Annotated in this window: 50 protein-coding genes and 1 pseudogene (2 of these 51 cut by a window edge); 12 read left to right on the plus strand and 39 right to left on the minus strand. The window is 33.9% G+C overall.

All coding sequences use genetic code 11. From position 1 onward, the window contains the following. From I5776_RS18965 to I5776_RS19020, 13 genes are all read right to left on the minus strand, one after another. Positions 1-27, minus strand: partial view of an ExeA family protein gene (locus tag I5776_RS18965; protein ID WP_108073572.1) — the beginning only. The gene continues 774 nt to the left of window position 1, outside the view; the window shows 27 of its 801 coding nt (coding positions 1-27); it begins with the start codon at positions 25-27; its stop codon lies off the left edge, out of view. Then, the gene (locus tag I5776_RS18970; RefSeq protein WP_107920604.1) at positions 20-1,282 is read right to left on the minus strand and encodes a DDE-type integrase/transposase/recombinase; all 1,263 of its coding nucleotides are present in this window, start codon (positions 1,280-1,282) and stop codon (positions 20-22) included. Before I5776_RS18970 ends, I5776_RS18965 begins: the two co-directional genes overlap by 8 nt. Before the next feature lie 132 nt (positions 1,283-1,414). Continuing rightward, entirely contained in the window at positions 1,415-1,945 is a 531-nt protein-coding gene (locus I5776_RS21850) for a DUF6431 domain-containing protein (RefSeq protein WP_107920603.1), read from the minus strand. A 238-nt stretch (positions 1,946-2,183) separates the two neighbouring features. Then, entirely contained in the window at positions 2,184-2,423 is a 240-nt protein-coding gene (locus I5776_RS18975; protein WP_246484022.1) for a hypothetical protein, read from the minus strand. Positions 2,424-2,485: 62 nt separating this feature from the next. Beyond that, positions 2,486-2,968 carry a hypothetical protein gene (locus I5776_RS18980; RefSeq protein WP_136831123.1) on the minus strand — a complete coding sequence of 161 codons (483 nt, stop codon included), beginning with the start codon at positions 2,966-2,968 and terminating at the stop codon, positions 2,486-2,488. A gap of 217 nt (positions 2,969-3,185) precedes the next feature. Continuing rightward, on the minus strand, positions 3,186-3,362 hold the full coding sequence (locus I5776_RS18985; RefSeq protein WP_019382811.1) for a hypothetical protein: 177 nt from the start codon (positions 3,360-3,362) through the stop codon (positions 3,186-3,188). A 46-nt stretch (positions 3,363-3,408) separates the two neighbouring features. Next, positions 3,409-4,242, minus strand: a complete 834-nt coding sequence (locus I5776_RS18990; RefSeq protein ID WP_246483843.1) for a recombinase family protein — start codon at positions 4,240-4,242, stop codon at positions 3,409-3,411. A gap of 175 nt (positions 4,243-4,417) precedes the next feature. Next, the gene (locus tag I5776_RS18995; protein ID WP_016201525.1) at positions 4,418-4,612 is read right to left on the minus strand and encodes a hypothetical protein; all 195 of its coding nucleotides are present in this window, start codon (positions 4,610-4,612) and stop codon (positions 4,418-4,420) included. Positions 4,613-4,894: 282 nt separating this feature from the next. Continuing rightward, entirely contained in the window at positions 4,895-5,155 is a 261-nt protein-coding gene (locus I5776_RS19000) for a hypothetical protein (protein ID WP_202778078.1), read from the minus strand. Between the two features lie 9 nt (positions 5,156-5,164). After that, positions 5,165-6,769 carry a hypothetical protein gene (locus tag I5776_RS19005; protein ID WP_246483844.1) on the minus strand — a complete coding sequence of 535 codons (1,605 nt, stop codon included), beginning with the start codon at positions 6,767-6,769 and terminating at the stop codon, positions 5,165-5,167. 182 nt (positions 6,770-6,951) lie between these two features. Further along, complete coding sequence (locus tag I5776_RS19010; protein WP_202778080.1) at positions 6,952-7,248, minus strand: hypothetical protein; 297 nt, start codon at positions 7,246-7,248, stop codon at positions 6,952-6,954. A 76-nt stretch (positions 7,249-7,324) separates the two neighbouring features. Further along, positions 7,325-7,576, minus strand: a complete 252-nt coding sequence (locus I5776_RS19015; protein WP_202778081.1) for a hypothetical protein — start codon at positions 7,574-7,576, stop codon at positions 7,325-7,327. 14 nt (positions 7,577-7,590) lie between these two features. Then, positions 7,591-7,887, minus strand: coding sequence for a hypothetical protein (locus tag I5776_RS19020; protein WP_202778082.1), 297 nt, complete (start codon positions 7,885-7,887; stop codon positions 7,591-7,593). Positions 7,888-8,018: 131 nt separating this feature from the next. Between I5776_RS19020 and I5776_RS19025 the strand changes: the two genes are divergently transcribed. Further along, positions 8,019-8,387, plus strand: coding sequence for a helix-turn-helix domain-containing protein (locus I5776_RS19025; RefSeq protein ID WP_202778083.1), 369 nt, complete (start codon positions 8,019-8,021; stop codon positions 8,385-8,387). A gap of 383 nt (positions 8,388-8,770) precedes the next feature. On the opposite strand, the gene I5776_RS19030 is transcribed toward I5776_RS19025, so the two are convergent. After that, a complete protein-coding gene (locus tag I5776_RS19030) occupies positions 8,771-10,699 on the minus strand; it encodes a hypothetical protein (RefSeq protein ID WP_202778084.1) in 1,929 nt (642 codons plus the stop codon). A gap of 453 nt (positions 10,700-11,152) precedes the next feature. Between I5776_RS19030 and I5776_RS19035 the strand changes: the two genes are divergently transcribed. From I5776_RS19035 to I5776_RS19050, 4 genes are all read left to right on the plus strand, one after another. Continuing rightward, positions 11,153-11,704 (plus strand): hypothetical protein, encoded by a 552-nt coding sequence (locus I5776_RS19035; RefSeq protein ID WP_202778085.1) that lies wholly within the window; start codon positions 11,153-11,155, stop codon positions 11,702-11,704. A 389-nt stretch (positions 11,705-12,093) separates the two neighbouring features. Then, entirely contained in the window at positions 12,094-12,252 is a 159-nt protein-coding gene (locus I5776_RS19040; protein WP_246483845.1) for a hypothetical protein, read from the plus strand. 196 nt (positions 12,253-12,448) lie between these two features. Continuing rightward, on the plus strand, positions 12,449-13,018 hold the full coding sequence (locus I5776_RS19045; RefSeq protein WP_202778086.1) for a hypothetical protein: 570 nt from the start codon (positions 12,449-12,451) through the stop codon (positions 13,016-13,018). A 79-nt stretch (positions 13,019-13,097) separates the two neighbouring features. Next, positions 13,098-14,663 carry a replication-relaxation family protein gene (locus I5776_RS19050; protein WP_202778087.1) on the plus strand — a complete coding sequence of 522 codons (1,566 nt, stop codon included), beginning with the start codon at positions 13,098-13,100 and terminating at the stop codon, positions 14,661-14,663. Positions 14,664-14,982: 319 nt separating this feature from the next. On the opposite strand, the gene qatD is transcribed toward I5776_RS19050, so the two are convergent. The 14 genes from qatD to I5776_RS19120 form a co-directional block, all read right to left on the minus strand. Continuing rightward, entirely contained in the window at positions 14,983-15,756 is a 774-nt protein-coding gene (gene qatD / locus I5776_RS19055; protein ID WP_202778088.1) for a Qat anti-phage system TatD family nuclease QatD, read from the minus strand. Further along, positions 15,716-17,068 carry a Qat anti-phage system QueC-like protein QatC gene (gene qatC / locus I5776_RS19060; protein ID WP_202778089.1) on the minus strand — a complete coding sequence of 451 codons (1,353 nt, stop codon included), beginning with the start codon at positions 17,066-17,068 and terminating at the stop codon, positions 15,716-15,718. The genes qatD and qatC overlap by 41 nt, the downstream gene beginning before the upstream one ends. 2 nt (positions 17,069-17,070) lie before the next feature. Then, entirely contained in the window at positions 17,071-17,799 is a 729-nt protein-coding gene (locus I5776_RS19065) for a hypothetical protein (protein ID WP_202778090.1), read from the minus strand. Position 17,800: 1 nt separating this feature from the next. Beyond that, positions 17,801-19,750, minus strand: a complete 1,950-nt coding sequence (locus I5776_RS19070) for a KAP family P-loop NTPase fold protein (RefSeq protein WP_202778091.1) — start codon at positions 19,748-19,750, stop codon at positions 17,801-17,803. Positions 19,751-20,145: 395 nt separating this feature from the next. Then, positions 20,146-23,340: a helicase-related protein gene (locus I5776_RS19075; RefSeq protein WP_425490392.1), complete on the minus strand. Its 3,195-nt coding sequence runs from the start codon at positions 23,338-23,340 to the stop codon at positions 20,146-20,148. A gap of 109 nt (positions 23,341-23,449) precedes the next feature. Next, a complete protein-coding gene (gene pglZ, locus I5776_RS19080) occupies positions 23,450-25,960 on the minus strand; it encodes a BREX-1 system phosphatase PglZ type A (RefSeq protein ID WP_202778092.1) in 2,511 nt (836 codons plus the stop codon). A 92-nt stretch (positions 25,961-26,052) separates the two neighbouring features. Then, a complete protein-coding gene (gene pglX / locus I5776_RS19085) occupies positions 26,053-29,541 on the minus strand; it encodes a BREX-1 system adenine-specific DNA-methyltransferase PglX (RefSeq protein WP_202778093.1) in 3,489 nt (1,162 codons plus the stop codon). 50 nt (positions 29,542-29,591) lie between these two features. Next, positions 29,592-33,125, minus strand: coding sequence for a BREX-1 system adenine-specific DNA-methyltransferase PglX (gene pglX / locus I5776_RS19090; RefSeq protein ID WP_202778094.1), 3,534 nt, complete (start codon positions 33,123-33,125; stop codon positions 29,592-29,594). Positions 33,126-33,172: 47 nt separating this feature from the next. Continuing rightward, on the minus strand, positions 33,173-36,751 hold the full coding sequence (brxC, locus tag I5776_RS19095; RefSeq protein WP_202778095.1) for a BREX system P-loop protein BrxC: 3,579 nt from the start codon (positions 36,749-36,751) through the stop codon (positions 33,173-33,175). 12 nt (positions 36,752-36,763) lie between these two features. Continuing rightward, the gene (locus I5776_RS19100) at positions 36,764-37,306 is read right to left on the minus strand and encodes a DUF1788 domain-containing protein (RefSeq protein WP_246483846.1); all 543 of its coding nucleotides are present in this window, start codon (positions 37,304-37,306) and stop codon (positions 36,764-36,766) included. Between the two features lie 2 nt (positions 37,307-37,308). Continuing rightward, complete coding sequence (locus I5776_RS19105) at positions 37,309-37,905, minus strand: BrxA family protein (RefSeq protein ID WP_202778096.1); 597 nt, start codon at positions 37,903-37,905, stop codon at positions 37,309-37,311. Between the two features lie 149 nt (positions 37,906-38,054). Then, a complete protein-coding gene (locus I5776_RS19110; protein WP_202780868.1) occupies positions 38,055-38,636 on the minus strand; it encodes a recombinase family protein in 582 nt (193 codons plus the stop codon). Positions 38,637-38,836: 200 nt separating this feature from the next. Continuing rightward, positions 38,837-39,004, minus strand: a complete 168-nt coding sequence (locus I5776_RS19115) for a hypothetical protein (protein ID WP_202778097.1) — start codon at positions 39,002-39,004, stop codon at positions 38,837-38,839. A gap of 119 nt (positions 39,005-39,123) precedes the next feature. Beyond that, complete coding sequence (locus I5776_RS19120) at positions 39,124-39,546, minus strand: NUDIX hydrolase (protein WP_202778098.1); 423 nt, start codon at positions 39,544-39,546, stop codon at positions 39,124-39,126. Between the two features lie 659 nt (positions 39,547-40,205). Here I5776_RS19120 and I5776_RS19125 point away from each other — a divergent pair. The 4 genes and pseudogenes from I5776_RS19125 to I5776_RS19135 all read left to right on the plus strand — a co-directional run bounded on the left by I5776_RS19125 (position 40,206) and on the right by I5776_RS19135 (position 43,557). Then, complete coding sequence (locus I5776_RS19125; RefSeq protein ID WP_202778099.1) at positions 40,206-40,355, plus strand: hypothetical protein; 150 nt, start codon at positions 40,206-40,208, stop codon at positions 40,353-40,355. Between the two features lie 8 nt (positions 40,356-40,363). Next, positions 40,364-41,908 carry a recombinase family protein gene (locus tag I5776_RS19130; protein ID WP_246483847.1) on the plus strand — a complete coding sequence of 515 codons (1,545 nt, stop codon included), beginning with the start codon at positions 40,364-40,366 and terminating at the stop codon, positions 41,906-41,908. Between the two features lie 164 nt (positions 41,909-42,072). Next, positions 42,073-42,447 (plus strand): annotated as a pseudogene (locus I5776_RS21525) (recombinase family protein); the annotation flags it as partial. Positions 42,448-42,504: 57 nt separating this feature from the next. Continuing rightward, on the plus strand, positions 42,505-43,557 hold the full coding sequence (locus tag I5776_RS19135) for a recombinase family protein (protein WP_246484023.1): 1,053 nt from the start codon (positions 42,505-42,507) through the stop codon (positions 43,555-43,557). A gap of 15 nt (positions 43,558-43,572) precedes the next feature. On the opposite strand, the gene rlmD is transcribed toward I5776_RS19135, so the two are convergent. The 6 genes from rlmD to htpG form a co-directional block, all read right to left on the minus strand. Further along, a complete protein-coding gene (gene rlmD / locus I5776_RS19140) occupies positions 43,573-44,946 on the minus strand; it encodes a 23S rRNA (uracil(1939)-C(5))-methyltransferase RlmD (protein ID WP_202778102.1) in 1,374 nt (457 codons plus the stop codon). Between the two features lie 391 nt (positions 44,947-45,337). Further along, positions 45,338-46,333: an SPFH domain-containing protein gene (locus I5776_RS19145; RefSeq protein ID WP_202778103.1), complete on the minus strand. Its 996-nt coding sequence runs from the start codon at positions 46,331-46,333 to the stop codon at positions 45,338-45,340. A gap of 34 nt (positions 46,334-46,367) precedes the next feature. Next, positions 46,368-47,156, minus strand: a complete 789-nt coding sequence (locus I5776_RS19150; RefSeq protein WP_246483848.1) for a TPM domain-containing protein — start codon at positions 47,154-47,156, stop codon at positions 46,368-46,370. Next, on the minus strand, positions 47,153-48,181 hold the full coding sequence (locus I5776_RS19155) for a TFIIB-type zinc ribbon-containing protein (RefSeq protein WP_108070033.1): 1,029 nt from the start codon (positions 48,179-48,181) through the stop codon (positions 47,153-47,155). Before I5776_RS19155 ends, I5776_RS19150 begins: the two co-directional genes overlap by 4 nt. 97 nt (positions 48,182-48,278) lie before the next feature. Beyond that, positions 48,279-48,956 carry a PspA/IM30 family protein gene (locus I5776_RS19160; RefSeq protein ID WP_202778104.1) on the minus strand — a complete coding sequence of 226 codons (678 nt, stop codon included), beginning with the start codon at positions 48,954-48,956 and terminating at the stop codon, positions 48,279-48,281. A gap of 505 nt (positions 48,957-49,461) precedes the next feature. Further along, on the minus strand, positions 49,462-51,339 hold the full coding sequence (htpG, locus tag I5776_RS19165) for a molecular chaperone HtpG (RefSeq protein ID WP_202778105.1): 1,878 nt from the start codon (positions 51,337-51,339) through the stop codon (positions 49,462-49,464). A gap of 205 nt (positions 51,340-51,544) precedes the next feature. Here htpG and I5776_RS19170 point away from each other — a divergent pair, with 205 nt between their 5' ends. Both I5776_RS19170 and I5776_RS19175 read left to right on the plus strand, forming a co-directional pair. Continuing rightward, complete coding sequence (locus I5776_RS19170) at positions 51,545-51,682, plus strand: hypothetical protein (protein WP_202778106.1); 138 nt, start codon at positions 51,545-51,547, stop codon at positions 51,680-51,682. Positions 51,683-51,924: 242 nt separating this feature from the next. Next, a complete protein-coding gene (locus tag I5776_RS19175) occupies positions 51,925-52,491 on the plus strand; it encodes a hypothetical protein (protein ID WP_202778107.1) in 567 nt (188 codons plus the stop codon). Between the two features lie 62 nt (positions 52,492-52,553). Here the strand turns inward: I5776_RS19175 and I5776_RS19180 are convergent, their stop codons facing one another. After that, positions 52,554-54,020, minus strand: coding sequence for an amidase family protein (locus tag I5776_RS19180; RefSeq protein WP_202778108.1), 1,467 nt, complete (start codon positions 54,018-54,020; stop codon positions 52,554-52,556). 313 nt (positions 54,021-54,333) lie between these two features. Between I5776_RS19180 and putP the strand changes: the two genes are divergently transcribed. Further along, complete coding sequence (putP, locus tag I5776_RS19185) at positions 54,334-55,815, plus strand: sodium/proline symporter PutP (protein WP_202778109.1); 1,482 nt, start codon at positions 54,334-54,336, stop codon at positions 55,813-55,815. Between the two features lie 37 nt (positions 55,816-55,852). Here the strand turns inward: putP and I5776_RS19190 are convergent, their stop codons facing one another. The 4 genes from I5776_RS19190 to I5776_RS19200 all read right to left on the minus strand — a co-directional run. Continuing rightward, on the minus strand, positions 55,853-56,764 hold the full coding sequence (locus tag I5776_RS19190) for a diacylglycerol kinase (protein WP_202778110.1): 912 nt from the start codon (positions 56,762-56,764) through the stop codon (positions 55,853-55,855). A 375-nt stretch (positions 56,765-57,139) separates the two neighbouring features. After that, positions 57,140-57,313, minus strand: a complete 174-nt coding sequence (locus I5776_RS19195) for a hypothetical protein (RefSeq protein ID WP_202778111.1) — start codon at positions 57,311-57,313, stop codon at positions 57,140-57,142. A gap of 61 nt (positions 57,314-57,374) precedes the next feature. After that, positions 57,375-57,503: a hypothetical protein gene (locus tag I5776_RS21695; protein ID WP_281397277.1), complete on the minus strand. Its 129-nt coding sequence runs from the start codon at positions 57,501-57,503 to the stop codon at positions 57,375-57,377. Then, positions 57,500-57,671, minus strand: partial view of a hypothetical protein gene (locus tag I5776_RS19200; RefSeq protein ID WP_202778112.1) — the 3' end only. 902 nt of this gene lie beyond the right edge of the window; 172 of the gene's 1,074 nt are visible here — the last part of the coding sequence; its start codon lies off the right edge, out of view; the stop codon is at positions 57,500-57,502. The genes I5776_RS21695 and I5776_RS19200 overlap by 4 nt, the downstream gene beginning before the upstream one ends.

The following is a 57,671-nucleotide window of genomic DNA, read 5'->3' on the forward strand; positions in this document are numbered from 1 at the left end:
GGCTAAGGAATAAAAAGATTTATACATGATCTCGTTCCTCCTTCTGTTCTTCTACTTGAGATACTGAAAAGGGAGAACGGACTCGTTTTACATATGCATTATCCTTCATAGATACAGGCGTGGCTTCTGCTACCTTCTTATCATCTTCAAATATATAGACCCCATGTTCATCCAATCGCACATCGATGGAGGATCCTATAAAACGAGAAGGAACTTCGTAAAGGTGCTTATTCAACGTAATGGTCGAATCCGCCTTTACCTTTCGTTGTTCCCGTTTCAAGAAGATGGTGTCCAGAATGGATGGATCCTCCAGATAGGTGATATTTTCAAGTTGTGCGTGAAACATTTCATGTGGGGTTCTTCCTTCTAAGGACGCATGTACCCTTCGATGATAATCTTCTTCTAACCAACGCCAAAACCTTTCATTTAATTCCTCTAGTGAATGAACTGGGTTGGCCTGCAATAAAGGATAAAACCTTGTTTGAACGGTTTTAAAGAACCTTTCAATTTTCCCTTTGCTTTGAGGATCATACGGTTGTGTGTGAGCCAGAGTGATTCCAAGCTGAGCACACGCATATTGAAGCGTTTCGGATCGATAGATCTTGCCATTATCCGCATAAATAATGGTTGGTTTTCCTCTTCTGATTAACGCCTCTTTGGTTACGACTCTTAATCCATCGAATTTCTCGGATGAGAAGAACTCTGCATACGGAACTAGGCGCGAACAGTCATCAATATAAGCAATCAAATAAGTTTTTTTGCTTTTTCCATTGATCCGAACGTATGGGCCATGGGATAAATCGGCCTGCCATAATACATTTACTTTGTCATGGGCGAACCTTTTTCGTTCCGGGCTTGCCACGATACTTTTCCCTACAAGATTGTGTTTTTTGAGTAATCGGTTTATAGTAGAGTAAGATATTTGTTTTTTTGTGATCTCTCCTTTCTCCAGAAGTTGTTCGTAGAAGACACTGACTGGCATATGGAGAGATTTTTTTCGTATTTCAAGAATTTGATCTAGATCATCGGGTGATAGTCTTCTAGAATTCCCTCGATCCATCCGTTTTTTCGGCTTTAGTGCTTCAAATCCATTTCGTTGATAATGAAGCAGCCATTCTTTTATTGTTTTTACGGCAATTTTCCGTTCTCCGTAATAAGGAATAGAATGAATTTTCCCCTCTAATCCTTTCAAATATTCATTTGAATCAATTTGTCCATTAAATAATGGGGCAATGAGCCCATATCGAAATAAAGCTACTTGTTCACGTTCTTTTTCATTCATGGAATCTTCCTCCTTTTAATAGAAGGACAACCGGTTATCCATGATTCCATTCTACTTTCTCCGACATTTTATGACGATGAAAAAAGTATGTGGGATGAATAATATTTTCATATCTCTCCATTTTTGATAGAATTAATTTGCCATAAGGTATTTTGAAAAATGACCCCAGCTCCTTCGTAAGAAGGGTGATTCGCCAAAATCAAGGATCATTTTCATATATTTTATGGCTTCCTTTTTTATATCACCTGACATTCCGATCACTCGCCCTAGACTAACAAAGAAACTATGGACCCAATTCACATTCTTAAGATAACGATTCAGATGAAACTTTAGTAGCTGACGGCTGCCATTTGATTTTTTCCCCTCCAGATTTTGAAGAACCCGCCCTAAAATAGTATGTATAGTATGTTGGTAGTACGGAATAAGAAAATCAGGAAGAATCGAAAAATTCGCTTCACAGTGTAAACATTTCATACGACAAATTGGGATTCTAATAGAAAACTCCTCCGTAACCGCATACCGCCAGTAATAACCGTTCCGATGTAGATTTCCAGGAGAGGGGCATTTACAGTTTGGGCACTCTTCAAACAAAGGAAATTCGTTCTTTTTTCCCTTTGCCTCATACTCTATTAATTCAATACCAAAATCATGCGGAATGATCATAAAAAAACTCCTCCCAACTAATATGCAAAAAATTTAGCACATTCTGTCGGAGAAGTATATAGATTAATCTGGAGGAATTTGAAAAAAATATTTGGTTTTTGGAGGAAATAAAGTGGCTATTTACACTACTTTCATTCTGGAATCACCACCGTTCTAAATTAACTAACTGTATTTCTTTTAAGTCCAATAATAGATTTTAGTCGTTATCTAAAACAGTACTAACCTTTAAAAATAGCCCCTATAATTTAGTATATTTTCCTCTCTCCATTAGCCAGTTATTACTCCTTTTAACAGCCCACCAGATAGATTTTTGTATTGCCGTCTTATAATAAGACTGCACCACCTCGTTGTAGAAAGAGGACGATTCAAACAGCTCTACCAATTCCTTATTTGTAAAAACTCTACCCTTTTCAACTTTCTTTTCAAAATCAAGTATAAAATTTAACGTTTCTTCATTAAGGTTAAACTTTTCAACCATCACCAATGGAATTTCTCCTTTTCAAATTAATAACAGTACTCGAAGAGATAACTTGTTGCTGCTTAACACGGTATTTTATATTTACTAAGCAATTGGAAGAATACTTGGATGCTCAAACGTGCCAATGGTACAGTCAAAGGCAACATAATAAAAGCATAAATGGTTCCCCAAACTAAGACACCCTCTACATTAACGCCAGTAAAACCACCCGCTGTATAAGTTCTAAGGCTTCCTCCCCTGACAAGATACTCACCAAATAAAGCCCCAATAGTTCCACTATAGAGGGTTATAAACAATGCTGATATTAGACTCAATAACCAAAGTTTTTTGTTTGATACATTTTCTCGTTTTGCAAAGTAAGATCCTAATATTGAAAAGGTTAATACAAAGGGAATAAACGTTGCGTAGTATAACCATCTCTCTCCAAATAAAGATGTAAAGCCACCTGCTAATCCTTGTGCAACTACCATAAATATAAATGAAATACAGAACGATAAAATTAAACCGAAAATAATTCCAATTATAATCCCCTTTGTAATTTTCATTACGATGGTTCCCCCTTAATATATGAAATTGATTTTCAACCTAACTTATTATAAATATTCCTTTTATTTTAACAGAAATATCCAAATAATTTTACAATTTTTTCTTGTAGAATCATTCACACAAGTAAAATTAGTTATCCACCAATAAAATGGTAAAAATAGGGGTATTCCTAATGAACCTAAAAAACCGTCTAAATTGAAGACGGTTTTTAATTCATTATTGGTATCCATTCTGAAGAATTTCCGTAGCTATTCTAATTCGCCTGTATTCTTCTAAGAAGCAGTTCAACTCGTTTAACAATTTTTCTTCAAATTGTTGTAGCATCCTTTTATCATTTACTCTTACATAGCCTAATCCTTTTTTCGATACAATGTCATTCGTGTGTTTTCTCAAGCTTATAACACCTCTCAAATATTTTTATTAATTGCAGATGACTACTTCAACACCGTTTACGAAGAAAGTCTAATACTTTAGCTAAATCCTCATTATTTCTGCTAATACGGTTATAATCCTTTATTACCATCTTTCCAATCATTCCAGCTTCAATGTCTTTTTTCATTTTCTGAAACGAACCTCTTTTAAAAGGATCAGATATACCTGAGCATGAATCGTCAATATAAAATTCATCAATATTACCAAGTTTACTCTTTAGTATTTGACCAATTGGTTGATAATCTTCTTTACTTCCAACATTTGTTCTATGGTAAAATACAATTTTCTTATTGCTAGTCATATTATTTTCCTCCAGTTTAATCTTTTTATCTGTCTTCATTGATAAAATCCTTTGAACTCTGCTGAAAAGTTCTGGTGTCACAATTGATGGTACACTTATTTTTTTCCATTCACTTTGAGGATTTTTAATGATTTGAGATTTGCCGTCTTCTAAATACCGAGTTGTTGTCTTGTTAAAATATAGTTTTCCAATATAAATAGGAGATTTTGCTATTAATCTGATATTACTCGGATTCCAAGGCCTATTCTTATAAGAATATCCATGACTATTAAGCAAGTTAGAAACACTCTTATAAGATTTCTCTGCAGCTAAATATTGAAATACTTTTTCTACAACTTTAGCTTCTTGTACATCGATTTGTAGTTTTCCATATGAGGAACGGTAACCAAAAGGTACTCTGCTAATAATAACCTGCCCTTGTTCTCTTGCTCTTTTTAATCCTAATGCTATCCTCGCAGCTTTATACTTTCTTTCTTCTTCTAAAAAGTACTGATATAAGTTTTCATTGTTTCCTTGCTCTAAACTGTCCCTTTTTGACATATAAATCACTCTCTTTTCTATATTTTTGCTTAAATACGACAAAAAACCCCAACGAATAAACCTACGAATTAATAAATGTCGTAAATTTATTTGTTGGGGTTTTCCCTTGTTCGTTTATTAAGTTGTAAAAATAATAACACCTACATTAGCATTTTGCAATAGCTAATTTATAGTTTTATTGAATTTTAAAAATTAGGGTTTTAATCGCTCTTCCTCTATTTCTAAGAGGAACAATTTTCTTAAATCGTATTCCTTTCTCCCTTAAAACATCTTCAAGATAAAATTGAGCATCACAATCTGTTAATGGTACTTTAACTTCGCCTTTCTTGATTATCTCTTCTATCAGGCTATCATATAAAGAAACTGACATTGAAATTCACCTACAACCTACTGCGTAATAACATATCATTTATTTTTAGGGTCTGTTTAATGATGCGGTTGATAATTCTTTACTTATTAGCAAATAGAATTCATTAATAATGAAATCAATCAAATCTTTATCATCATCTGATAAAATAAACTTCTATTGATTACTTTCATTGAAATCCTTCTTAGCCAACCAAATTGCTATGATTAAAATTCGCCCTCACTATACCTATGCTCAACTTTATCTTTATTGATCTATATAAAGCCTCTAAAGTAAAAAAGGGGTTTAGAACCTCTTAAAAAAAGTCTCACATTTTTTAGGGACAACAAAAGCAGTGAACTCCTTACCCAATCCTTCATTCGGTTGATCCTTAATTGCATTTATTAAAGATGGATTAGAAAAGCCAATGGGCAATGCAAATTCACCAGTATATTCGGCAAGTTGCTGATTTATATATTTCCCCTTACTTCTTCCGCAGCTGCAGCTTTTTTCTGACAGATCCAGATTAAATATATCATTACATTCAAGGCACATTAGAAGCTTCATTTGCATCCCTCAACCTTCATTAGTGTTCTTTTCCTTATCAATCATTTCTTGAATGTGGGTTATTACTCTGGGGTCTTTTCTATACTCTGTTATTTTTTCAGTGATTAGCTTGTTTTCAAACATACCTCTTAACAGCCTATAGTTATTAGCTTTCATTTTAAAATTATAAGAGTCATCGAGTATTAGCTTTGCAAGTAACGTTATAATAAACTCTTCTTCCCGAATCCCTTCAATCCATAGCCAAGCATCTTCTGTAAGAAACATCCGAAACTTTTCAGTAAGCATCTTTCCGAGTATTAGCTTCATCGATCCAATATCATCCCCATACAACCGTTCTTTAATTTCAGGATTTTTGGTTAAAAATTTTTCAATGCTATATGCTACTGTTTTTAAATGAAAGTCCTGCTCTTCGGAAAGCAAAACCGAATGATTATTAAAATAAAGAAAAGCATCTTCATTATCCAAAAAACTACCTTCGCTTTCCTTCTCATTATTTAGAGCCAATATAGGAGCAATACTTCTATAAAATTCCTGAAGTTCTTCTTCTATCCTACTATTACCTTGTTGCAATAAAAGATTCGCTTTATTATCCCATTCTGGATAACAATTGGTGAAGTTTTCCACAACCTCATTTAAAGGTATATAGGTTTTAATTTCCCGGCCCGGAAATTTGATATCCATTACCATCATTCCAAATGTTCTTTCAACAATAGCTGGATGACCTTCAATTTTGCGAAATGCCTCCAAAAAATCATAGTTTTGTGGAGGGATACTTACCCAAGTAAGAGTAATTGCCCTTAGCATTTCTTCGGGTTTATACTTGGGTCCACCTTCCTCCTTGCAAGCCATTGAAAACAAACTATTAACGTCCCTAACTAGATTCAGATAATAGACCAAGAGCTTAACAGCTCCAATTTGTGTTGGAGAAGAGTGCTTAACTAATTTTTCCTTAATCCACTTGTGGAAGGTTTCTTTATCAGAGTACGTATAAACTAGCTCTAAGATTTTTTCCTGATCTGCAATAGTCCATTTTTCAATCAATTCTATTTTTTCACTTTCATTTTTTGGAGAAAATCGGTTAAGCAACTGCCGTGGATCAACGCGTAAAGGTAACTTTATTGGGGTTGAGAGATGAGTGTCTGCCCATTGTTTTGCTTTTACACACTGCAGATGATCTATATCTCCACTTACACTAGCAAACTTGGGGAAACGGCTCTCAATTAGCATAGCTATGGCTAATATGTAAAGATGGTATGGATATCCTTGAGTCTTAGCATTAAAAACAACAACTGAGCTTTCGTATCCCTTTAAAATATCTGTTTCATTATTAAAAGCTGGCGCAGCCTCCCTATACATTTTAATATCAGAGTAAAGCCTGAAAGTTTCTGCAAATTTCTTACTGCCTAAGTTCCCACATGTTCTCCAAAATCGAGAAGGCTCTTCATGTTCTTCGGATTTAACATATACAGGCATCTGAATATCAAATAACTTTTTTTCTCCTAAATCTGCAAAATCATAAGCTTTCAGTAATTTCACAGTTTCTTTATAAACACTTATCCAATCTTGTTGTGAAATCTGATGAGGAAGAATAGACAGACGAACATAAGTACCCACCCAAAACCACACCCTTTTTTCAGTTACAATTAAAAGAGAACTCGCTTCTCCTTTATTGCGATGTTTTAATATCTCCGAAAAAAAGGCTATCCCAACATTAATAAGATAACCTTTTATAGTTGTTTTTCCGGAATTGACTGCGCCTCCTAGAATTATAGAACAGCTGCATTTATTGCATCCTGTTACTCAATTCTATAAGTTTCTCTATTGGCTTTGTTATATACTCGTTGTACATCTTTCTTGGATTGTTCTACATATGACTTAATCATTGAATAATCGTTCGGGTTAGCATCTTCTACTTTCTCCAATGTTGCTCCTACACTTCCAGCCAAATATCCAGCTGCCCCCAGTATCGTTCGCAGTTCGTGTGTCACTTCTGAAGTTAATGCTTCATGAGCATTATTTTTCATAATGTTTTCATCTGCATCATCAACAATTGTTGCTAAATCTATTACCAGCTTTCCTGAATATACCTGCATCTCAGATGCCTCCCTCTTATAACTATTTATTAGTCCTCCCTAGCGCTCACCTTTAATAGCGAATATACTGCTTTTTTCAGCTGTTATTTTCCTTCTCTATTCTCTTACCTGCCTTTATAAGTGACAGGTGAAAAATATCCTTTTTGTCGCAATCTTCACTACTAGTAAAGTCAAAAATAAAGTTTTCAGTTACAACCTCGTACTTTGCAAGGACGGTTATTATATCCATTAAAAGTTCATCATAAATATCGGTACGAGGATCCTGATTTATTTTTGTGATTCTATATAAGTCCACTTGAATAAATCCTAAATGTTTAGAATATGCCAAAGATAAACCTCCCATTAAAACATTTTCTGCGGATTTACTAATGTGTTTATAGCAAACACGAGGGCATCATTAAAAGCAGTACGATATGCTAATTTCGTTTGGATATGTACCTGCTCAAAAATGTTAGCTCTAATATCATCAATAAATTCATCTTTTTTTGTTTCATCCTCAAACTTCCCAAATTGGGCAAGTTTTTCATCTAGATCTTTATGGAGTAATTCTGAATACATCACATACTCATCACTTGTGATAATTTGTTCGAGTCTTTCTTCAATTAGCCTATTAACTACCTTTTGAAAGCCGTCAATCATAAAAAAACCGCCCTTCTTTATTCTAAAAATGAATATATTCATAATTAGAATATAACACGAAATATATTGATTGTAAAATTCAATAACGATACGATTACTAATAATGTTGTGTAGAAGGTTGGAATTGAAATATGAGTGATTTATTAATTGGAAGACTAATCAAGGAACTTAGAAAGAAAAATAATATGACAATGGTTGACTTCGCAAAAAAAATAAAAATATCACAACCGTCCTTATCTAAGATTGAATCAGGAAGACAAGAAGTAACGTTTTCCCTGTTGGAATCTATATGTAAGGAATTTGACATTACAAGAAGTCAATTTTTTCAAATGCTTGAAAGGGATAATATATATCACCAAACTTCTTTGACTTGGAATTTCGAGGAATCTGTGGATGCAAACAAAGAAATTGAACATAAAATAGGAAAGTTAGTTTCCAAGATGACGTTTGAACAAAAAAGAGCATTGTTCATTTTTTTATTTTCCAGTATCAAAGAATGAGAATGAAATACATAAAAAAAACGCAGTCCGACTCTTTTATGAATCGGACTGCTCAACTTTTTGCTCAATTTTTTTTACAGTTCTATTTATGTTCCGAAGAGGTTCCGAATAATATATCCCATTCGGAACATTATTCCTTAATTGTTTTTCCTTTTATATAAAGGTTTTTAATGAGTAAATCAGTACTATGTTCCGAAATACTAATTTTTTTACTATTTTTGAAAGAAAGTATAACCTACAGGGTGTAATTTATATACCAACGCTCTCTCAAAAGTAATGGAACGTTGGAACAATATGTTGTTAAACCTTGATATTACTGAATTTTAGACGTTTCATCTTATCTGTTAATTTCGGAACGTCATTTGGAACTTTCTCTACAGATTTCATTTATAGAAGTAAATCATTGTATCGGGCAACTCAGGATGAACAATGCCATCCTTAATTGATTCAGGATTACCCGGATCAGATAATTGTATTAACCACGCCCTAGGATTACTAGTACCAATTCTGTGTTTAACACTCCTAATAAAAAATGAATACGTTTGTAAGTCTTTAACTACCTTGTTACTTGATGGGTAGAATGGGACTCTTTCTGACATCCTATAAGCTTCATAGGTATTAGATGGAGCCAAGTATAAATAGGTGGAACCATCTTCTATTACACACTTATAATCACTATTATTCTGTAATTGACCTTTCTTAGCCAGTAAACCAATCTTGCGCAGAAAATCCATAGTAGGATGGTCTTCGATTGTCAGTTGTTGCGTTTCTTTCATCTCCTGATATACAAATTGATAAATTTCAATTCTATCTTCTGGATTAGAAAAAAATATTTCATCCTCTAAAAAGTCATTTAATTGGGCAAAGGCTGCAAAAGCTGAAGCAAGAAACATAGCATAATGCGACCGAATTCGAATGTGAATATTACTCCATCCCCTACTACTAAAATAATCAAGGATTTCATGATAAAGTCGTAAAAAGTTATGCTTCCATCTATACGATGTTCTCATTAAATACTGTCCTACCCAATATGGTACTTCTTTAAGAGCTTTGACCTTTCTAATAGCCTCTTCATTAAAACTAATCTTTGAAGCATCAAATAAAACTGATCTTTGAATTATTGATGGCACGCTGGTCAATACTTCCCCACTTAACATTAAAGTCGCCTTTACGGGAAATCGAATTATAGTAGATTCATCTATATGCCCTCTAATGAAATCCTGCCTCATATAAACATTATTTTTAAGTGAATCTGAACAGGTTTTAATAAAATCCATCCCCTTGCTACTGTCATTTTTATTTTCAGCTTCGTCTACGACAAAAGGCATAGAGGATTTTCGACTCATACCCTTTCTTAAACTATCCAACGATGGCGGAGTATTCAACGATACATTAATACCTGCCATTTTTGTAAACTCTTTAACGGCTGTACTCTTACCTTGACCGTGTTTTCCGTATAGGTATAAAAACGGGAAATAATCCGTTTCCTTTACAATGCTATCAACATTCATTGTTCCAGCAATATAACCGAAAGCAAGATATGAATATTGGCCATAGAGTAATTTAAGGCATTTAAAGTATGTGACTAAATCCTCCTTAGTGGGAGCTTTATCAATATGTGGATGTATTCTATATTCGTCGTCTTTATCAATATCCACTTTAAAATACTTACCGTTCACTGCAATAATTCCATCTTCATCTGCAAAAATTACCTTATCACGACAATACGCATGTGATGGAAAAATCCAGATATCCTCCTTTTCATTCCGCCCCATATATGATATAAACTCAAGTTCTTTCATAGGGCTTTTTAAAATCATGTTTATGAGACTATCTAAGTTTGTTTGTTTACCAAACCAATTAAATCTTCCGTTATTCATGCAATGTTTTTTAAAAGCTGTATGAATTGCTAAAGTCTCACCATCAAATTCGACCACTTTTGTCTGACTGTCAGAGATTAGTTTTAAAATATAAATCTGTTTGCCACCTTGTCTTTTGGTCGTATAGAGCGGAACAACAATAAAGTTAGAGATTGGATTTTCTTTATACGTATTTTCCCCTGTCTTTACTCGAACATAATAATACTTTTTTTCTTTATTGATTCGAAGACAATCACTATTGAGAATAGATTCTCCTGTTGGATACAAATCAAACTGGAGTTTTCTATTGTTTTGCTGAATATTTTCATGCTCATTACGAGCCGAAGAATCTTCAATTCCTACCATCACATCATTGTATAAACCTATACTTCTTCCTACTTTGGACTTTTTGCGACTTTTAGTTTCCGTTGCAACTTTGTTTTCTCGATTCATATTTTTCCTCCATAATAAAAACCCCAAACAAGTAAAGATGGTCATAAGGCCACTCTTAACCAAGTTTGGGGTTTTCCCTTTTTTTATTTATTTTTTTAGCAAGAAAATTCATTAGACTAACTTATATAGGGGACCTCCTTCTTTTTGATAATTTAATTTCAAGCTAAAATCTTAAAATATTATAATTATTGTTTTTGATATTCGAACCCCTTTTCAAAAAAATTTTAAGTTCTATGTAAATTTCATTAAAGTCTACTTTAACTTAAATGAAACTTAGCAAAAACTTAATCAGTTTCATTAGAAAAAACTAACATCTATTTGTTTTAACTTCATTAAAAGGAAACACCAATAAAAATTCAAGATTAAGTAAATAATTTTTATTTTTCTATTCGAATTGGAAAAAGTTCAAGCTAAAATGTTTTTACCTTTAAATGAAAGGAGGGAATAATTAAAATGGAGATAGACATCGATAAAGCAACTTTACAAGATATCATTTCACTAATTGAGGGTGGAACTAAAGAACAAGAAATCTGTAACTCGAAAGGCTACAAAGCAGCTTCCACTGTTTCTAATAGATTAAAGGCTGCGGGAGCCACCTGTGAGTCTAACGGCGAATGGAACTTCACCAAAATTGATCCAAGTATCCTAACTAAGCAATTTTGGACAATATCTTACTCAAAAGATAGATCAAAAACCACCGTTGATAGTTTAGATTTGAATGAACAGGAAATAACCACCCTAAAGAAAATTGTGGAGGAATATATAAAAGGGAATTATGAAAGGGAGACTGCAACCCTAAAATACGAATTGTTTGGAAAACTTCTTTTTGAACATGCTGCTTATAGGAATACAGATTCCTTAACAAAACAGCTGAACGTTCCGGTCCAAGAGCATGTAATGCAGCGACTAGACGACTTTGCTAACACTAGTGGACTTGAGAAGAAATTCATTGTTAACAAAGCAATTGAGACATTTTTAGATTTATATGATGGCAATTTCCAATAATAAACTTACAGTGCAAAGAGGCATATAAAAGTTAAATCAAGCATGCTTTTCAAGCAACAAAAAGGATAACTATGCACGTTAAAGTATATCCGTTAAAGGGGTCCGTTCAACGAGTATACTATCTCTTTCTCTAATACCAGTAATATCAATGGTTTATGTGCCATATGGAAAATCCTTTTAAATTCCGACTATATAGAAAAAGAAAGACCTTTTTGATATAAATTAAACCTACACAAATTAATCGCATCCAATAACCTTTACTAGTTTGTTACTAGGATGCTCCTGATTTATAATCGGGAAATATAGTCAGGATATAATTTAAGGGAGGACAGCTCATGGACTTCAACAAAATAATACTATACGCTAACATCCTAGGTATCTGTTTTACTGTGGCTCTGACATATACAATTGTTGTTAACATTTTCGTTGGCCTCCCTGTTCAGCCTGTTGCTGTTGCTATGCTTGCAATTGGATATGTTGTCATGATAAAAAGAAATACACTATTTCAAGAACTTTGGGATAGGTGGTTCTCCGGCAGAAGAAAGTAAAACACTTTTTAACTTCCTTTAAGTGACATGTCATTTTAATTAAACCATTAATAAAATCGTCGTTACGTGTAATTTATATAAATTTAAAATGGAATAAGGGAAAGCCCCATTGCTGAGTTTAAACGAACGTACTATTGCGTTTAAACCTCATTATGGGGTTTTTATTTTTGCTTAAAATATATTTGGAGGAATCTATGTGATATTAAATAAAAAGGTTTATGATGCGCTTTACGAAGAGCTAATGCTAATTAATGAAGAGAATTATCAAGGCAAATTTTATGTAACAAATGTTAAGGATCTAGAAGAGCAAGCGTTGCAATTTTTAAGAGACGAAAATTACATTGATGAAAAGGACAAAGATATTGATGAAAACCTTTCCTTGAAAATATCTTGGAAAGGGGAAGGCATGTACTGTTTTTCTGGGCTTGGATTCATTCATGAATATTCACTTAAAAATGTTATCGATCTTTTCGAGACTGAAACTGAGGTAAGCCACAAAATATTTTTAGGTGACCATAATGAAATTGAGAAGGCAAAGAGTAAATTCACAAATGTATATGTCGAATGGAATATAGATATTTTCAGTCAAACCTTCTCTATCAAAGAAATTATTGAAGATAAAAAAGCCATCAATAATTCAAGATCCCTTAGCAATAAAGCAAACAGTCAACAAAAAAATTGCGAATTAGAAAGTATTAAGGAAATGGATAATGACATCTTTTATGAGTTTTTAAAGCAGTATAACAAACACTTGCTAACTTCATAGAGGACGAAAAACCCGATGGCACATTTTCATCTAGAGAGTGTGCCTTTATCTTATGTAAGTAAAAAAGGAGAATAGGAATTTGAAATTATATTATTATTTATCTAAATCGAAAAAACGGCGTATTCAATTAGAAAGCATAGATATATACGCACTTCTTTTCTTGAACGAACAGGGCATATTATCACAACCTCAGTTTTATGAATTTTACTCTCTCTTAAAACATATAAGTGATGCTGCTTTCCGTAGAAAAATGAGTCGGTGGGACAATGCTAATATCATAGAAAAACGCAAAGAAAAAATGCAAAATGGATATGAAATGGCAATTATCAACTTAACACCTGCAGGTCAAACAATTCTCAAAAAACTCGGCTACTTGGGTATGGAAGAAAAACTGAAATATCAGGCAAAGAGCAACTTAGATCATACCCTCGCTATTAAACAATCTGTTATAGAAATTTTAAAATGCATTAGTCAAAAAGAGCCTTTTTATATTGCTGATGGAGGAAAATATGTTATTCCGTTCAGAGAAGATAACGATGAAGATTTAGAACAACCTATTATTATCTTTAAGAAGCAAAATTACGGTAATGACTTTATTCCCTCTTTAAAATCATTATCCCAGTACAATGCTACTTTCATCGACAGACACAGAGAATTAGGTGTGCCGCAATCTTTTATCCCACAGGAATTCACCCTTATTAATAAGCAACTTGGTGATAAGACTGGATTAATACCAGATTGGATATTCAAAATTAGAGACACATACCTCTACATCGAAGTGGATAGTGGAAATGAAAAAATAAAAACTAAACGTGATCATACCAATACGATAATCGAAAAGCATGATGTTAGATCTATCGAAGGAAAACTGTACCGATATGAAGAGTTGGCTAAGAACGATAGAGAGCATAACCACAAAGTCATCTTCGCTTTAATGGATGATAGTGATGTGGTAATAACCAAGAACATCCATAGCAACAAAGACATTCGTATTGCCAACTTAAAACATGAAATTGCTCATATGAACGACTACAATGACTGGAAAATTGGGGTTTATGTTAGCGGTATGAAAAGATTTTACACAGTTTTTGAAGCAGTATATCTAGAACTGATCAATAACATAAAATCATATAACTATGAAGTTTACAAAAATACATTTATCACTTTAATTAAGGCAGGGTTGAAACCAAATTGGAAAAATTTAAAGTTTATGGTTGTCGCTAAACACTTTTATCCAACTCTTGGCATATCGACAAACAGTCTAAACTTCATTCCGGATTTTTTGTTTAGATACTATCAGGATACAGAAGATAAATACGAACAATACTTTATTCCTGTATTTATTAGAGAAGGAAACGTAAAAGACATGGAGAGGTTGGCTTATTATACAATTCCTACAGCAAATGGCTGGTTTAAGTATAATGCAAAGATCTTGGCATTGTATGAAAGAAAAGATGAACTATTTAATGATGTCATTAGGAAAACAAAGAAAGTAAACACCAATAAGATAACGAGAGAAATAGTTGATAATAACGGAATGGATATAGACAATATAGTATTCGCTGCTATAGATGAAATATCCAACGGTAAACTCCTTCTTTACAATGCTAATAAGAAGCAAATCGATAAAAGCCAGTTATTCTAGTCTAATGAATAACTGGCTTTTGTATATACTTCTTCCTAAAAAGTTCTCCATTTTGGTGTACTCTCTTTACCTTATGTACATCCGCTGTTAGCAATTATTATGGATTTCCCCCCTAACATATGTATTATCAGCGCATTCATCTTAAAAAGTTCTCCATTTTAGTGTACTCTCTTTACCTTGTGCATTTCGTTAAAAGGTTTTATTGCTAACAGACAATTTATGTAACTGAATAAAATAAGAGTGCGATAATATCTATTTTCGCACTCTTTTTGACAAAGGTATATAGAGTTCCCTAACAAGTTAAAATTACATTTTTTTATTATTTTTCCGTTCTTGTAATTGGTTTCAATAATTCATTAAAATTTGAGTATATTTTATTTTGTACCTCTTCAAAACTCAATTTCCAACTTGCTGCCAAATATGCTATGACATTTCTTACATGTTTAGGTAAAATTGTATCACCATTAACTTTTGCAAATGGACCATCTGTTTCAGTTAATATCCTATCTCTAGGAATTTTATTAATGATTTTAATACCATTCACATTAGTTGTCATAGATGGATTTATTGAAAAATAATGTCCCGACTTAACTATTTCACCAATGAGATTTAATGGCCCTGTATACCAATGAAAAACACATGGTTGCATGTTATATTTCATTAACATTTCTAAAACAGCTTGTTCAGCTTTTCTTGAGTGAATCGTTATAAACTTAGGTTTTGTATTTATTTTCCTAAGTATAGATTCAAATACTTCAATCTGTAAGTTTTGATTATATTGCCCTTTTTTTGTAAAATCTAAGCCAATTTCACCAATATAAGAGGTTTTATCCACATTTCTCTCGAATATTTTAAGTTCATATTCGTGATTTTGTATGTGTAATGGATGAAATCCTAAAGCAAGCCGTATGTTTCTATACCTTAAAATATGAGGGTAGCCGATTTCAAAATGACTAGGTAAATTCGTAACTGCTATTGTTTTTATTCCACTCTTTACTGTTTCCTCACATGTTTCATGGGGATTTTTATATAAGTCGACGTGGCAATGGGTATCAACCATTAAACTCTTTCTGGAATAATCCTGATTTTTCATTGATTTTTTGATTTCCTTTATCTTTTAATAAAATTTTTAATTCTTCCATAGCTCTATAAATCATTTCTGAATAAATAAAAAGTTCATCGAGTGCTACTCTCCCATTTGATATTAATATCTGAGAGATATCTTCCGATGTATATTTTTTTCTAAGAAAAGATAAAAATGCTCGCAGATCCTGTTCTGATTCACCATTAGAGTCAATGTCGACGCTTTCTGAACAGATATCAACACCATATACTTCATCATCTGCATTTATAGTATGTAAAGCTGCTCTTCTATAAATGCAAGGTACACACCTTCCACATCCTTTAGCATGACGATTTTGCCATGTTGCAGTATGTCCTCGTTTACCACAAGATACACTTAAAGGGATACACTCCTTTAGTAAACGTTGATTTAAACAATTCGCTACAGCTTCGCCTTTAGTACTGTAGCTCAACGGATTCGTAAGTTTATTTTCTATGTTTAGTTTATTCAAAATTTCTTGTATGCTGGATAAAAAGAAAGGATGCGCTGTCCTAGTACTACAAGAACCTCTTCTAGAAGGAGTTAGAGGTACATTAAGTGCAATTACTCCGTTTTCAGGTATCATTAATGAACCGGTTGCATCAACACTATTACTTACGAAGAGTCCTAGAGCAATAAATAATAGGGATCTACTTCTTAGGGAAGTTTCTTCCCCTCCGTGAAATTGTCCCACTCTAACTTGTACTAGTTCTATCCTACCTTCGTATTCAGACTTCAATAAATCAAATAATAAGTCTTGATCTGTTTTGGGTTGAGTTATATGCCTGTCATAATGACCTACTAGAGCAAGACCTTTTCCTTGGTTTTCTTCTAACCAATTAATTACACCAATTAGTGAATCCAATCCCCCAGAAAATAAGCTTGTCTGTTTTGGAAAGGAATCGTCTAGTTCATTACTATTGTCATCAATAAAAACATTTTCGTTAAGTTCAATAAAATCAAATTTCCAATTATCACCTGTCAAAAAAGATACTGCATTTCCGATTTCTTCTTTAACTGAATTAAATAATTCAAAATTCACTAAAGGTATTTCAATACTTAGGTCTCTAGTCCAATTATCTCTGAACCTTTTTCGACTCACAGATTTATCAATTGAATAAACGATGGTGGAGAAAAAAAGAAAGTCTTTAATAGTAGAAGATACCGTTCTGTTAAATTTCACTAATTTAGTGAAATCAATGTCTAATTCTACGTTATTTCCTAACTCATCACTAATAATTTTGACATCCTTTATGCCATTCCTTTGAATCTCTCTTGAGGTTATTTGAATTTTATATTTCATTATTATCCCCCATAAATTGTTAATGTCCTATGTAAAATATCACTACAAATTCCATTAAGGTCTGCTGAACCCCAATCAGTTAAAGTTAGAGATTCTTCTGAATTCATTAGCTGTACTTCTGAGGTAATATACTCAAAGATACCTGAAAGGAAAGACTCTGCTTTTATATCTCCAACCCTTGTTACCAGCCTTTCATAAAAAACACGGCAAAATTGTTCATATAAATAGTAACTGAAAAACTTCATTAGAATACCCTCAATTTCAAACTCATCTATTTTTTGTTCCAGCATACTGTTCAATTCTTCGACATTTGTTGCATCATCAAATAATTCCTCCATCAACCTAGAAAGAGCATTCCTCGAATCAGCATCATCTAATGATGTTGCTGATTCGCTAAGAAAATCAGTTAGTGTAAGTGTGAATTCTAATACGTCCATTCCTTTATATGAATTTATGTGTAATCGATGTACAGCTTCTTCAAAACCGTATTGCTTCACATCGGAAAGGAATCTAGACAATTTACTGGCAGTTCTTTGAGCGGAATTACTGCTTACAATACCTTTTCCTTGACTAATATTTCTACTTCCACCATTAGAATTAATATATTTTCTAATTATTTCTCTTGATTGTTCTGAAGTGGGTTTACCATCACGAGCTAATCTTGTAATATCACTTTTTAAATCGCCCCACTGGGGAGTAGTGGGAGCATCATATCCAGTCGAAGTACCCATTTTATTTTTTCCTCCTTTCAGACGCTATTATAGCTTTACCTATACGAGTATCCGGCTTGTCTTTTAGAATGGTAATCAGTGATTCCAGTTCGGATTTTAATGCTGGTTTTGTATTCATCAATGTTAAGATTGCAATACCCTCACTTGCTGGAGCTAATTCGTGATTACATTCTTTAATTACTCTGCAATAAGTTGAGACACTTCCCTCGATGTCATTTTCAACTAGTAATCTTATACCCTTGTATAACGCAGATTGATCAGGATTACGGACTGCATTTGTTGCTATTATATCCAATAACGAGGCTCGTTCTTGCTCAGAAAATCCCTTTACTGCCTCTATAGCTTGATTTTGCTTAGCAGATATATCTGATATAAGATCCTTTAGTGCTATCCTTACAATTGGAGAAACCATGGATAGACCACTGAATGTCGAAGCTAATTTATCACGTGCTACCCAGAAATAATCCCGTAAATCAATATCCGAAAGATAAGGTTCCATTGATATCCATTTTCTCATAAATGAAGTCGACCAATTTGGATCTACTTTTTCTACTTCCTCTGATTTACTGTTAGTTTGACTTAAAGCTACTTCTAATACTTTTATTTGTTCAGGCAATCCTTCTTGTGTTGCTTGCCACTCAAATAATTGTCTAAACTCTCTTGGATGTGAGTACTCTAATACCATCAACTTTACCAATATATCGTCTTTTATTTCTTCTAAAGATGCGACCTCTGCCAGTTGTTTTCTAAGTGTATAAGCATTTAAGAATCTCTTAATTTGTCTTGGATTACCATTTAAACCTTCAGTAATTAATTGAGAAATCGAAGAACAGAAACCAAGACTATTAGATAGAGTTTCTGGTACTGTTGTACCCTGCTTTGTGAACACTTCGTTTACGGAAGAATAACCAAATGTAGCATATCTATTCTTCTGTCTCTGTTCATTGCAATGAGTATATACAGAATCAAACATTTCTGCTTCCGTGATGTCTCTGTTACAGAATAATAACGTCATGTAGGATTCAACTTCAGCTGGTGACAAACGAGGAACATAGTATGGAACCTGTATTAATTTCTCTAGATAATCATTAATTAATGTGTCAGAAGATAGTCTATTATTTTCTTTTTTGTCAAATTCAACAGAATTATATCGAACTTGTATAGCGTGTCGTACTATTCGCGGATCTGCACCAATGACAAATGATGTATTGGGAACATTTAAAAATAGTTTAATAGCTTCTAGATTATCAATAATTCTTTCAGGAGAACATCTATCTAAATCGTCAATTAATACCACTAAAGAATCAATATTACACTCTTCTAATAGCTCAGAAAATCGTTCTCTAAAAGTACGAACATCCATATGAATAGAGTCAGGTTGCCTCTCATTTATAAATTCATTTAGAGGTAATTCGGACTCTTTTTTTTCTTCTGATCCACCTTTTTCATCTTCACTTTGACCGGGCAATAATGATTTAGCTTTTGAAACTGCTGTCGGTATTAAGCTAGCACCACCAGTTAAGTAAGCAGCCAATGCAGGTAACCCAACTTCTTTGACACTAAATTTTGCAATTCTCATCCAATTAACTGATTGTATTAGATCACTTACTTTTTCACGCATTTTTACGGTCAGCTTTTTTTTCTCAGCAATTTGATTTAATACAGAAGTCAAAATTGCTGCCTTAGCATCGTCATAACCCTCAAATAACCATCCATTGAAATAGATACATAATATTTTTTCATATTTTTCTTTGTCTGCTTGTTCGGTGTAACTATTAGGGTCTAAATCATGTTCAAGCATTTTCATAATGCTAGTCTTTCCACTACCCCAATCTCCAAACAAACCTATCGTAGTAGGTAGTAGATTTGGATTTGTCACAACAGATTTAATTAAATCAGAGTGAACCTTAAAGCCTAGAAAGTCAACTGCTGTTTCATTATCTGCCCACATTTTCCGACACCCCTTTTGTTATATTTATCCATATAATCTTATCAAAAATTAACCAATAAAGGTTTAAATTATAAATTTTTGTCACTTTTACTCAAAATTATTACTTATTATCCCCTATTCGTAATCTTAACCCTTTTCTTTAACTCCAAAAGAAAAGTCATATAACATTATGTGTAATACAGTATTTATTAAAAAAGAGTGCGATAATGGTAATTTTCGCACTCTTAATCTAATTTCAATTTACTAGTATTAATTCGATAATATTATTTACTTTCTTTCTCTACAATTCATCAAATTAATATTTACTAAGCATTGATTCATTCAAATATTTTCGATTATTTAATACCTCATTTTGAGAAAAAAAGAGTTTTTATATTAAACAACTTTCTCTCAAACTAGATTCCAATGATTTGTTCCATCTTCACTTCTTCCACGATATTATCTTGATTTATCACATAAACATATACCGATCCATTTAATTCTTGATAATCATTTAATTCCAATTGTTGTGAAAGTAATTCTATAGACGGTGTTAATAAAATAAAACGTGTATTACCCTCTGCTTCTTCACTTGTGAAATCGACTAAGCCAAACGCATTCTTAACACGGATGTTTAATCGACCGTTTTGATATTCATACTCTTTTACAACTTCTATGAAATCTTTTGGAATCACACGCGCAGCACTTTCAATTGGTTGTACATGCAGTTGTGTAATCGGCTTAATGGATTGTAACTGAATACTTCTCTCCCTTTCAATATTTTCAAGTCGCTCTTTACTACGTTCCTCCAAATCTTCAATTTGAGTATAGGTTTGGTTAATTAATGCGCTGTTTTTATTATTTAAGTTATCAACTAGATAATTAGTTACTCTTTCCTGTAGAGCTTGCATTTGTTCATCAAACGAACGACGCAAATAAGTACTCTTTCGGTTTAAATAATCATCGCGTTTCATTTGAACAGATTGAAGTATCTTTTTCGCTTGAAGAATCGATTCTTTTTTAAATGATTTATCTTCTGTACCTACTGTATTGATTAATTCAAATTGCTTTTGGAATAGAAAATAAGGATCTACTTGAATGAACTCCCCAGTTTCCCTTTTAGCTAATAACATTAACTCTTGTTCTAATTCTCGTCCTGTACCATCAACTACACTAATACGGCTAATTTCTAATGTTAATGGTTCACTAACATGTGTTTTTACTGTACAAATTGGTAAAGCCACTTGTTGTAACTCTTGACTCGCTAATTCCATTGCTAATTTTTTTAATGGATGGTCATTTTGTAATATTGATAACTCTTCTGTTTGTTTATCTGGTCTTAATGTAAACCGTAATGATTCATCAGTTCTTAAAGTATATTTTCGCTTCTTAATTAGTTCACGAATATTTTTAGGGAAACGATCAATTCGAACTGTATTACCATCATTCGAGATATTTACTTTAATTCGTGTTTCCTCAAACTGTTTTACTACAAACTCACCATAGACTCGCGGAGGCATACTGTTAATTGAAATTTCTTGGTATGCACGTCTTGCACCCGGTAAATCAAAACTGGAATCATCTAAGCGTTCTTGTTTTGCTAATTCTAATAATCGTTCATGCTCCTCAGATAATGTTCTTTCCATTTGTGCAATTAGCTCATCTAAATTTTCACGACCACTAATCGCTTCCTCCATTAGGTGAGATAAATCGATATTGTTTTCTTCTAATACTTCACCAATAAAATCATAGACTTGATCTTGTCCTAAATCGGTGCGCATTTGTTCCATCTTATCAAGTAGACGAATCAATACATCTCCTTCACGTGTATTCTTCGCAACAAGATTAAAGACGAATACTTCATTCTTTTGCCCAATACGATGTATACGTCCCATACGTTGTTCTAAACGATTTGGATTCCACGGAATATCATAGTTTATCATTTGATTACAGAATTGAAGGTTGATAGATTCTCCCCCAGCATCTGTAGCAAGCATAATTTGGACATCATTTCGGAATCGCTCCACTTGTTCACGACGTTGATCCATCGAAAAGTTTCCAACGATTTTTGTGACTTCAGGGACATGCTGCAGGAGCTTTTGTTCAAGGTAATATAAAGTATCTTTGGATTCCGTAAAGATAAGGATTTTTTCTCCTTTGGAAAGCAATCCATCCGGACCGAATAATGTGTTTTCAAGTTCTAAATATTTACGTTCAATATCTTGTTTTACGAGCATCTCTGCTTTACGAACTAAACCATCTAGAATCTCTATTTCTAACTTTAGTTCCTCTATATCAATAACATCCGTTTCCCCTTCAACTAAAGTCTCAATTTCTTCCTGTTCGTCTATTGAAAGCTCATCGTATTCAAATGGCTCAATTGATTTATTGGCCGTTAACTCAGACGCTAATAAGTCTTCTAACTTTTCTTTCCGTCGTTTTAGGGATAAATAAATAGCATCTAAAGACGAACTGAGTCGACGTTGTAAAATCATCATTGCAAAGGCTACGTTTGGTTTATTATTTTGTTTTGCTCGATTAAAATGCTCGCGTGCATAAGCAGTTACATCTTCATAAAGCTCTTGTTCACCATAACTTAAATCAAATGTAATTGTCGTTGTCGTTCTTTTCGGGAATAACGGAGTACCATCAAAATTTTTCATTGTCTCCTTTAAACGACGAATAACAAAAGGATTACTCTTTTCATATATAGAATCACCTGTATTTAAACGTGAAAAAATATCATGGTCTACCAAACTCATTAAATGCCGGAAATTTTCTTTGTCTCCTTTATGCGGTGTAGCCGTTAGTAATAAGCAATGCTCTGTATGACGAAGTAAACTCTCACCAAGCTGGTAAATTTTCGTACGATTCACTTTACGTTTCTTAACGCCATGTGTATAGGCAGCCATTTTATGAGCTTCATCGACGATTACTAAATCAAACTGCGCTTTTAAAATATACGCTTTAATTTCTTCCCGTGAAGCCCAATAAATTGATGCAATTATTTTGTCATGTGATTCAAATGGATTTACTTCACTTGAGCTATTTAATAAACTTCTATTTACAATGGTAAACTCTTCTCCAAACTTATCTTTTAGCTCTTCCTGCCATTGTTTCAATACTAGCGGAGGAACTAAAATTAAAATTCGTTCTGCTGCTTGTCTTGCAATTAACTCACGTATTAACATACCTGACATTATCGTTTTCCCTGCGCCCGGATCATCCGCTAATAAATATCGTACTTGAGGTGACTGCAACATGCGACTATACACTGCTTCAATTTGGTGTGGAAGGGGGATAATCTTTTTGTTTCCTCGCGCACGAGCCTTCGAAAATTTATCCTCTGTCTTTAAAATATAGTATTGTAAATAGTGTTGCAGTCTTTCAGAATTAAATGAACTTTCCTCATCTTGAATGTTTTCTAATTGTGCTAGTTGCGCCCTATCTAAATACTGCTCATAATATTTATTTGTTTTACGCCCAATTGATTCAACTAAAAATAAATCATCATCAATTTCTTCAAAATGCTTTATTTCAACTATTTCCGGCCAGAAAGAGCCTTTAATAATCTCTCCTACTTTTAACATTTCAGCATCTCCTTCAATCATTACGTTCAATCAACTTAATTTAAATTATATAGCAATTACCCAAATACTGTTAGAAGTAATATAAGACAAAAAAGCTAGAGAACGGAATAAACAGCTCTCTAGCCTCTCTTTAGTAAAGCGCATTATACATATGAATCGTAAACTCTGTCTCGCGATAAGGAGTGACTTTTTCATCTTCTACTGTTACCATTCGCAGTTCGCAAGTTTGACCTGTTGGATAATAGTTTTCTACAAGGTTAAATATAAGTTGCTCCGTACGTTCATGGTTTTCCCCTACCATATCAAATGTCCATTCAATTTCATTTGAAATACGCTCATCATTCAAGTAAAATGCAGCCCGAATTGTACGTGCCTTGAATTCCAGTGAAATACTTTGTTCTTGATATATCGGCACTTGGATACGGTAACCTGTGATTACACGTTTTGGCATGGCTACACTGATTTCAACAGGAAGCGATTGTGAAGTACGACGATAATCAATTAGTGGTACTATTACTTCTTGAGGTGTTGCACCGCCGTGTACAAACTGTAACCCTCCACCACCAATAAATCGGTTTACGCCTTTAGCAATCACTGTTTCTACACCTTCTAATGTAGAAAAATCATCTGGCACATTAATAGCTCCATCATCTATTAGTAGATGATGACCAACGGCAAAACGACGATTTGAATCAATAATCTCACCTTTAACACTCGCTACTTTTACATCATTTTCAATTTTTGGATATTGATAAAGGAATCCGTGATCTGCTGTTATAAAAATTCGTTTTGCCTGCAATTTAGATAATCGATCAACAGCAATTGATAATTCTTTTATTGCTCGTTCTGCAGCTATATAAGTATCTCGTTCGGATTTTGCAGAATCACCTGCTGCATCGATTACATCATGATATAAGTAAACAAGACGCTTTCCTTTTAAATTTTCATCTGCTGTCGCTCTTGACCAATCTAATAGATCTGTTAAACGATAGGCAATAGCTTCTGGGTGGGCATTTTGTAAAATCTTTATACGATTAGCCAGTCCATTTGTCGGTTGACCATCTGCCAAAACTATCCCATTTTCAGTAATTGTTAATTGTTTATGAGGTATTAATGATGCCATACCTAATTGTGTATACGTTGGCATATTCGCAACTAACGGACTGATAGAAGCAAATCCATTCGAACGTAAATTTAACCGAGATACTAATTCTGCTCCTACTTCGTATCGTACTGCATCCGAAATTATCACAAATACGCGTGTTGATTCTTTCTCAAGAATCGGCTGTAAAACTTCTTTATAAAACTTAGCCTGTTTAGGTAATTTTCCTACTTCTGCAGCTTCTAATAGATAATTAGTCTCTTGAGCAATTTTCAATAAGTATTTATTTTCATACCAATTTGTTAATTGCTCAGCTAGTTTTTCTAGCATTTCTTTATTTTCTAATTGCAAAAACCCCATCATAAAGCGTCTGTATGCTTGATCAATTAAGTATAGTTCGCTTGTATATTGGACGTATAAAGGCTCACGAGTATCATATTGCTTCAAGAACATTTTATACTTTGTCAAATCCACTGCATCGATCATTACATTTAACAAGCTTCGGATTCGTTCATTTCGTTTCGCCCAATGCATTTTTAAACGCTTATTCAAAATTTCTGTCCAAGCATCAAAATTGGATGTTTGATGAAGAAGTTCTTCAGTTAGCCTATTTATCAATAAATAATCGATACTTAGGAAAGTTGAAATATCAGCAAATTGCTCGACAGGACGTTCATGTAACAAATCAATAATCGAAAATCTTTGTTCGATTTCCTTCATATAGGTTTCTAAAACTTCTACTTCGCTTTCTTTTCTATGTAGCCAGTCATCAATAAATAAAGCACATGCATTACCGCGGGTTGTTTCATATTTCTTTTGTAATGACTGTTCTTCAAAATGTGCATGACGTTTGAAATGCGCATACAGTACATGTTCCATTAAATACTGCAATGTCAAATCACTTGAATGCAAACCAAAGTATTCCGAAATTAGCTCCCACATACGATTCGTGCTAAACCGTTTTGATATGGCTTTATATACTTCATTTGTTTCTTCTTGTAAGCCACGCAACAATAAATGGCGAGTAATCTCTTCCATATTTGCAATGGGTGCGCCTGTAAGAACTGCTAACATAGCATACTCAATTTCACGATCAGTGGCATTAGGGGGTACGACTTTCTTTAATTTATTTTTACGCTCTGCACTTTTAAAAAACTCTCCATATTCCTTAATTAAAGGTCTTAAAATAGCATCACTTACTTGCAACTGCTCTGCAAGTAAAGCATTCGTATCCGCTTTAAATTCAGCACCGTAAAGCTCCATATCCAGTAAAAAGTTCTCTTCTATCGCTGGTTTTGCAAAATCAGCATATAATAAAAAAGAATCCTTTTTCTTTTTTAACTCGATTTCTAATTTAAGCGTAAAGAAATTATTAAGTGTTAATTGGCGGATATGAATCGGTTGCTCTGCTAATGCTTCTTCTAAATCAGAAACAGTATATTCTCCTTGCTCGTCATACCAAAAGATAACCGTGCGCGGCTTATTTTTTTTATATAGTTCGTCCTCTATTCGCTCTTTTAACAGTTCAATGACATTCATTGTGTCACCTCATTATGAATATTTACTAATTAGTTTAATTATACCTTAATATGAAACAAGCCTCCTTACCAAAGTAAGAAGGCTATGATTATTTATTTAATCTTCGCTAATACACCTTTACCGCCACGATAGAATTTTTCGTAGTTCACTTTCACACCATCGTCTAGATCAATTTCAATCTCTTCGTTGGCTAATTCGGCTAAACGTTTATCGAACTCTCGTAACTCATCCATTTTCTTTTCAAAAGAAGTTTTTTCTGCTGTTAGCTTTTTCTTCTCACTTGCTGATAAGTTTGGATTTACTAATCGGTTTTCTAAATCTGTAATTTCATTTTGATACTTAGCTTGAATTTCTTGCAAATGCTCGAAACGAATCGTTGCCAATGTATCTGGTTGGTATCGATGCATATAAATTAGTATACGCAACCCTTTTTGTTTACCCGAATCTACTAACCAATAAATTGGACGTTTTTGATACATCTTACAATGATCAATAAAGAACTCATCCATGAAGTAACGTCGTAAACGCATTTCCGCATCCTCGCCTTTTTTCATTTCAAGTGTTTCCGCTAACCATTGCATATTCTCATCTACTGTATCTAGTGAAAATGCAACTGCAAGAAATTCACGTAAACGGAGGATAATATCATTTTCAAAGTAGGCTTTTTCGGTAAAATGAACAATGCCTTTTTTAATTGGTTTGAACGTTTGATATTTACTGTTATCCCATTCGCCACCTGCATATACCAATCCTTCTTTATCTAAGGAATAGCGACCTAATAGGCATCCGATAAAGTAAGATAAGATTTTTTTGCATTCTAATATTTGCGAAACTTCAAATAATGTTATTTCTATTTCACTATTATTTTCAAGTCCTTGTAAATTAAACTTTTCTAAATAAATATCATTGATTTTCTTTTCATTATCTAACATTAATTTATACTGGGTATCTTTTTGCCAGATAATTCTTTCGTAAATATCTTCCAATAATTTGCTAGTATTTAATGGTGAAATTATCTCCAACTTTTTAAAACCCCAAGATGTCTCTATACTATTCCAATCTTTCCTAGCAATTTCAATATTCTCCTTTGCATATTGTCTTACATTGCTAGATTCAATATAAGGTAATCTTTCTATATCACTTACATTGATATTCAAAGATGGATTTAACATATCTAGATAATATTTTGCTACCCTAGAAGAAAGATAAGCTAACAATTCAAAAATATCCACTTTTTCAGAAAACAGATTAACACCACCAGCCCCAAATATACCTCCATTTTCTGCATACCTAATACCAAATTTACTAGAACTAATAGCAGACCAAGTTAAGCTCTCTTTAAAATAGTATTCTTTATTTTGATGTCTATGCCCTTTAAAGCTTTCCATTAATAATCGGTTCTTTTCATTATAAGCTAATATATTTTCTATATTCCCATACCACTTTCTGAATTCTCCACCTTTATTAAAAGGAGCATAGACTTTTCCAGATTTATCAAATTCCTCTCTATTTTGTGAATCAAAAGAAATATCATGAAATTTAACTTCAAACCATTTACGAAGTACAGCTTCGTTCTTACCAGTATCAAGCCCTTTTTTTATCAAAGCAATCTCTCTAATTGATTTATTTTTTAAAAAATTATTATAGTCAACTTCACTAGCCCAAAATGCAATAGGATTACCGGGAATTTGATAGAATTTCTCTTGTTCGGTTATAATAACCCTTTTTTTATCAAAGAATTTCCTTTCTTTCTCTGAAATAGAATCTACTTCACCCTGCTTATCAATAAACTTTATATATATGCCTTTAAAGTTATTAATTTTCGAATTTCTAAGTATTGTTGCAACCGTCCCAAAATCCGAACCAAATATACCTCTTCCTAAATGCAATAGACTGCATATAGTTAAATTATCTAATAGCTTTTTCCTATAAATTTCATAGCTACTCAAAAACATCCATGAAGGTATATTTATTAAGCCCATAAGAGCATTATTTTTAGAGAAATACTCTATTTTTTCCATCATAGCTGTACTCATGTCACTTTTTGTATTAGGATAGTTTTCTTGTAAATACTTATTTAAATTATCATTCATTGCTGAATTACCCATATATGGTGGATTCATCACAACAACATCATATTTATTCCACATAATTTTCGTTTGCCTAACTAAAGCTGGCAATACTTCTGTTGAAATACTATGCTGGCTTGCCAAAAATAAATCTTCTGCCGGGTTATTTTGAATATATTCTAACCGTTCCTCAATAAAAGATATATCTCGTTCTGTAATATTGATTAACGAACCATATATTTTCGCATTAATATATTGGTCAAAGAAAGCTTTTACTTGGTTATATCGCTCTCCCACTTCTTCCTGAGCAATATAAGTAATTACGCTATCTGAAATATGATTCGTTTCTTGAATCGATACTAAATTCAATTGAATACCTTCTCTTTCAATACTTCGCAAGAAACGACGAGAATACGAAGCGGCCTTCATTACTACTGCAAATGTGGCCAATTGATACGCGCGGTCATCAATATCTAATCCATATAAATTGTTTTCTATGATCAATCGTGGGATTTCACGTTCTGGATAACCACACTTTTCATAAATCTGATGGAATATTTCAAACGCATAAACTAAGATATGTCCACTTCCCATTGCAGGGTCAAGCAGCTTAATATCCTCTACTCTTAACTCTTTATTCACATATGGAGCAATTTTCTCATGGAAATCCTCATCCTCATGCTTAATGAAATATTCCCAATTACTAATTAAATCTTCATCTTCTCGATGCCCTTCGGTCCAGTAGCGTCCAAGTGAGTTCTGTACCATATACTGGACAATCCACTTTGGTGTAAAGAGTTGTGTTGCAAAAGGAATTTCCTCTTTTTTATATTTGCTTTTTTGCGCAAATACTCGGTTCTTTTCTTCCACGATGTAATATTGATACAACCAACCAATCACTTCAATTTCTTCAAAACTATTCGTTAATTCATCATTTTGAACAAGTACCTTAATGACTGATTCTGCATCTAGTAAAAAGTCTGGTAGTAAAAGCTCTGTATAATCTTGAATTTGTTCAAATAAGAATGGCAAAATACTGTTTAATGCATTACATTGTGCAATAAATAACTTGCGATATGCGCTTTCTGTATCTCCGGCATGTAATAATTCACGAATTTCTTCTTGTTTTACTGGTAAATCCATTGTTTCATATTCAAATAAAATATCAGGATCTACGCGTCCTACACTACTTGATAATACATTTACCTTTTCAGGTAAGTAATCATGTACTTCCATATAACGAATGGCAATAATGCGGTTAAACCATGTGTAGGCAACCTCTTCCACTAACTGCTTATAACCTTTTTGTCTAAGCTGATTTTTTAATGAGTTGAATGCTGGTTTCATATAAAGGGGATATGGCTTATCATTAATCATTAATTGCCCAAATTGTTCTTGAATTTCTAATTCATTCTTTTCATCAATACCGTACATTAGTGCCTTTGTTTTTACTTGATCGATTAATTGACGACGTGATTGAATAGCAAAGTTTTTCAATTCCGTTTTGTTCACTTTTTCCACCTCATAAAATGAGAAGAAGATTATTCTTCTTCCCCTAACAATTACTTAATTTTCGCTAATACACCTTTACCACCACGGTAAAACATTTCATAGTTCACTTTGACACCATCGTCTAGATCAATTTCAATCTCTTCGTTGGCTAATTCGGCTAAACGTTTATCAAACTCTCGTAGCTCATCCATTTTCTTTTCAAAAGAAACTTTTTCTACTGTTAGCTTTTTCTTCTCACTTGCTGATAAGTTGGGATTCACTAATCGGTTTTCTAAATCAGAAATTTCATTTTGATACTTCGATTGTATTTCTTGTAAATGTTCAAAACGAATAGTAGCCATTGTGTCCGGTTGGTAACGGTGCATATAAATCAGTGTACGTAATCCCTTTTGTTTTCCAGAATCCACTAGCCAGTATATTGGACGCTTTTGATACATTTTACAATGATCTACAAAGAACTCATCTAAGAAATATCGACGTAAACGAGCCTCTGCATCCTCACCTTTTTTCATTTCAAGTGCTTCTGCTAGCCATTGAATATTTTCATCTACAGTATCTGAAGAAAAAGCAACAGCTAAGAAATCACGAAGACGAAGAATAACGTCATTTTCGAAATAATGTGATTCAGTAAAGTGAATAACTCCATTGGTATGTGGTTTAAAAAGAGTATACTCTCTATCATCCCATTTACCACCAGCAAATATGAGACCTTTACTATTTAATGAATAGCGTCCGGTTAAACAACCTATAAAGAATGATAAAAGATTTTGTGATTCTTCTTTTCTATTAATTTCATGGATTCCTAAGACACTTTCTTCATCTTTAGGGGAAAGTTCCTCCTGTAAACCATATATCTCAATAAATATCCTATTAATTTCCTCTTCATTTTCATAAAGCTTTTTGACATTTGAAATCTTATCCTGAGAATATTCTTTATAAATATCTTTCAATAAATTTTTTCCATTTTTGAATTCTAACAGAACATTTCGAGAATAATTAAATGAAATTTCATTTGAATCCCAATCAGATTTCATAAAAGTTATATTCTCATCTACTTTTTTGCCTATAATTTCAATAATTTGATTGTCTGTTTCAATTAACGGTAGAGAAGAAATGTTTCCCACTTGAAAATTCATTGTTGGATTCAAAATAGTAAGTAGATACGTACATACACTACTATTTAAAAAACCTAAAATATATTTCAAATTTTTTTCGTCTGTAAAAAGGGATAAACCTGCCACATCAAACATAAATCCTTCTGGAAAATATCTTACTGAAATTTTACCTGAACTTACTTTAGACCACGTCAAAAATTCTCTAAAATAATACTCCACACTACCAATGCCTATACTAGAAGTTCTAGTAGAATTTAAATATTTATTATAATCTCTAATTTCACTTCCATCATTCTCCCAATTAATAATATATTCTTGGTTACCATACCATTTTCTAAATTGTCCCCCCTTATTGTAAGGGAACCATTTTTTTAATGAACTTATAGACTCATTGTTATTTTTTATTCCGAATCCAATTTTATTAAAATTAACTTCATGCCAAAATCTTAAAAAGCGGTTATTGTCAGATGTTTGAAGTCCTGTGCAGGCTTCTGCATATGATTCTAATGGTTTTATATTTTTAAAAATCTCTCTTATATTTTTGTTACTCCAATATGCTATCGGCGACCCTGTAATTAAATTAAAATGTTCTTGATTAGTAGTATATCTGTTTAATTTCGACTTAAAAGTAGAAATTTTAGAATCTACTCCTTTAATATCAGTTAAGCGAATATACACTCCTTCATATTCTTTAATCATTTGTTTTTTCAAAACAAATGATGTAGTCTGTACCACTTCTCCACCAATATCTTCAAATCCACCAGTACCAATATGCACCATAGTATCAATAGTGCTTTTATTAAGTAACTTTCTTCTAAGTTTTTCGTACCTACTAAGAAACATCCATGATTGTTGGGTAACAAGTGCTGCAAACCCATTAACCTTGACTATACTAAATATTTTTTCCAGAAAAACTGCATAAAGATCTGATTTTGAATTAGGATAATTTTCTTTCACAAAATAATATAAATTATTATTCATTGAACTGAATCCCATATAAGGAGGATTCATTACAACAACATCATATTTATTTTGTATAATTTTCGTTTGTTGAATTAATAATGGCAGTAATTCTTTTGTGATTTCATGTTGTTCTGCGTAAAGTAAATCTTCTACAGGATTATTTTGAATATGTTCTAAGCGTTCTTGAATAAATGTGATATCCCGTTCTGTAATATTAATTAAAGAACCATACGTTTTGGCATTTTCATATTGTTCAAAGAAAGTCTTTACTTGGTTAAATCGCTCTCCCTTCTCTTCCTGTGCAACATACGCAATCACACTGTCCGGAATATAATTCGTTTCTTGTATGGATGCTAAATTCAACTGAATACCTTCTCGTTCAACACTTCTCAAAAAACGACGAGAATACGAAGATGCCTTCATTACAACTGTAAATGCTGCCAATTGATACGCGCGGTCATCAATATCTAATCCATATAAATTGTTTTCTATGATTAATCGTGGAATATCACGTTCTGGATACCCGCACTTTTCATAAATCTGATGGAATACTTCAAACGCATAAACTAAAATATGGCCACTTCCCATTGCTGGATCAAGTAGCTTAATATCCTCTACTCTTAACTCTTTATTCACATATGGAGCAATTTTCTCGTGAAAATCCTCTTCTTCATGCTTTATGAAATATTCCCAATTACTGATTAAATCTTCATCTTCTCGATGCGATTCGGTCCAGTAGCGTCCAAGTGAGTTCTGTACCATATACTGTACGATCCACTTCGGTGTAAAGAGCTGTGTTGCAAAAGGAATTTCCTCTTTTTTATATTTGCTTTTTTGCGCAAATACTCGGTTCTTTTCTTCCGCGATGTAATATTGATACAACCAACCAATCACTTCAATTTCTTCAAAACTATTCGTTAATTCATCATTTTGAACAAGTACCTTAATGACTGATTCTGCATCTAGTAAAAAGTCTGGTAGTAAAAGCTCTGTATAATCTTGAATTTGTTCAAATAAGAATGGCAAAATACTGTTTAATGCATTACATTGTGCAATAAATAACTTGCGATATGCGCTTTCTGTATCTCCGACATGTAATAATTCACGAATTTCTTCTTGTTTTACTGGTAAATCCATTGTTTCATATTCAAATAAAATATCAGGATCTACCCGTCCTACACTACTTGACAATACATTTACCTTTTCAGGTAAATAATCGTGTACTTCCATATAGCGGATTGCAATTATACGGTTAAACCATGTATAGGCAACCTCTTCAACTAACTGCTTATAACCTTTTTGTTTAAGCTGACTCTTTAATGAGTTGAATGCTGGTTTCATATAAAGGGGATATGGCTTATCATTAATCATTAATTGCCCAAATTGTTCTTGAATTTCTAATTCATTCTTTTCATCAATACCGTACATTAGTGCCTTTGTTTTTACTTGATCGATTAATTGACGACGTGATTGAATAGCAAAGTTTTTCAATTCCGTTTTGTTCACTTTTTCCACCTCATTACAACAAAGGAAGGGAAAGTCCCTTCCAATGCCTATAATTCAATTTTTAATGTATTTTCTTTTAGTTCTTTTAATAACTGTGTTCGTAACTCTGCAAGTACAGCATCTAAGTCAGACTGTGTTTCGATGCTTGTATGTGAAATCATGTTTTTTAATTCGCTTGAAGAAATAATTTTTGTTCCTTTTTCACGTACAACCGTAACAGGTGTGTCTGGTGTAGGCGGTTTTAATTGTACTAATTCTTTTTCTTTACGTTTTGCTTCTTCTTGAATGGTTTCTGTTACTGTACGTAGTTTCGTCAAATTCATTTGAATCGTGATTAGACTATTACTATTAAGAATTTCTTGTTGCAACATTTTGAAATTCTGCATTTTATCAATTATTAATTCCGTAATGATTTCATTATTTGAATAATAATCTTTTAAATCATCTATCTTTTTCTCTAATTGTGTAATTTGACTTGCAAGACCTTGTTTTTGTTCTGTTACTTCTTCTTGAATTGCTTGATCAAGTTTTTCAATTAAACTAGGCAATTGCGGAATCTCACTATATGGTGATGCTTTGGTTAAAATGTCGGTAATATTTTTCTTTAGCAGGTTTACCTTTTGTGATTGTGTATAACGTAAATCATTTTGAACTTGATTTAAAAACGATACTGCTTCATCAAACCGTTCAATTGGTGCTTTTAAATAGAAACCAACTAACTGTTCAATCGCTTCTTGCCAATCGTATAAATCATCCTCGGCATCAATAAATGCCTTAACAAGTTGTTCTGGTTCCCGAATTTGTGTTAATCGAAGTATATCGATTTTTAAAGAACTAATCTTTGTTCCTTCAGGATAAGTAAACTCAGCAGATAGTGTTTTCTTTCGACGTTCATCCATCTCATCTAGTGGTTCGATAAAATACTTCTGTAATGCCGATTTAATAGCATTCGCGAACTCTTGATAAGAATCTCCAATATCCATTCGTCCGAATAAATCCTTGTATAATCCAGTGAATTCACGACGCACTTTTGGATCTACTTCAATCTCAGGAATCACACGTATTTTATCTCGCTCTGTTGTTCGAGCAAGTTTATCATAAAATTGAGTTGAACTTGTTGGCGTAAAGTGTTCATCTGCAATCATTAACTTTACTTTACCGGAGTGCATTAAAGCTAGGACAATGCCGATTGTATCGTAGTCACTCCAGCCATAAGGAACCTGATTATATTTATCAATAACATCCTTTAACGATGGTTTTTGATGCATTCGAATGAGTTCATCTAAATAGTGTAATACCTCGTTATAAGCTTTTACATTACCTATTTCGCCTAGTAAATCATTTGAAATACCTTTCTCAGCTAGGATTCTCCATTGTTCTTTGAATGTTTTCATTTGGATTGGTTCATCAATGTATTCTAAATACTTGTACGTGTTTTGGATTAACATATCGAAGGCGTCTGATACTTGCTTTTCAAAACTGCCTCGGAATGTACGCTCCTGCATTTGAATGAAAATTGTTGCTTCTTCACAAGCTTTTTTTAATAATTCTTCTGCCTTTACCTCGTAGTCACCAATACTCTCCATTTTCGCGTCATAAATACGATGTTGCGCCTGTGTTGTACTTGGATTACGTTTTAAATTCACATAACGGCGGATCTGTTCAGAAATACGAATGGCTTCTTCTGCCTCGGCAATTAATTCCTCATTTAAATAAATAACCATTTGCCCTTCTACTGCCTGTAAAGCAGCTTCTGTAGGGGTTAACCCACCCGTAATGACTTGCATTGTTAACGGATATTTCATATTTGTTTTTGCATAATTATCAAAACGTTTATTGTAATCAAAAAGCATTCCCTTTTGATAGTTATATTTAGCATTTGGATACATTTTCTCAAAAAATGTATCGCCCAATCTTTCTTTAATCTTGATAGCATTAACATCAACATTACGAATTTCTTTATTTATTTCTTGCTCTTCATCTGATAAAAATGAATATGTTCCATCTGCGTGCTTTTCAATAAACATCGTTTGCTCTAGACGGTTTAACGATTCTTTAATTACAAGTTCATTTTTTTCAGACTGAATACTTTCTAATAAAAGTGTTGAAATATTATTGGGTGTTGCTTTAATGTGGTCTATTCCTTTAATCAAATACAATACTTTTAATACATCAACATCATATTCAACAAGACCTTCTGAGTTTTTTGCACGGTTTTCAGCTCTCGAAATCGTCTGTACGATAGCTGATTCTAAATGTTGACGAATAGTTGGATAAAACTCCGCCATCGTTACTAAATTACCTAACTCTTCATGGCCATTGTATATCGCTGCTTCTTGGAAAGCTTTTAATAATGAACGTTCCCCTCTTGAAGCGTAGGAACTTCCTTCACCATGTATACCAATTTTCTCTAATACTGCTTGCAATAAATCCACTTGATAAGGTACAAATGGATATGTTTCGACAAACTCATTTGTTGAACGATAGCCTGAGCGATATTGTGTTCGATCTTTATCAAAAGAAAGACGATTACGAATTAATTGCTCATTCGGTTCAAAAATGGACTCTAATGTTTTCGAAGCCGTTTCTGTCTTTTCTAATAAACGGCGTTTTAAAACTTCGTCTGTATCTGAACTAGATAAGTTTATTCGCGTTTCAAATCTTCCTTGAATTTTCGAAAAGTCTTTTGTATTAGCTGCATTCATATTAGAAACGTCTTTAATCTTTTCCTGAGAAGTTACCGCAATCCATGCTTGTCCCATCGCAGCAGCACCAATTTCTTCTACCGCGTTTTGTAAATCAAGCATCAAGTTATTATCTGTACCGATATATTGACCCACTTCATCAATTAAAAAAATTAAGCGATAATCAGGTCCTTTTGACTTACAATATTGTGCAACAAGCTCCCCTAACTGAACGGCTGAAATAGAAAATTCTTTTTGTGCTGATTTTACTAGGAAATCCGCTGTTTCTTGTTCATAGCCAATTTCACAAAGTACAGCAATAATTTTTGCATATCTCAAGCGGAATTTAGTACGAAAATCCTGCCATTTTTCGTTATACAATTCTTCAATTTCCGAACAAAAAGCATCGTATTTTTGGTCACTTGCTAATTGTCGTTCAAAATCTGCTACCCACAGCGTATTGGAATATCCGAGATGTTCATTAAAAATACGTAAGATAATTTCGATAATACTCTCTTTCGTTCCACGTGCTGCACTTGCTCCAGCTTCAGAACCTACATTAAATAACAATGCATCTGAAGGTTTTGATTCTATCCGAGACATTGCATCTAAAAGTACAGTATCAGAAATTTTATCTTTAAAGTATTCAAATGGTGTTTTTCCCCCTACTTTCTTACCATCCAATAAGTAAGATAATATTTTAAGGAAATGTGATTTACCGGAACCGAAGAAACCAGAAATCCACACACCAACATTTTTGGTTGGATTTGAATATGCTTTCTCATAATTTTTATAAAACCCTTTTAAGCTATCTAAAATTTCTGCTGTGACAACGTATTCTTCTAATTCTGTTTGTATTGTTTTTTCATCAATTTGACCTGCTTGTACAACACCATTAATTGGTCTATCAATTTTCTTCTCAAAAATCTCTTGAATAATCATTATTCATACTCCTTATGAAATCCTTGTAATTTGGTATTCATCTTCATGTCGGAATTTGTTAAATAGGCGTAAATCTACTCCAGAAAAATACCCCGGATAAAATAATATAAGCGGTGTTCTAAATGCATGGTTAGATAATTTTTTAAGTAGATGACTGGAGCGAATAAATGGATGTACTGCTCCTACACCTGTTATAAAAATCAATTCCGTATTATCCGCTTTTTCAATGAATGCGTTCACCAACAAATCTTGATCTTCTAAAACAGTTTGAATCGCTTGAGAAAGCTCCACATAGCCTTCTTCTTCAGCAATATTGATTAGTTCTTCTAGATCTTCTTCGAATAAACTAATAAGAAATTCAAAAAGATTGATTTCTTTAATATTTAATGGAGTTCTTCTTAATAATCCCTCAACATATGTACGTACTGTTAATTCATCTTCAGCTGGATAATCAAAAACAAAATGTGGAATTTCACTGCCAATCCCTTTTGGTGTCGTAAACCCTTCTTCATTTATACGTTCTTCCATTTGTTCTAATCGTTTATATATGGTCACTCTTAACCACCTGCCTTTAATGTTATTAATGCTTTTAACAAAACGTCCTGTTCTTCAGCATACTGTTTAAGAGCTTGACTCACATGTAAAGGAGAGACTTTATACTCATCTTCTACTAATTCAATCATACCACTTTCTCTGTAAAATAATAGAAGTGTACTATTGATTTTCTTTTTTGTAGCTATATGCCAATTTGCGATTTTCTCTGATTGCTGTTCCTTTTCTTCCATGTAAAAGCTCATATCTGAAACCTGTAAAGTTCCATTCTTATGTTGATATCGATAAACAATCAATTCATAAAAATTTTCGTAAGCATATCGATAACATTTAAGGAAGCTATATAATAATAGTACTTTTTGATCAGAATTAGTGCCATTGAAATAGTATTCAGATAATGTTGGATATAATGTCTTTGCTCTGCGATAAACCATTTGAAATCTTTTACTAATAGCCGACTCACTTCTTAACAAGAAAACATTATCCTCAATTACTTTACTTCTTATTTCTTTGCGGCTAAAACCTTTGTGAAGTTGGTCTAAAACATATTCCACTTCCTGTCGGAACCATCCTTCGCTCGTAAAACCAGCTGAATATTCCATTAAAAATCCCTCGTTTCAAAATCACTAGGTAAATCGTATCTATAATTTCCATTTTATATGAATCGCCTTATTATTTAATAATCAAATCAAGCGGAAGTTCTCACTTCTTAACTTGTTTATATTAAATTTGTTTACACCAATAGTACTTTTTAAATAAGTTCCTTTTCTATAATTTTCTCTGCCCTTTTTTTCTTTTTAGCTCGTACAAGCGTAGATACTGAAATCCCAGTCATATCTTCAACTTGTTTATACGAATGATTTTCTAGTAATGATAAGGCATGATTAATTTGCTGCCTTGAAAATTTTTTTGGCCTTCCCTCTCGGAAATCAGGATTCTGCTTGGCCAACATTTTTCCTTCTTGGGTTCGTTCTACAATCATATCTCTTTCAAACTCAGCAAAGGCTGAAAAAATCGTAAAAATTAGACGACCGGTTGGTGTATTTTCAATAATGCCCATATTTAGTACATGGACTTTAATATTCCTATTAAAGAAATCTTTAATGATTTCTACAGCATCTTGCGTACTCCGAGCAAAGCGGTCTAATTTTGTAACTACCAATGTGTCTCCTTCTTGCAAGAGATTTATTAATTTTTGAAATTCTTCCCGCTTTTTATTTGTGCCAGTATATATTTCAGAAAAAATTTGATCGCAGTTTTCCTTTTCTAATTGTTGCAGCTGTACTTCTAAATCCTGATGGATTGTACTTACCCTAGCGTAACCATATTTCAATAAAATCACCTCTTTACACCAGTTTAAAGCACATATTTTTGAACATAAGTATTGATTATGCTTACCACCCTTATTTTACAGTATTAGAAATTCATGTTCAATACTTTGGAGTTTTGAGCAATTCTATTGATCAAGTAGAATCCTTTTCACTATAATTCAGCAAAAAAATAGGACTGAAAAGGCTTCAGTCCATAAGGTAGTTATGCTTCTTTTTTCTTCACTTTGTAAAATAAACTACCAATAAAACCAATTAAACCTCCCAATGAGAGAATAAGAAATGGAAATGTAAAACCATGAGTAATTATATTGTACATCCCGCTAAAAAATAGAAGAAGGCAGCTAATTATACTAATAAGATATCTTATCAATTGTTTTCCCCCTTAACTATTTGTTCTAGCTTAGATTATTTAGTGAATGATTTGTTATGATTTTTCTCCACGGTAAGTGAACCACTTATTGAAACAGTCACTTTTCAAGGGAGGTGATTTTAATTCAAAACTTCTATTGAGAAAACATTATTTTTCTCAAAATCAGTTATTATTTCCGGAGACAATAGTAATCTCAATTGTTCTTTAGTGGCCCACTTGAAACTAGAATGTTCCTTAGATAGAATAGCATTACTACTATCACTACTACATAGATAAGTCAAAATAACAACTTGTCTTGTTGGATCAGTTTTGAAGGTAGTAGCATATAAAAGTTTCTCTACTGTAACAGATAATCCTACTTCTTCTTTAATTTCTCGTAAGAGTGCAGATTCTAAATCTTCTCCAAACTCTATTTTTCCACCAACACATTCCCAAGTTCCGCCGCCGATTTTATCTTCTTTAGTACGTTGAACTATTAATACCCTGCCTTCATATACAATAACACCTTTAACAGCAACAACTATTTTATTTGAACTTTTCATTCTTCATACTCCTGTTTATATTCTGATCTCGGTTAGAAACTATGGGGCAAAATTTTGCACAACATCTCTGATAAACATAATTCCACCAATAGTAAGCAGAAACAGTATAACAGCTAAAGCTAGGGCTAACTTTTTATTGTTTCTCTTTATAACAATTAGAATGATTAATACCATAACAACTAAGAAAAATAGTAAAAAATACATATTCGCCCCCCGTCCCCCTCTTAATTTATAAAAAGAAATCATAGAATTGTTATTTTAGAGCTGTAAATAAATAATCCACCCCGCTACACTGTGAACCGTTAGGGTGGACTATTATGCTCTAAATCCACAATGGCACAGCCATTTGGATAGCAAGGGGTTTTATCCCTTACTTTCCTCATTTTAACATTTTATATCACACTTTTCATCTTATAAAGAGTATCTTTACAGTCGATATATGCGAATATAAATTTCCATTATACATCCATAAAAGTAACTCAAAGAAATAAAAAAGAATCACCCCTATTATTTCTTACTTTCATTTTTAAAAAAATCTGAAAATAAAAACTTTTTATCCCCTATTAAAATATATAAAATCCGAAAGTATCATGTTTCAGCTAGATCAGAAAGCCGGCTGAAAATCTAGCCACCAAACTTAAATGGAGGCTAATTTAAAAATGAAAGTAGAAAGAATTTATTCTGGAGAAATTACAATAGATAAAATATTAAAGGAATTATTAAACACACAAATTGATAACCTTATTAAAATTCAGTCAAACAATATTGATCCGAATCACGATTTTGCTAAAGGAAGTGAAAGATCATGAGATTCGCAATGGCAAATGATATAAATAATGACAAAGCTAATAAAATACTTGAAGATTATCTATCAGGAAAGCCTTTGCGGGTTGCTGTAATAATAAGGGTATCTACTACTAAAGAGGAACAAAAAACATCTCTTGCAAACCAAGAGAAATTATTTAAGCAAATGATTGAGGAAAAAGGATGGATCTTATATGACTTCTATGCTGACGTCAAATCTGGTACAAAATACAATAGAAAAGGCCTAGATCAATTAATTCAAGATGCTAAGGATGAAAAATTTGATTTAATTTTATCTAAAGAACTTTCACGTTTAGCAAGAAACGTACCACTTTCTTACAAATTAAAAGATATAATTAGCAAAAATAATATTCATATCAAAACACTTGATGGGGCAATCGACACTTTAAATAAAAATCAAGATAACTTCGGATTATACGCTTGGCTTTATCAAAAAGAATCTCAGAATACCAGTGATAGAATTAAACAAGCACTTCGAACTAATGCAAAAGATGGCGAATTCATAGGTTCACTAGCCCCGTATGGATACTATGTAAAAAATAAAACTCTATATATAAGAAACGACAATACGCCTGAAATTGTTAGACGTATTTTTCGAGAGTATATAGAGGGTCGCGGATTTGATGCTATTGCAAGAAATTTATATAACGAAGGAATCCCCACACCATCTCAAATTAGTGAAAAAATTAATGCTAGCGATAAATGGCATGGCTCGACCATCAAGAAAATATTAATGAATCCTCATTATATTGGGATGCTAGTTCAATGTAGAGATACAAAACCATCAGTAATTGATGAACGGAAAAAAGTACAAGAAAAAGATTATGCAATTAAAGAAAATACGCATGAGGCAATAGTGTCTCCTGAAATTTATTGGGCTGCACAAGATTTAATCATTTCTAGAAGCCGTACAAGACCACAGCAGGAAAAACATTTTTTCACTAATACAATTTTTTGTGAAGATTGTGGTAGAGGAATGCATTATAAAAAAAATAGAAAAGGGTATGTATGCGGTAATTATAATAAGCATGGTGAAAAAGCTTGCACACCTCACTATATTAAAGAGGATCAAATAATTAATGTCATCTTGAATGATTTATCAAAAGTTTCTTTACAAATGAAATTAGAAGACAAGTTTGATATCATTAAAAGGAAAATTAATAAGAAGATTGCCAACGAAACTAAAGAAATAGCTCGTGCGGAAAGAGAATTAACAACTTTGAAGAAAGATATCATAAAACTAACAAAAGACTTCTCAAAAAGGAAAATTCGTCCAGAGGCTTATAAATTAACAATCAAAGATATAGAAGAAGATATCAATAAAATCGAAAAGAAAAAAATTGAACTAGAACTCAAAATTTCTAATACTAAGCAAAAAATCAATATCGATAAAATTCAAGCTGAAATTAATGATTATATAAAATTTGATCAACTAACTTCCGAATTAATACACTTGCTTATTAATAGAATTGAAGTAAAAGAGTATGGTGATATTAAAATATATTATCGTGTATCCGATAAATCATTTATGAATTAAATAAATCAATTATTAGATCCACTCGTTATCGCTTGTTATAGAGATTCGAGTGGTTTTTTATTTTCAGCTATAACGCCCATTATCTAAATTGACGGAATACAAATACGTAATTATGATTACTATACACCACTACATCTCATGAAAAACGAAAGGACAGAAATTTCATGAGATGCGCTATAGTTGTACGAGTTTCTACAGGACGTATAGAACAAGAGTCTTCATTAGAAAATCAGCAAAGAATGTTTTACAAATATGTTGCTGATAACGGTTGGGATATTTACGACTTTTACATTGACCAAAAGTCTGGTACAACCGAAAAACGTGAAGGCCTTCAAAGGCTGTTTGAAGATGGTATTCATGGGAAATACGATATTATTTTAGCTAAAGAGCTATCTAGGTTGGCCAGAAATGTTTCATTAGCATATAAAATAAAAGATATGGTTGAGCAGCATAACTTAGATTTGATCACATTAGATGGTGCAATCAATACTCTTGAAAAAAAGGGGAATATGTTTGGTTTATACGCTTGGATCTATGAGCTTGAATCACAAAACACTAGCGAACGCTTAAAGCTCATGTTTAAAACGAAAGCACAGATGGCTGAATTTAATGGTTCTAATCCTCCGTATGGTTATGAAGTCGTAGATAAGAAACTAAAAGTTCGTAACGATTCATCACCGGATATAGTTAGAAGGATTTTTTCAGAATATATAGCTGGAAAAGGTTTTGATGCAATTGCAAAGGGATTATATAACGAGGGGGTCACTAGTCCCTCGCAGCTTGCCCGCAAAAAGAACGCTACTGACAAATGGCACGGTTCTTCAATAAGAAAAATTCTCGAAAATCCTCACTATACTGGGACACTACAACAATGCAGAGAATATAGACCGAGTGTTACCAGTAAAAGAAGAAGGTCAGTTAATGAGGAAAACCAAATAATTATTGAAAAAAGCCACGAACCAATCATACCTTTAGAAGACTTTCTTATTGTACAAGAGATTTTAAAAACTAGAAAAAGAAGGAGACCTCAAGCTGAAGTACATCTCTTTACAAATACTGCGGTTTGCAAAGATTGCAGGAAGTCAATGCATTTTAAAAAGAATCGAAAAGGTTATATTTGTGGAAGTTATAATAAACATGGTTTAAAAGCATGTAGTGATCATTACGTAAGTGAAATAGATTTAACTGATAAAGTAATAACCAACCTAAATAAGATATATTTGAAATTCAGTAAGGAAAATTATTTTAAAGAATTAAGTGAAAAAGCGTTAAAGTATAAAGAAAAAATCGAATCTAAGATAATCGAAATTAATGAAAAATTAAACGATAAAAAGAGAGATAAATCCAATTTAGTTATCTCTCTTGCTAATGGTGTTATATCTAAAGAAGATTATCAATTAGCCATAAATATCACCAATGAAGACATTTCAAATTTTGAAACTACCCTTCACCAACTATCTAAGGAGCTAGAATTTCAAAAGATTGAAAAAGAAATAATTGATTTTAAAAAGAGCTTAGATAAATTCATGAAGGAAGGTACACTTACCCCTGAAATGCTTCATTTGTTAGTAGATGAAATAGAAGTACATGCAAATGGAACCATTGAAATCAATTATCGTTTTAGAGAACCAACAGTTCCATCCGCATAGAATTTTTAATACTATTTACTCTTTTAATTTTATCAACGCACAGCACTCCACATGCGTAGTCTGCGGAAACATATCCACCGGCTGCACTTCAACCGTCCGATACCCGCCATCCTCCAACACCCGCAAATCCCTTGCCAATGTCGCCGGATTACATGAGACATACACAACCTTCTTCGGTTTCATATCAATGATTGTTTGCAACAAGGTTTCGTCACAGCCTTTTCGCGGTGGATCAACGACTAGTACATCTGCGACGATTCCATCTTCATACCACTGCGGAATTACTTTTTCAGCTTCACCAACGGCAAACTCCACATTTGTTATTCCATTTAGTTCTGCGTTTCGTCTAGCGTCTTCGATGGCTTCGGGGACGATTTCAACCCCGTATACTTTTTTTGCCTTTTCCGTGAGGAAGAGTGAGATTGTACCAATGCCGCAATATGCGTCAATGACGGTCTCCTCGCCTGTTAGGTTGGCATATTTTAATGCTTGGTCGTAGAGGACCTTCGTTTGTTCAGGATTTACTTGGTAAAAAGATCTAGCTGAGATGGCGAATTTGATATTGCCAATATAATCGTAAATGACTTCTTCTCCCCAGAGTACTTTTGTTTCATCCCCAAAGATGACGTTCGTTCGTTTCGGATTAATATTTTGTACTACGGATTTCACATCAGGCAGCTTGGAAGTGATTTCTTCAATGATTGCTTTCTTATTTGGAAGCTCTGCCGTACGGGTAATAAGGACAATCATAATTTCGCCTGTTTTCATACCATAGCGGGCCATAATATGGCGCAGTGTTCCTTTATGTGTTTGTTCACTATAAGCACGAACCCCGTAGCGATCACAGATTTCTTTTACCGTTTGAACGACTACGTCATTTTTTTCTTGCTGGATGAGACAGGCTTCCATATCAATAATGTCATGGCTGCGGTTTTGATAAAATCCAGCGATGAGTCCTCCTTCACGTTCACCAACTGGAACTTGCGCTTTATTGCGGTAACGCCATGGATTCTCCATTCCGAGAACAGGATGAACAACGACATCTTCTAGCTTTCCGATTCTTTGCAGCACGTCTTGTACTTGTTTGCGCTTTGCTTTCAACTGTCCTGAATAGCTTAGGTGTTGGAGCTGGCACCCGCCACACTCCTTATAGATTGGGCAATCCGGTTCGACTCTGTCGGGACTTGCTTCGTACAATTCGATTAAACGTCCGAATCCATAGCCTTTATTTACTTTTATTACTTTTACTTTCGCTTTTTCGCCTGGTAAACCATTGGGAACAAAAATTGGGTAGCCATCGACCTTGGCCACACCATTTCCGTCATGGGTTAAATCAACAAATGTAACATCTATATAATCATTCTTTTGAACGGGTAGCTGAATTTTCATGTATTTCTTCCTTTACTTTAAACCGATTTATATAATGAAACGATTGTATCACACTATTGTTTTCTTTGCGAAGTCATAGGACTAGGAATAACCTTTACAAAAGGCTCTATTCTGAAAGATTGTTGCTTTTCTTTAAACACGAAATAATATTAAAAACTGTTGAGTGGATTGGAGCGGAAGGAGCTTGACTCCTGCGGGACATAGAGGAAAGGTCGAGACCCCACAGGCGCGAAGCGTCGAGGAGGCTCGACTTCCTCCCCGCGGAAAGCAAGCTCCTGCAGCGGAAAGGAACGGGCAATTGTTTATTTCCTCACAAACTATAAGAAAATAGCCTTACAAAAAACAAACCAGATTTCTAAAAAAGAAAACTGGTTTATCACAAGCGATTTTGTTATATAAGCTTCTGCCCGCAGTTCGGACAGAAATTTGCTTCCCCCGTTTTGGTTCCACAATTAGGGCAGAAGTTTGGTTTCTTTTGTCCATCAACCTGTGCCTGCGGCTGTGAAGGGGCTTGATTAGACTGATTTTGATTCGTCTGATTCGACTGATTCATTTGGTTCATCATTTGATTGGCCACATTCATTCCCATCATCATTCCAGCCATATCTGATGCAGTACCGCTACCGGACATTTTACCAGAAGCCATCCCATCAATCATGGAAATTTGCTGATAACGATCAACATTCCCAACCATTCCAAACGACGCGTTTTTTGTAATCATATCTTGAATTTCTTTTGGATAATTGAAACTCATAACGTTGAAACCGGTAATTGATAAGCCGATATCAATGAGCTGCATATCTAAGTCCTCTTGAATCCCTTTTGAAATTTCAAAGGAGTTGGCCTGAAGGTTGAACATATCCTTGCCTTCTCTTGCGATCCATTTCATCAATAACTGATCAAGGATGGACGTGATTCGTGTCCTCACATCTTCAACTAAGTATTGTTCCTTTACACCAGCGATTTTATCGATTAAGGCAATATAATCGTTTACCTTAAAATTAAATGTGCCATTCGCACGGATTGGAATTCCGCCTGGAAGTCCCGGTGCTGGCATATTAATTGCATTTTTGGTTCCCCATTTTACATTAAATTCCTTCGTGTTTATAAAAAGGACTTCTACACGCATTCCGCTATTAAAGCCAAACTTGAAACCCTTCAAGGTCGATAGGAAAGGAATGATTTGCGATTCGATATCATATTCGCCATCATCTTGAAATACACCTTCAATTTTTCCATTGTTTAGGAAAATCGCATCTTGGCCTGGACGAATGATTAATCGACTTCCCTTCTTAATTTCGCGATTTCTCCATTTATAGAAAATCATATCATCTCTGAATTCTTCCCATTCTACTACATTAGCAAATTGGTTTCTAAAAATAGACACCTAGCATCTGCTCCTTTCTACTTTTATTACATAGTTAAAACTTGCCACTGCTGCCACTATGAGAATGGCCCCCTCTGGAAATTCCGCCTCCACCACTGTTATTATTATTAGATGGTTTTTTCTGTTTGGTCACGGTTTGTCTAACAAAACGATCAGACTTATTAATGATTCTCGATTGATTACTATTCAAATAGGTATGCGAATTTACAGTAACTCTTCCCCCGGTACGGTAGGCCATCAGACCAACAATAACACCTGCGAGACCTATAGCAACAATCAACTGAAACCACCATTTAAACACTAGATTGTCTGGACTTATCCCCGGTCTATATCCCATATACTCATGAGATAGAGTAATAAATGACGAGAATGCTTTGAAATAATCCCCACTTGATAAAAAAGGTGTTATTTTTTTCCGAATAGAATCAAGCCGATTATTGCCTAAATAGTCCTCTGCCTTTTTATATCCCTCTAAATGAACATCTCTATTTTTCATATCAAGGAATAATATCGCTGTATTTCCATGAGGCTTATCATATCCTGGGGCTTTTTCATCGTAAAAGTCCTCTACGTATTGAACGAAGTTTTTTCCTTCTGTTCCATTGACAGTGATGATGAGAAAAGCTGTGTTTCTTTCCTTGCTCAATTTACTCGATAATGCCTCTAACTCTGCCTTTTCTTCTTTCGTTAACAATTTTGCATCATCATACACGAATTGTTTTTGATTAAGTGATTCAGCCTGCGCTGTTATTCTAGGTAAAAATAACACAAAAATGATGGACAATAGCATAAAGAAATAGCTTATTTTTCTCACTTTACTCACCAAAAGCCACCTCCCATAAATAAGGAGAAACATTTTAAGGCAAGAAAGGTTCCACTGGCAATTCCGCCAAACCACATAGCCACTTTCCCCTTACTAGTAGGTGGTTTTCCAACGACTTTTCCTGTCTGTCCATTCATCGCAAAAGTATGCTCAGATTTATTATAATCATAGCTGACCATCCATACAGGGAGAAGCACATAATCACTTTTCACATTTCTCGTATCAACTTGCTTATTTCTATAGCTTACGGAATGATAGCCGGAAAAAGTAGAACTAACATAAGAGTCAATATATCCGCTAATTTTATCCTTCGCCCGAGGAAGCAATTCTTCATCCGAATAATTATATCTTTCAGCAATATAACCCGCTAAGTATGGGGTTTTAAAATCCTTTAGCTGCTCATATGGATAAGGCTCCAGCTTATCCATTAACTCATCATTCATTTTCTCAGACGCATCAACAGGGATTTTTACATAATCAAGATTCAAATCTCGAAAAGCATCATAATATTTCGTTTCCGTATAAATATAGTCTCCTCTTGTATATGTTCGGACCTTCGTACAAACTGCATCAACTTGCACCTTACTATTTAAGTCAAATAGCCAAAATGGCACATACATTCCTGTGATACTTTTAATTCGATCCGCGTTCATAAATCCTTTAGGAGTAAGAAGCCCTTTTCTGCACCATTTCTTAAAAGCTTCTCTAGCCTCTTCCTTACTAATTGTAAACGGAATAACCTTTGCAGGTGCAAGATGACCTGATAAGCGATCTGCTATAACTACACCAGCACCGCAAAAACTGCAGCTTGTCGCTACAGTTTCTGTTTCGGTAATTAACACCGCTCCACAATTCTCACAATGGTATTCCTTTGCCTCGTCTTCGGAAAATCTTGATTCGATTAGTTCTTCTGGGTAATTTTCAATTGTTTCTTGGTTCCCACAGCTTTCACAGGACAATTTTCCGGATTCACTGTCAAACCCCATGTCACTGCCACAGCTCGGGCATTTATAATGAAGTATCACGTTTTACTCACCTCGTATTTATCAAGCAAAGGTTATAATGGATAGTTGTTCAGCACTGAATAAAACCGTTTTGAGTCAATCCCTCTCCAAAAAGGAGTTATCCATTATTCTTTATTCTCTCCTTCAACGCAGCTAATTCATTATCTACATTGGGAGAATCGTCGTATTTAGCGGTTAAATCCTCAATATCATCCTTTGGACCAGCATTCAATTCAGCCATCGCATTTGCTTCATCTAAAGCACGATTCACTTTCTCTTCCATTCGTCCAAAAGCTGAAATTGAATGGCCAGAATCTGCCGCGGATGACCCTAGCTTATTTATCCGTTCTTGTGTTTTAGCAACTGACCATTTTGCCTTTAACATACTTCTTCTTGATTCTAGTTCACCAATATCTGCAACAAGTTTATCGTGCATCTGCTTCATCTGCAGTGAATTAGAAGATGCCAATTGATAAGAGGCTTGTAACTCCGTAGATTTCGTTCCTAATGAACCCTTCTTTTCTAGAAACTTTCTCGCATCGCCTTCATTACCCGCTTCTAATGCTTTTACGGCATAGCGTTCCATCTTCTCCATTTCTTCCTGACACTCAGTCAACGCCCTTTTTGACCGCTGCTCTTCCGCCATAACTGACGCCGTTTCTGATTTTACCTTTCCTAAATCCCTATTTAAATTTCTTAAATATTGATCGATCATTTTCTCTGGATTTTCCGCCTTATCTAATAATGCGTTAATATTGCTGGACATAATATCTTTAAATCTTGTAATAATACTCATCTTATGTGATTCCTCCTTATTCTTTATCATCAATTTTAAAATTTCACTATCTACTATCATAGCTGATTGCTTTACATAATCTGCACTCTATCCTTTACCTATGCAATACCATCTTCATAAAGAACAGATAAAACTTTTATTAATACTATATACTGAGTTTCTTTAAAAAAAGTTTCATTTTTTCACTTGGACAAAACGATTACGAAACTTTACAAACTTGAAATTAACTTTCACCTTTATATACCAAAACTACGAAAAGATGTTTTAATCAAACGATTGATTAATTATCTAATCCCAGTTATATCATGGCATTGCCCAATTTAATCAAACGTTTGATTAATAGTTTTGTAGAAATATGACCCAATTTGTCACAAAAGAAGATATTTTAATTTAAATGCGGTTTGAGACAACTGATAGTAAATAAATCATAGTAATTCCTAACAATTAGTCCTAAAAAAAAAACAAAGGGTTGTCTGACACTTTTTGTTCAGACAACCCTTTTCCTTTATACCATTACTTTACAAATATCATTCGTAAACTCAACCGGATCGTTGATCGGTAAACCTTCAATTAACAAGGCTTGATTGTATAAAAGGTTTGTGAATAGTTTTACTTTGTCCTTGTCCTGTTCGAAAGCTGCTTTCAATGATTCAAATACTTCATGGTTCACATTAATTTCTAATACTTTATCCGCTTTTACTTGCTGATTGTTTGGCATTGCGTTTAGAACTTTTTCCATTTCAATCGATACTTCGCCTTCAGCTGTTAAACAAACAGGGTGTGATTTCAAACGTTTTGAAGCTCTAACACTTTTCACTTTGTCAGCCAATACTTCTTTCATATAATCGAATAGTTCTTTGCTTTCTTTCTCTTCTGATTCTGATTGTTTTTCGCTTTCTTCTTCAATGCCTAAGTCACCACTAGAAACGGATTTAAATTCTTTTTCTTTATAGTTCATAAGCATTTTGATTGCGAATTCATCGACATCGTCTGTGAAGTAGAGAATTTCGTATCCTTTTTCAGCGACAAGTTCTGTTTGTGGCAGTTTGTCAATTCGTTCGATTGAATCACCTGTTGCATAATAAATGTATTTTTGATCTTCAGGCATTCTTGATACGTATTCATCTAAAGTGACTAATTTCTTCTCTTTTGATGAATAGAACATAATTAAGTCTTGCAACACGTCTTTATCTTGTCCGAAATCATTGTAGACGCCAAATTTCAATTGTCTACCGAACGAGTTATAGAACTTTTCATATTTTTCACGGTCGTCTTTTAACAGACTTTCCAATTCACGTTTAATCTTGCTCTTAATGTTTTTTGCTATGAATTTCAGTTGTTTATCTTGTTGTAAAATTTCACGTGAAATGTTTAAAGATAAATCTTCTGAATCAACCATTCCTTTTACAAAGCTAAAGTAGTCAGGAAGCAGGTCGGAGCATTTTTCCATAATTAACACGCCATTTGAATAAAGCTCTAGTCCTTTTTCAAATTCTTTTGAGTAATAATCGAAAGGAATGTTTTCCGGAATAAATAAAATCGCATTGTACCTTACTGTCCCATCGACTTTAATATGAATATGTTTTAACGGTTTATCGAAGCCATAACGTTTTTCTTGATAAAAATTGTCATAATCTTCAGGTGTTAGCTCGCTTTTATTTTTTCTCCAAATCGGAACCATGCTATTAATGGTTTGTTCCTCTTTGAACTCTTCATATTCGTTTTCGCTGCCTTCTTTTAGCTTGCTGCTTGTTACTTCCATTTTGATTGGGTAGCGGATAAAATCGGAATATTTCTTGATGATGGCTTTTAAACGATATTCATCTAAATATTCGTCATACTGTTCATCTTCCGTGTTCTCTTTAATTTTCAGAGTGATTTCAGTACCAACGGAATCTTTATCACATGGCTCGATTTTGTACCCATCAGCACCTTTTGACTCCCATTTGTATGCTTCGTCACTGCCTAGTGCTTTACTGATAACGGTTAGCTCGTCTGCAACCATAAACGCGGAGTAGAAGCCAACACCAAATTGACCAATGATATCATGGCCATCCTTTGCTTCATTTTCGCTTTTGAATGCTAAAGAACCACTTTTCGCAATCGTTCCAAGATTGTTTTCTAGCTCTTCTTTTGTCATCCCGATCCCAGTATCAGCGATTTTTAATGTTCTATTTTCTTTATCGGCATCGACTTTAATAAAATAGCTGTCTTTATCAAAGCGTAATGAATCATCTGTTAATGCTTTGTAATAAATTTTATCGATCGCATCACTAGCATTCGAAATTAATTCTCTTAAGAAGATTTCTTTTTGTGAATAGATGGAGTTAATCATCATTTCTAACAGTCGTTTCGACTCTGCTTTAAATTGCTTCTTTGCCATTTTCGTATCTCCTTCCAAATTAAATACTCTACCTTTCATTTTAGCACTCTAACACAGGGAGTGCTAACTACATTATTTTAATAACATAAATGATTGGTTACTGTCAATTTATTGGATAGGTTAATTCTTTTGAAAAAAGAAGGAATCTTCGTACTCTTAACGAAACCTTTTCGGTAATCACTTTTGAAAGAGTTGAGATAAATGAATGAAACTAAGAGTTATTAAGCAAACTGATGCAATCGCATTTGCACAAATATGTAAAGACATTGACGGATCTGGATTTATGCTTTATGAGCTGGGTGAAAGAGTCATCAATCTTGAGAAGGAAGAAAAAACTTCTTAAAAGAAATCTCTATTAAATTGGATTGTTGATTTCCGCTGCAGGTACTCGCTTTCCGCGGGGCAGGCGATGAGCCTCCTCATCGCTTCGCTCCCCGCGGGGTCCCATCTGTCCAGCTGATCCCGCAGGAGTCTCGCACCTTCCGCTCCAATCAACATGGCGTCAATATCAATACTGAACTTTAACAAAGCCTAAAAGAAATATTAAAACAAATGGGACATATATACGAATGAGGGGGTAATTTTGTGAAAAAAAAAGTAATATGGGTTTCTAGTTTAATTGTTTTCTTTATTGTATTATTTCTTATCTGCATCAATTGGTATTTTCCATATTCACCTATTAGTTTCACTAAATCGATTTCCTATGATGCTGATAATATTGTTGTAAAGGCGTACAAAAAGGAATTAAATGATTTTAAAAACATTTACAATTCAAAGAAGAAAAACACACTAACTGATGATCGTACACAATACGTTCTGCCAATGTTTGAACAACAATGGTTAGTCAGTGGCAAACCAGTTAAGATAAAAGAATCCGATCAACTCAATACAATGTTAAATGAAGTAAAAGAGACGAAAGACATATTAATCGAATTAGCCTTTCGCGAAAAATATTCACAGGAAACTAAAGAATATTTAAAGATGGCCCTTGTAACATGTCTTTCCTTGGAGAATGAGATTGTCGAATTAAAAAACTCCAAATTCCATTCAAGGTCGACCTTGAATAGACAAATTCGCAATCTACATATGAGCTTTATTAGAAGCTTCGATATGTTTACAACGTTTTATAAAGAGTATCATCATTTACGGTGAGCGACTTTATCAGGATAGTGAGATTTTGATGAAAACCGCCATTTAAGGCGGTAATCATTATCTTATTTCAAACTTGGATTTCGGCGAGATAGGGTTGCTTGTTCAAAAGCATAACCTAATTTTATTAACACCCCTTCGCTGAATGCACCTGCTGCAAGCGTAATTCCAAAGGGTCTGCCATTTTCCATATAACCTGCTGGAAGTGCAATGGATGGGTAACCTGCTTTTGCACTTATTGTTGAACCGACATAGGCTGGAAAAAGAATAGCATCAAGTTCATATTTTTCTAATGCTTCATCAATCCCTTTATCACGTGCATAATATAAATCTTCTATTTTGGCTAACAAATATTCTGATTCTCTTAATGTATTAGATAATGAATCCCTAAATTCGAGTTTATCCTGACCATACTTCAGTGCTCTGTCTGAATGTTCCCGATTAAAGTCAATCAATTCTTTAATGGAATGCACCGGTATAGTAGATGGTAATTGTGCAAGAAAATTGTCCAAGCTATGCTTCATTTCATAATGATTGACCGACCAGCTCCACTTTCGATGAAAGCTAGGGAGATCAATATCAATAACCATCGTTGCCCCCGCCTCTTGCATAGAAAGGATGGCCTGCTCAAATAATCCTTCGTCATACTCACCCGGCATGAAGCAATTTTCAGGAGCTTGCGTAAATACGCCAATCTTTGCTCCTTTTAAACCATCTTTCTCTAGAAAACTAGTATAGTCCTTTCTTGCACGTTCATCACTTTTAAATGTTGCGGAATCCATTAGATCAACACCTGTTAAAGCGCCTAGTAAAATTGCTGCATCTGAAACGGATCTTGCCATCGGTCCTGCTGTATCTTGCGAATATGTAAAAGGAATGATTCCCGAACGACTAATTAATCCGACAGTTGGTTTAATTCCAACCACTGAATGTTGAACGGAAGGGCTTAATATCGAAGCATCCGTCTCCGTCCCAACAGCCAAAGCAGCAAAATTTGCAGCTACTGCAGCAGCTGATCCGGTACTTGATCCGCCGACGAAAAATTCAGATCCATACGGATTTACTACTTGTCCCCCCCTAGTACTATATCCAGCCCACATTTTACTAGACATCCCATTGGCAAGCTCTGTCATATTCGTCTTTCCTAAAATAACGGCTCCCGCCTCACGCAATTTTTCAACCAAAAAGGCATCTTTTTCACTGATATAGTTTTCTAAGGCTAATGTACCTGCACTTGTATGCATATAATCCTTTGTCGAAATATTATCCTTTAATAGAACGGGAATTCCATGAAGTGGTCCCCTTGCCCCTTTTGTTTTTCTCTCATGATCCAATCCTTCCGCAATAAAAATAGCATCGGGATTAATTTCAAGGATGGAGTTAATTTTCGGGCCATCTTGGTCATACTTGGCGATTCTTAATAAGTAGTACATTACGAGGTCTTTTGAAGTTAATTCACCGGCCGCCATCGCTGCCTGTATTTGTGTAATGGTTCTCTCCTCAAATAATCTATCATTAAAATTGTTTTCCACTTTCCTCTCTCCTTTCAAATTAAATTTCATTTTCTATAATGAACATCTACTGTAGTTTTCTTTATTATTCAGCTATACACCTTTGTTATGTCAAATTATTATTTAAAACTAGCTTTACACATTTTGTTTATTTTTGTAAAACTATTATTTTAAAATATCAATTTAACTTCTTAATAATCGTTCGCGAAACATGGGAAATAAGCTCCATTTGGATTATTTACAAAAATTATAATTTTACAAAACATACTTTTATTATATAATGAAAAGGTATTCATTATAATGAAAATTCATACAACTAGAGGGAGATGATTTGATGACAGAAGATGTGTATAAACTCATTGCTATCGGCCTTTACATGGTGATGATGTTATTAATTGGATTTTACGCTTATCGGAAGACAAGTAATTTAACCGATTATATGCTTGGGGGACGTTCCTTAGGACCGGCAGTTACCGCATTGAGTGCAGGTGCTGCGGATATGAGTGGTTGGTTATTAATGGGACTTCCTGGAGGACTTTATCTAAATGGTTTAGCTGATGCTTGGATCGCGATTGGTTTAACAATTGGGGCATACTTAAACTGGATTCTTGTAGCACCGCGTTTACGTTCCTATACACAAGTTTCCAACGATTCGATTACCATTCCATCTTTCCTGGAAAGCCGCTTTAAAGATTCTACGAAACTTTTAAGAGTCGTTTCATCACTTGTTATTTTAATATTTTTTACTTTTTATGTATCGTCCGGAATGGTATCAGGGGCCGTTTTCTTTAAAAGCTCCTTTGGATTGCATTATACTACTGGATTGTTCATCGTCGCCGGAGTAGTTGTTGCTTATACATTGTTTGGCGGATTCCTGGCTGTTAGCTGGACTGATTTTGTTCAAGGTTTAATAATGGTCATTGCACTTTTACTTGTGCCGGCTATTGCTATTTTCAAAACAGGTGGCCCTGCCGAAACATTTGATACAATTCGTTCAATCGACCCAACACTCCTAGATCTATTTAAAGGAACGAGTGTATTAGGGATTATTTCTGCTCTTGCATGGGGGCTTGGTTATGTTGGGCAACCGCATATTATCGTTCGTTTCATGGCTATTAAAACAATTAAAGAAACAAAAAGTGCTAGACGTATCGGAATGAGCTGGATGATTCTTTCATTACTTGGAACATCTTTAACAGCATTGATTGGGATTGCTTATTTCCATAATATCGGTGCTCCACTTGGAAAAGCCAATGCCGAAACTGTATTTATTCAACTTGGTTCCATACTATTCCATCCACTTGTAGCAGGACTTGTTTTGGCTGCCGTTCTCGCTGCAATTATGAGTACCGTATCTTCGCAATTAATTGTTACATCCAGTGCTTTGACAGAAGATATGTACAAATTAATGTTCCGACGCAATGCTTCCGATAAGGAACTCGTTTTCTTCGGTCGGATGGCTGTATTAGTTGTTGCTCTTATTGCTACTGTTTTAGCATTTGATCAAAATTCATCCATTTTGAAGCTTGTATCTTATGCGTGGGCCGGCTTCGGGGCATCATTTGGACCGGTTGTATTCTTGAGTTTATTCTGGAAAAAGATGAACAACTGGGGTGCACTCTTTGGAATGATTACCGGTGCTCTCACCGTGATTATTTGGAAGATTGCTGGACTCGATGTAAGGCTTTACGAAATTGTACCAGGGTTTATCGCTAACTTAATCGTTGGGATTGTCGTTAGTTTAGCTACCTACAAACACAATGATGAAATTGAAAAGGAATTCGAAGCGAGCAAAGTCTTAATGAAACAAGGGTAAAATTTAAGGCCACCAATTTCGGTGGCCTTTGACTTTATTAAACTCTATCTTCAGGACGGATATGGTCAACTGGTACAAATACTTTTAAATGTCGATATAAGTTTTCAAATTCAGCGGGGACAATTCCACCAAATTCACCATCGATATTTATTTGCATTTTTTCCGTTGAAGTGACTTTGATATGATTCGCGGATGTATATATGATGTTCGGATCATTCACATGGTTACCCGTAATCGCAGAAGAAACGACTCGAATAAATTCAGCAAGATTCGTTTTCTTTAAAATAATTAGCGAAAAAAGTCCATCATTAATTGATGAATCTGGAGCAAGCTTTTCAAACCCGCCGACAGAATTTGTTAATCCTACTAAGAAAAGCATCGCTTCACCTTCGAATAATTTTCCATCATACTCAATCCTTACCTCTGTAGCACGGATAGATGGGAGCATTTCGATTCCCTTCATATAATAGGCCAATTGACCAAGCATCGTTTTTAACTTACTTGGGACCTCATAAGTCAATTCAGTTAATCGTCCCCCACCAGCAATATTAATAAAATAACTATCGTTCATTTTTCCAATATCAACTGGGATGGTGTCACCCTGTACAATAATATCTGTAGCTGCTTCAATATCACGAGGGATGTGGAGAGCTCTTGCAAAATCATTCGTCGTTCCGACTGGAATGACTCCTAACTTCGGACGGTATTTCTGTTCGGCAAGCCCGTTAACGACTTCATTAATGGTACCGTCTCCCCCAGCCGCAATAACAATGTCATACTTCCGTTTAACAGCTACTTTTGCCGCTTCAATCGCATCCCCAGCGGCTGTTGTCGCATGACATGAAGTTTCATATCCGGCAACTTCTAACTTTTTCAGAACTGTCGCAAGATGTTTCTTAAACACTTCACGCCCAGAGGTTGGATTATATATTATTCTTGCACGCTTCATTTTCATCATCCTACTCTTTTTGTTACAAAATAAGAAAAGCCAAAGCGCCTTGCTCATCGATGTAAAAAACTTACCGGACTTTAAGCACTTACCGCAAGGAAAAGTCCTGAAGTTTTATATTCGATAGGCGCTGGAACTAGACAAAGCAGATATTTATTAGGAACATTAAACCTAAAATATAATTTAAAAACTCGTCTCTTTTAGTATATATTAGAACGAATTCGAAACAAATAGGTATATGAATCAACTCATTCTACACAGAAAATCTGGCCGCAGCCAGATCATTTTTCTTGTTTAGTCTACCGAGAATATCATACCGCTTTTGATTGTAAAAATCTAGTATAAGTAATTTTTGTCACATTTACATTGGAGGAATTAGAAATAATCAATTGATAAATTATCCGTTCCATATTTGACCATTTCCAATTTACTTTTTTGATTGCTTTTATCTATCCAAGATATTTGGCCAACATTAACTGTACGAATGGATAAATTAGACCGGTCTTCTACTTGAATGTTTACTGTATATACTGAAGCGCGATTGACCAATTGTAATCATATTTTATAATAGGCTTTTCGAGTTTTGAAAAATAAAGTAAGCATAATATTTCTACCCCAAGTACGAACGATAAAACGGGCCGGCAGCATTCCAATGCAAGATTGGGGTTAGAACTAAAAATATACCTAAGAAAACGAGTGAGGCACCCATTGAAAATGTTCCCAAACGCCATGATTTCATTGTTCACCAACTCCCTTCCTTTTATTCCTGACTATTAACTTAACGCCTCCGCCAATCAGCAGGACACTGACAAGTGCAGTTTGAAAATATCTGTTGAACCAAACTTGTAAATCAATATTGATATAACGATAGATAATAGGGGATAAGGTTGGCAGTAATATATTCACA

Source organism: Heyndrickxia vini, from assembly GCF_016772275.1.
GTDB lineage: Bacteria > Bacillota > Bacilli > Bacillales > Bacillaceae_C > Heyndrickxia > Heyndrickxia vini.

Bases quoted from the DNA above. Each gene is read 5' to 3' on its own strand.
- I5776_RS19025 (WP_202778083.1), top strand. From the start codon at position 8,019: ATGAGTGATTTATTAATTGGAAGACTAATCAAGGAACTTAGAAAGAAA.
- I5776_RS19125 (WP_202778099.1), top strand. From the start codon at position 40,206: ATGAAAGTAGAAAGAATTTATTCTGGAGAAATTACAATAGATAAAATA.
- I5776_RS19160 (WP_202778104.1), bottom strand. From the start codon at position 48,956: ATGAGTATTATTACAAGATTTAAAGATATTATGTCCAGCAATATTAAC.
- brxC (WP_202778095.1), bottom strand. From the start codon at position 36,751: ATGATTATTCAAGAGATTTTTGAGAAGAAAATTGATAGACCAATTAAT.
- I5776_RS19070 (WP_202778091.1), bottom strand. From the start codon at position 19,750: ATGTGGGCAGATAATGAAACAGCAGTTGACTTTCTAGGCTTTAAGGTT.
- rlmD (WP_202778102.1), bottom strand. From the start codon at position 44,946: ATGAAAATTCAGCTACCCGTTCAAAAGAATGATTATATAGATGTTACA.
- qatC (WP_202778089.1), bottom strand. From the start codon at position 17,068: ATGAAATATAAAATTCAAATAACCTCAAGAGAGATTCAAAGGAATGGC.
- I5776_RS21850 (WP_107920603.1), bottom strand. From the start codon at position 1,945: ATGATCATTCCGCATGATTTTGGTATTGAATTAATAGAGTATGAGGCA.
- I5776_RS19190 (WP_202778110.1), bottom strand. From the start codon at position 56,764: ATGAAGCGTGCAAGAATAATATATAATCCAACCTCTGGGCGTGAAGTG.
- pglZ (WP_202778092.1), bottom strand. From the start codon at position 25,960: ATGAATGTCATTGAACTGTTAAAAGAGCGAATAGAGGACGAACTATAT.
- I5776_RS21695 (WP_281397277.1), bottom strand. From the start codon at position 57,503: ATGAAATCATGGCGTTTGGGAACATTTTCAATGGGTGCCTCACTCGTT.
- qatD (WP_202778088.1), bottom strand. From the start codon at position 15,756: ATGAAAAATCAGGATTATTCCAGAAAGAGTTTAATGGTTGATACCCAT.
- I5776_RS19020 (WP_202778082.1), bottom strand. From the start codon at position 7,887: ATGATTGACGGCTTTCAAAAGGTAGTTAATAGGCTAATTGAAGAAAGA.
- I5776_RS19130 (WP_246483847.1), top strand. From the start codon at position 40,364: ATGGCAAATGATATAAATAATGACAAAGCTAATAAAATACTTGAAGAT.
- I5776_RS19000 (WP_202778078.1), bottom strand. From the start codon at position 5,155: ATGAAGCTTCTAATGTGCCTTGAATGTAATGATATATTTAATCTGGAT.
- I5776_RS19105 (WP_202778096.1), bottom strand. From the start codon at position 37,905: ATGGAATATTCAGCTGGTTTTACGAGCGAAGGATGGTTCCGACAGGAA.
- I5776_RS19135 (WP_246484023.1), top strand. From the start codon at position 42,505: ATGGCTGAATTTAATGGTTCTAATCCTCCGTATGGTTATGAAGTCGTA.
- I5776_RS18995 (WP_016201525.1), bottom strand. From the start codon at position 4,612: ATGTCAGTTTCTTTATATGATAGCCTGATAGAAGAGATAATCAAGAAA.
- I5776_RS19170 (WP_202778106.1), top strand. From the start codon at position 51,545: ATGAAACTAAGAGTTATTAAGCAAACTGATGCAATCGCATTTGCACAA.
- I5776_RS18990 (WP_246483843.1), bottom strand. From the start codon at position 4,242: ATGTCAAAAAGGGACAGTTTAGAGCAAGGAAACAATGAAAACTTATAT.
- I5776_RS19120 (WP_202778098.1), bottom strand. From the start codon at position 39,546: ATGAAAAGTTCAAATAAAATAGTTGTTGCTGTTAAAGGTGTTATTGTA.
- I5776_RS19075 (WP_425490392.1), bottom strand. From the start codon at position 23,340: ATGATTGAAGGAGATGCTGAAATGTTAAAAGTAGGAGAGATTATTAAA.
- I5776_RS19065 (WP_202778090.1), bottom strand. From the start codon at position 17,799: ATGGGTACTTCGACTGGATATGATGCTCCCACTACTCCCCAGTGGGGC.
- I5776_RS18975 (WP_246484022.1), bottom strand. From the start codon at position 2,423: ATGGTTGAAAAGTTTAACCTTAATGAAGAAACGTTAAATTTTATACTT.
- I5776_RS19030 (WP_202778084.1), bottom strand. From the start codon at position 10,699: ATGAATCGAGAAAACAAAGTTGCAACGGAAACTAAAAGTCGCAAAAAG.
- I5776_RS18970 (WP_107920604.1), bottom strand. From the start codon at position 1,282: ATGAATGAAAAAGAACGTGAACAAGTAGCTTTATTTCGATATGGGCTC.
- putP (WP_202778109.1), top strand. From the start codon at position 54,334: ATGACAGAAGATGTGTATAAACTCATTGCTATCGGCCTTTACATGGTG.
- I5776_RS19010 (WP_202778080.1), bottom strand. From the start codon at position 7,248: ATGCAGGTATATTCAGGAAAGCTGGTAATAGATTTAGCAACAATTGTT.
- htpG (WP_202778105.1), bottom strand. From the start codon at position 51,339: ATGGCAAAGAAGCAATTTAAAGCAGAGTCGAAACGACTGTTAGAAATG.
- I5776_RS18980 (WP_136831123.1), bottom strand. From the start codon at position 2,968: ATGAAAATTACAAAGGGGATTATAATTGGAATTATTTTCGGTTTAATT.
- I5776_RS19035 (WP_202778085.1), top strand. From the start codon at position 11,153: ATGGAGATAGACATCGATAAAGCAACTTTACAAGATATCATTTCACTA.